The organism is Sulfolobus tengchongensis, assembly GCF_036967215.1.
GTDB lineage: Archaea > Thermoproteota > Thermoprotei_A > Sulfolobales > Sulfolobaceae > Saccharolobus > Saccharolobus tengchongensis_A.
Genome location: NZ_CP146016.1, coordinates 1,939,481 through 1,997,151 on the forward strand (window position 1 = coordinate 1,939,481; position 57,671 = coordinate 1,997,151).

The window sequence follows — 57,671 nt, forward strand, 5'->3', positions numbered from 1 at the left end:
CTGAGAAGATATCTCATTAGCAACTACTTTAAGATCCTCTATTTTCAAATCACCTAAAATTACCGTAGACCCTAAGCTTGATAATCTAAACGCTATAGCTCTTCCTATCCCACTAGCTGCTCCAGTAACAATAGCAATCCTTCCACTTAAGTCACAAAATCTGGGCATACATGATAATGAAATGAGAAAGCTATTAAACCTTAAACTTTACACATATCGTAAACCGAACTTTCCGCTAAACTATAGATTCAATTGCCCAAATCTGCGTAAAAGGGTTGATGAATTTCTAGATTGTTTCTTAAAAATATCCTTATAAATTACCATGCTTATCCATATTGTAATCATGTAGATAAAATTATCTCCAGCTAGAGTTAATAAAGCACATAGAAATTTGCCTTTTCTTAAAAGTATAAGGAATACAAAGGGTAAAATTTTTCTTAGTGACACTATGTATCTATCCCTCTATTCTATCACGAATTTATAAATAACTGACTTAAGATTTTTCTTAATCCATTTCTTATATGTCTATCTAATGTAACTTTAGTGACTCCAAACATTTCAGCTAATTCTTCTAACCTCACTTTCTTGGGGTATTCGAAAAATCCTAACTTAATGGCAGCACTAAGTATTTCTCTTTCAGTTGGAGTTAACGAATTAAGTATCATTAAGTCATTTTTTATCTCATTCACCTTACTTCTCTCCACGTCAATATTCTCTATTTTAACATCTATCTTTTTAAGATCATTAGACAAATTAGAAATCACTTCGTCCTCCTCACCAAAGAAATAAGCGTACCATTCCTCTATTCCATTTCCTATTAAAAGATTAGTTATTACTGCATTATTTTCTATCATTACTTTAGTTACTGAATTATCAAAATTCTTAAAATAATATAGAAGTGCAGCTTTACTAGATCTAGGTCTGTCTATGTTGACTACTCTTATATTGTTACCGAACTTTCTACTAACGGTTGCTATGAAATCGGAAAGATCGTTCTTATCATTTGAATAAATTTCGGCTATTTCGAAAATGGAATTTTTCGTAATTAAGGGAAAAAGATATTTAACTTCCGCATTAACGTTAAAGTCAGATGTTTTATAAGTCCAGCATGCATCATGTTTTAAACCAAGTTTCATTTTGAAAACATGCATCAAGTCTTATATCATCTATATCCTTAATATGTTTATATTATCATGACTTGTGTATAAACCAATTACTTGAATTGTAATAGCTGTTAAGAATTTATATTAAAGTAATAAGTAGAATAGGCTTTACAAATATTCATTAACTTCAAATAACCAATGGAAATATGTATTAAATGGATCTAATTCATTAATCTTAAACTGTATCAGCCAAAAATTTTGCATAAAAATGTACATCATTTTACCTCTCTACTCAATTTTGAAGTACTGTGAATGCCCTTATACGACCAGCTTCTGCACCAATCTACTATTCAGCTACGCTTAGTTAATCGCATCCTCCAACTCTGCAAACCTAAGGTGTAGAGTGAAAAATAAAGACGTGAAAGAGCGTTATAACGAATTTTTGGTTAATAGGAATATTATGATATTATTCATCATATGATATCAACATGAGATAAACGGATATACTCTTCATATCTCTCTATAAGGGGATTATTCATCCCGATGGGGGCTTTTACCCCCTTAACCCCAAGGGGATTAACGTGAAAGATAAACTTCATAGTGAAAAGGTATCACATAACTTGCCAAGAATTTAAGGGTTAAGTAAGATTTTACTTAACTTCTGTTTATAGTTGGGGTTCTCAATTGAGTTCCTTTTCATAACTTATGCAATGTTATTAATATTATATATTCTAACTCTCCATGGATATCCATATCCTCTCAATTTCTTTAATCTTATCAAAATCGCTATCTTCTGAGACGATCTTTTTAATTGAGTTGTTAACCATTACCGCTATGTGCAGAGAGTCTGAAGGATAAAGGGAATATTTCAACATAAATTCTTTTGCTACTTCATATTCTTTTGAAGTTAAGGGAAGAACGGTGACGTAAGGCAGGACAATCTCATCTAGAAATCTTATCGTGTCCTCAAATTTTATATTATACTTCTTCTTTGAAACATATATTACCTCGTCAACAACTAAGAGATCCAATGCGAGACTTTCAGTGGAGAGTAAGTTTAAGTAATAATTCTTTACTTCCTCTACTGCTAAATTCAAATATATGAGGAAATTCGCATCCAGAAATATCAATCTTCAAACTCCTCCTCCATCTTGACTCCTTTTAATTCGCCTAACTTTGGTTTCCTTACATAGGATAATCTTTGCTCATGCTGTTGTAGTTTATTCTTTACCTCTTCTATATTAATTTTTCTTTCTCTTTCTAATATTATCTTTCCATCATCGACTCTTAAAATAAGAGTATCTCCCTCATTTATGCTTAAGAGTTCTCTAATCTTTTTGGGAATTATAATATAACCCTTCTTTCCAACCTCAACCCTTATGGTCAAATTGGCTTCACTATAGTTAAACTGGCTAAACTACAATAAAAGTTCTCCTAATAGGGCATAACGTCTGTTTTAAGTTTCTTCACGAAATACTAAGTTACTATAGAATACCTTACTTTATTGTCAGTAAGCAAAATTTTTAACGCAGAGATACCCACGAGATGCTGGGATTTGTTATGCGTATTGCGTTGTTTGGTGCAAGTGGTAGAATTGGTCAACGTATTTTGCGTGAAGCGTTAGATAGAAACCACTATGTGATTGCTATTGTACGCGATCCTAAGAAAATCACAATTTCCAATCCTAAATTAACTGTAATCTCAGCTGATATAAGAGATCCTAATCAGGTAGCTAAGGTAGTACGTGGTACTGATGTAGTAGTTGCGTCGATTCGACCAGATACTGGTCATGAAAGTGATCTCGTTATTATGGCTAAATCACTTATTGAGGGAACTAAATTAGCTAAAGTTAATCGTTTAATCTTCGTTGGCGGTGCTGGAAGTCTAGAAGTTGAACCTGGCAAACGTTTGATGGATATGCCAAACTTCCCCACTGAATGGCGTGCAATAGCTCAAGCCGCAGCAGAGGCATTAGAAGTTTTCAAGAAAGAAAAAGAGTTAGATTGGGTTTACGTAAGTCCGCCGATGTTCATTGAACCCGGCGTACGTACTGGAAAATATAGAATTGACACAGACAAGTTGATTTTTGATTCTCAAGGTCGCAGTTACATTTCTATGGAAGACTTTGCGGTAGCCATATTGTATGAGATCGAAAAACCTAGATTTCATAGACAGCGCTTTACTGTTGGATACTAATTTAGTTTTTTTTTTTTTTTAGATTTCTTTTGTCATCCATATGCTGAGCTTATAATTCACAGAATATTATAACGTAAATTCGTAAAGCTTCTCAAAAGGTCTTAGTTGTTTTGTTTACATGATAAGCAACTTGTATTTTCTTTAGTTATACAGTTTTTATCTTGAAAATAGGAAACAATGAGTGCTTAATAATTAAATGAGAGAGTTCAAATGAACTACCCTATACCCATCCCGGAGAGGAACTTCTACCCCTTAACCCCAGTAAAAGTTAAAGAATTGGTTAAAAATATGCTTTATCTAATCAAGAACTGTAAATTAATTTATAAATCATTTGGGCTCTTCTAGCAGGATGGGGATGAGTAGATAAAATATCTGTAAAGACGCTAACCTTGGTTCGCAACCACTTTTCAACCAACAAAATAGGATCTCTTTCCTGAACTTTAATTGGCGGAGCAGTAACTATTATCCCAGTAAATGGATCTAATCTAACGTTTTGCATATACAACTCAATCTTAGCTAAAGCAGTTACCAATGCCTTAGAAGATTCACCTAAAATTAGAAATGAATTATAATCTGCATACGATTCCCTTAATCTATTGAACCAAAGTACGAATAGTTGTAATGTTAAGGTTATAACGAAAATTGCAGAACCTATTATTAATGCTACTAGCGCGAAGAGAAATTCCACTTCATCTATTGCAAATAAAAGCGCCATGTATCCAAAGGTTATTAGAAGATTACTAATATAACCTAGGGCTGTAGGAATAAGACCTATGGTGAGACCTATTTCGATATCCCTATGCTTTATGTGTCCGACTTCATGAGCTATAACAGCTCTTAACTCATCCTCATTAAGAATGTTTAAAAGAGGTAAGGTAATCCCTACCCTCATTCCGCTAATGCTATTTCCATACGCGAATGCATTTGGATACGGAGCGTCAATTAGAAAGACTCTTGGTGGTTTTATTTTAGACTCTTCTGCAATATCTTTTACCATTTGATTGAGCCAACCGTATTGTGGATCATATGGGAAGACTTCATAACCACCTCTCCCCGCTACATAAGGTGAAATAATCCATTGAAAGAGCCAAAATATAAAAAGCGATGGAACTATAAGTAAAAATGAAATATGAGTTAAAGAAGATATTACTAACAATACTAGTGCTTCCGATAATATTGTTAAAATTAAAGCTAATGCCATATTTAATATCAGCTTATCCTTTATCTTCATCGCCTATTTTTCCTTTTGTGAGAATTTAAACTCTTAGATATATTAAGTTGAAAGACAAGGCTTTACGTAAAGCATGGAGTTAGCATGATAGATATAAAGACATGGAAAAATATGGAAATCTAACGATTAGTCTAGTTCTTTGGCTCAATATCGAACAAGATTTACTTTTCCATTTTATCAACGTTACATTTATCTAACTGGATTTCCTTGAACGTTTATGTACTTTCTAACGAGCAAAAAATTAAATTTCATTAATTACTGGAGATAGTTACTTAACATCAATTAACGATAATATGAAGAATAAAATTATTTTAAACTGATAATAAAAATTTTTATTGATTATAGATAATTAATAGCGAAATCTGCCAGAAACTTCAAAAAATTTATTAAACTGAAGATAATTTTTATATAATATGACAATTTTGGCAATATATAATCATCCCGTGGAGACTTTAGGGGTTTTTAAGAAATTTCTAAGTAACGTTAAGGAAGTGATGGGTGAAGAAGTTAAAGGTAATGAGAAGTTCGATTCTTTAATCATAATGGGAGGACCAATGGGAGTTTATGAAAGTGATAGGTATCCTTTCCTGAACTTGGAAATGGAGTTAATAAGGAAAGCCTATCGTGAAAATAGAAGAGTTTTAGGAGTTTGTTTAGGTTCACAATTAATTGCTGAAGCGTTAGGCGGGAAAGTAATTAAAGGTGGTTTTGGACAAGAGATTGGGATACAAAAGATTAAACTATTAGGTGACCTAAAGGAGTTCATGAAAAGTGATGAGCTGACGGTATTTCAATGGCACGGCGACACTTTCTCTTTACCATCAAATGCAGAACTATTAGGCTATAGTAGAAATTACTTTCAAGCCTTTAGAATTGGTAGAGTTTTAGCTCTACAATTTCACATTGAAGTTAATTCAGAGATGGTTAAGGAGTGGATTAAGACTTATGGAGGAGATGATAGGATAATTGATGAAGTTAGAAAACATGAAAAAGAATTGGAAAGTAATGCCGAGAAAATAATAAAATATTGGCTACAATTTTAGTATGTAGAAATAATATCGTGTTGTTATGATAAATTGTTTTTAAATTCGTATATGTAATGTATTAAATATTTTTCCAATAAAATATTTATATTTAAAAAGAGAATAGAGGGACGTAAAATTTATCCTAATCATAACAATGCTATGCATTGAGATCTGAAAAGATCGTGAACTACTCTAGCATTTATTAATTCCTACTATAGACCTCATCAATGAAGTCCCTAACTACTTTAAGATATTTGTCTTTTTCCTCCCACATTGCCATATGCGAACTATTTTCAAATATCACTAATTTTGATCCCTTAACATTTTTGTGGATAAGTTCTGCTACATTAGGTGTTACCTCATCGTACCTACCCACAGTTATTAACGTGGGAACATTTATCTTACTTAATTGTTCCGTAACATCCCAATCCTTTATTGTCCCAATTATGGTAAACTCATTGGGTCCATTCATTATCTCGTAAGTTCTTCTCTTTTCTAGAAATTCAAAAGTTCTCCTTACTGGCTCTGGCATTTCTTCAAGTCTTAGTAAATGTTTGCTATAGAAAAATTTTACAGCTTCCAAATATTCTGGATTTCTGAAATCTCCTAAACTTTCGTATTTCTTTATTGCATTCCTGTATTTTTCTGGTAATTCATCTATGAGTCGTCTCATCTCTTTAACAGTATAAGGAACACTAGATAGACCACTACTTATAATAAGTCCCCTTAGATTTTGCTGATATTTAAGTGCGTAAGCTATTGCTAGAGCCCCACCATACGAATGACCTAATATCACTACTTTCTCGTTTCCGAAAATCTGTTTTCTTAACTCTTCTAATTCTTCAACTCCACGTTCTATTGTATACTCAGATGGATCTTTGGGATCATCAGATCTACCGCATCCAAACTGATCATAAAATAGTACATTAATACCATAATTTGCTAACTCTGCTAAAGGTATTAAATAGTCATGAGAACCTCCAGGGCCTCCATGTAGTGTTATTAAATTCTTATTACTATTACTAGCTTTATACATCTTATAATAAATTCTTATTCCCAATATATTCCTATATCCTTCTTCTATATTTATCATATGGATTAATTATAAAATTAGGTTATATAAGTCTTAAAAAATAATGGAAAACCTTACTTGATTTGTTAAACGTTAGAGGAGTGTGCTTTAGCGTCAAGCAAAATCATTTTCTACTTTTATAGGTTAAAAAGATAGAGAGACTAATTTTATTGTTTTTATCTTACCATCCCTCATAAACTGTCTTTTCTTTTAGATAGAACTCTAGTGCTTCTTCTCCCATTTCTTTCCATGTAGTGGCACCAGAATTCTTAAATCCACCGAAGGGTGCTTGAAGCTCTAATCCTACAGTTGGTTTATTGACCTTTATTACTCCAGCTTCAACTCTAGTTACAAATTCATTTATTGCTTTGATGTCAGTTGATACTATACCTGCAGTGTGACCATAATCTACAGCGTTAACTAATCTTATCGCCTCATCCAAATCCTTAGCCTCGGTTACACTCAATATAGGTCCGAATATCTCTTCTTTAAATAATCTCATATCTGGTGTAACTCCTTCAAATATAGTAGGCTCTAGGAAATATCCTTTACCACTTATGGTATTTCCACCATAAATTAACTTAGCTCCAGCACTCTTCCCATACTCTATGTATTCTAGATCTTTCTTAAACTGTGGTTCATCCACTACTGGACCCATATCAACATCTTCAGTACCTGGACCAACTCTCCACTTCTTAACTCTCTCTAAAAGTCTTTGCTTAAACTGATTATATACGTCCTTATGAACTATCAACCTGCTCGTTGCAGTACAAGATTGTCCAGTTAACCCAAAAGCTCCCCTTACAGCTAACTCTGCAGCTAACGTTAAATCAGCACTCTTATCAACATAAAGTGCGTTCTTCCCTCCTAACTCTAACTGTATCCTAGTCATTCTCTTCTTAGATCCTACTAACTTGTAAATTCTCTGCCCAACCTCTGTAGATCCTGTAAACGAAACAGCAGCCACATTATCGTCTGTCACTATGGTATCTCCAACTTCACTTCCTTTTCCTACTACTAAATTCACTACACCTTCTGGTAAGCCAGCTTTACTCAATACTTCAACTAATTTGGCTACTAACAATGGCGTTTTAGTAGCAGGTTTTAACAATACGGTATTACCAGCGGCTAGGGCTGGAGCTAATTTCCATACTGGTATTGAAAGTGGGAAGTTCCATGGAGTGATTAATGCTACTACGCCTAAAGGTTCTTTCAAGGTAAATATTCTTGTATTAGGATCTGCTGAAGGTAGTGTTTTACCGGATATCTTAAAGGCTAAGGCGCCATAGAACTTTAGTAAATTATAACTTCTCATTACCTCAAACATACTGTCTTTAAGTGTTTTACCCTCTTCTAGGGTCATCAATAAAGCAAATTCTTGAGCTTCTTGCTCCATTAATTCTCCAGCCTTAAGTAAAATGGAGCCTCTTTTAGGTGCGGGGGTTTTAGCCCATTCTTCAAATTTAGCTACAGCTCTATTTATAGCTTCCTTAACGTCGTCCTTAGTGGACAATTTGATTTTGGCTAATACGTGATCTTTATCTGCAGGATTTATATCAAGGTATTCCTCTCCATTGCCCTTAATCCACTTATCCGCAAGCTCTTGATACGATTTCATAGGTACTATTTCGTTTTAACTGTTTTTATTTTGATACGCTAACATGTTTGCTAACAAGTTTATTAAATGTTAAGAGGATTTTATCATGATGAAAATATTTAGAGTTGTAAAAAGAGGTTATTACATAAGTTACGCAATATTAGAAAATAATATGGTAATAAGACTAGACGAAGATCCAGTTAAAGCATTGATTAGATACTCAGAAAATAAGGAAGTATTAGGAGATAAAGTGGTTGGGCTAGATTACGAGTCGTTACTGAAGAACTTTAAGGTTAATGACGTTAGGATAACTAAGCCATTAGATCCCTTAGAGGTGTGGGGATCGGGAATATCATATGAAATGGCTAGGGAGAGATATTCTGAGGAAAACGTAGCCAGAATATTAGGTAAGACAATATATGAAACCGTATACGACGCAGTGAGACCAGAAATCTTCTTCAAGGCAACGTCAAATAGATGTGTTGGGCATGGTGAAGCCATAGCTGTGAGGAGCGATTCCGAATGGACCTTACCGGAGCCCGAATTAGCAGTGGTCTTAGATTCCAACGGAAAAATTTTAGGTTATACCATAATGGATGACGTTTCGGCTAGAGATCTTGAGGCTGAGAACCCACTTTACTTACCTCAATCTAAGATATATGCAGGCTGCTGTGCTTTTGGACCATTCATAGTTACACCAGATGAAGTAAAGAATCCATATAATTTAGATATAAAATTGAGGATCTTGAGAGAAGGTAAAGTATTCTATGAAGGTAGTGTAAATACTAGTAAAATGAGAAGAAAAATTGAAGAACAAATAGAGTACCTTATTAGGGATAATCCAATACCAGATGGAACAATATTAACTACTGGAACAGCAATAGTCCCAGGAAGAGATAAGGGGCTTAAGCACGGAGATATAGTGGAAATAAGCATAAGTAACTTAGGGACACTGATAACACCAGTAATAAAACTTGAAAGAAAGAAATAACATAATATCACAATTTTTTCATTTTTTGCCTATGATGATTAATCAAATAGTGATGAGAAGTTAAAATATTGAAAGAAAGAAAAGTATTTATACAAGAATCTAATTAAACACTGTATGGAGAAGGTCATAAGTAAGAGTATTATTGTATTATTTTTAATAATGTTCAACATATTTTTAGTGTCTTTTTCGATTTTATCAACAAGCCAACAAACTACAACAATAACCATAGCACCATCTAATACGTCACAATTAGTTGACGTATCTCAAACAATTCCTCCAGACGCTTTAGACCCTGCTACTGGATTTGCAGTTGAAGACGGACCATTTTTCACTGCTGTGTTTCAAGAATTAGTTGAGTTTAATGGTTCTAATTATTTGCAGGTAGTTCCAGTAATAGCACAAAACTGGTCAACCTCAAATTATGAGAATTGGACATTCTACATAAGACATGGAGTGTACTTCCCAGATGGAGTACAGGTAAATGCCTCAACTGTGTGGTTCTCGTTCTACAGAACTATATTGATGGGGCAAGGGGCAGGTATTTCAAATTACGATAATCTTCTATTTAATGGTACTGTATTTTCGAATACTGGTTATGCTATTCCTTGGGGTGTTAATAACGCTATTCAGAACGTTACTGGATTACCCACTGCTAATAATTTCACATTAACAGCACAAGTATTAGCATCAATACTTTCACACTTCAACGCAGCAAACAAAACAATACAAAAGATAATGGAATACCCATACCAAGCAGTAGTAGTAAAAGGACCATACGAAGTACAAATAAATACATTATATCCTTATAGGTATTTCCTATTTGATATTGCCGATTGGTGGGGAGCAATAGTGAATCCGATTGCAGTAGACGAACATGGCGGAGTTCAACCAAATACTCCAAATGCTTACATAAATACTAATGGTATGAATGGAACTGGACCTTATATAATTCTACATATAGGGGCTGGAATGTCTACGATAACTCTTGAAAAAAATCCTCATTATTGGGCACAAAACCTAAGTAATATACCTTCAGTTGCAGAGCCTGCACATATTCCAATTATTATAATAGATTATGGACTCTCTCACAACGACAGAGTTGAAGACTTTGCTAACAATTTAGCTCAAATTTCGTATGTAAGCCAACCTTACTTATCGCAAATGTATAACGCATACGAATATAATAAATATGTAAGCTTTAATCAAATATTTACAAATGTAGGATATGAGGCAGCGGCATACTTCATCTCGCTAAATACAGAAGTCTATCCCACTAATATAACAGACCTCAGGTTAGCACTAGTATATGGAATTAATTATAGTGAATTGCTACAATTATTCAAATTGCCAAACGGACAGTTAGGAGCTACAGAATATTTAGGTCCAATATCACAAGTATTTCCATTATATAATGAAGTAATGCAGATGGATAACTTACATCCTTATACATACAATCTCTCATTAGCTTTACATTATCTAAATGAGGCAGGGTATGTGGGAAAGTTCTATGTAGTTTTACCTAACGGAACCGTGATTGGTAATCCTAAAGGAAATCAGCTACAAACATTAGATATATACGCAATAACGCCAGTAACTGAATTAGAACAAGAGGAATTAAATATAATACAACAAAATCTAGCCCAGTTAGGAATATCAGTAGGATTTAAATACGTATTGCCTTCAATAGTTGATGGTTGGTTATCTCCTGCCACTACTCCTTCGATGGCGGACCTCGGCTGGTATCCAGATTGGCCAGATCCAATATTTCAAGAATTAATTGCACAAACTGATGTAGAATTTGGAGGAATTAGTGGAAATTTTGCATGGGTAAATAATTCTGTTTTACAAAATATGTACTCTACATTGCCATTTATAACTAATAGCACGCTTCAGACACAAGAGGTAGCCGAAGCTTATAAGATCTTATATGCAGAGGCACCCTACATCTGGTTACCTAATTACATAGTATATTACTTTACGCAACCTTACTTAAGGGGATTTGTATGGAATCAGTTTGATGGCTACTTTTATAACATGATGTACTACCAGCCTTATACCGTTAATGTATCTACGACTAGCAGTACAACAAGTAGTAGTACTTCCGTATTAGGCACTACTACGCAAATTACTAACAATAGTATCATATCCCAAAATACAACTCCTAAGACAAGCCAAGTGAACTATACAATAATAGTAGGAGTTATTGTAATTGTCATTGTAATAGTAATTGCATTATTACTAGTAGCAAGAGGGAGAAGGTAATTTTTAAAAAAGAATTAAAAAATATTTTTTATATTTAAGTAGTAGTTGCTTTTTCTTCCAACTCTTCCATATCTGCTAGCTTGTAAGTTCTAGTATCATATCCTATAAGCCATCCTATTATTCCCGTTAAGACGCCATATATTGCTAAGCCTAATGTCAATGTTACCGGACTATAAGAAACCCCAAGGATTCCTATTAATAATCCTATAAATGCAGCTAATTTTACCCAGAAGTATCCCCAACCTGCAGCTGTTCCTCTCTCTTTAGCTCCGAAGAACGCATTTATAGAGGTCATGCCTTGACTAGCAGGACCTATAACGTGGAAGAAGTAGAACAAGAAGGAGAATACCACAAAGTATATTAAAGGCAAATTAAAGATATAAGTAAGGGCAATTAAACCTACTGAAATCCCTTCACCTACTGCGCCCATTACATATTGAGACTTAGTACCTATCCTAGGTGTTAGCCATGCAGTTAGATAACCCCCTAAGACCCCACCAGCATATAAAAATGCTGAGGCCTCTATTGAAGCCAATGGTCCAACTAACTTTAACGCTAATAAAATGTAGGGTATGTAGAAACCAAAGGTATAAAATATGAACCCTTGTTCAAAATTACCGTTAAAGCTGTAAACAAGCTCTCTCCATTTATCTTTCCTAAATATACTGAAGGCACTTTTTAGTCCTCTAGCTGGTGCTCTTAACTGCAAATCAACATCCGGCACGTCAGCTAAATCAATTCCATAGGTTTGCTTTAAAATTCTCTTAGCGCTTGCTAACTTACCTTGATACGCCAACCATAATACTGACTCCGGAATCTTACTTCTTAGTAATAGTATAACAAAAGCCAAAACACCACCAACTATCATCATAACTCTCCATAGTAATGGAGCTGTTAGAGAATGAGTTGTGAAAAAGAATGGAAGTAGTATAAAAGCTATCGTAACTTCATACATGATATACCACTGCAACTGCCATAAATTAGACCAGAATAACCTCTGTTTCTTTTCTAGATATTCGAATATATAGGCAAAACCAGTAGCGGTATCTGCACCTAATGCAAAGCCTAGTAAACCTCTAAAAATCGTCAATTCATAAACGTTAGTGGACAAACCTCCTAAAATTGCCATAGCCGTGAATAGTATCATATTTAAAATAAACATATTTCTTCTACCTATACGGTCATTTAACCAACCACCAGTCACTGCACCTATTATTGCACCTAATTGAACTGCGCTTATTGCGAGAGAAATTAGGATAGAGGGGACATTAGAGAATGTGTTTTCAAGAGATTTAACTGCAAAAGTTAAGGACGCGAAATCATATGCATCTAGCCATAAGCTAGCTAACGCTAATATCACTATATACCTAGCTGTGATATTCTTAGTACCTAGTACTACATCATATATTCTCTTGATTCCCTTATCTATTTCCTCTTTAGAGTACTGAGACATACTTTTCTCATTTAGAGATTATGCCATAAGGAATATTTAAAAACATACCTTAACTTGTTAATAATCCATATATAGCTTATAGTAATTATAATATGCAGTAAGAAGAGATCAATAAGATGTAAAAGAAAGTATTTTACATGTAGAATATTAGTAATTCTTCGTTATCTATACTATTAATTAAACTCATTTATTATTGTCGTTTACATTAAATTCTAGTATAATTTGACATAAACTAGATTAATTGATATAAATTTTTCTATATTCATCTCTATATATAGAAGATAGATTTATATCTCTAATGAATAATATTATATTTATTAGAATAGTAAACTTTATTTACTGTAGAAGAATATGTTATCATATGGGAGGTAAAGAAATAAGTACGACTCAAGTAATCAAAGTAGCAGTTGGGACTTCACTAGGTACAACGATAGAGTGGTATGATTTCTTCCTTTATGGATACGCTGCATCACTAATATTCCCTAAACTTTTCTTTCCACCCTTCTATTCTCCAATAACTGCATTGCTGATATCTCTATCCACTTATGCTGTAGGCTTTGTCGCCAGGCCAATAGGTGCTATGATATTTGGTCATTTGGGAGATAAGCTAGGCAGAAGAACTGGATTATTGTGGGACTTGATATTAATGGGGATAGGAACCGGAATAATAGGTTTCCTACCGGGATATGCAGTATTAGGTTTTGGCTCTTTAGCTATAGCAACCATTTCTAGAATTCTGCAAGGTATAGGAGTAGGTGGAGAATGGGGTGGAGCAACAACGTGGTTAACTGAATATGCTGCAAGGTCTAAATGGAGAGCGTTCTGGGGAAGTTGGGTTCAACAAGGAGTTCCAATAGGCTTATTATGGGCTTCCGCCATGTTAGGTTTATTTTCAGCATTTCCTAGTAATTCGCCATTAGGTCTATTTAATTATGGATGGAGATTAGCGTTTTGGATTGGAGCAATAGCTGCAATAATAGGTATAATAATAAGATTAGCATTACTAGAGAGTCCACTATTTGAAAGTATAATTGAAAGAGGAGAAGTTTCAAAAATACCTTCTATAGAGGTTTGGAGAAAATATTGGAGTAGAATTCTCTTATTAGCAGCTTCTTGGGCTGCACAAAATGCTGGATTCTATTTATATTCAGTATATTCTGTAACCTTCTTAGCTGGTCTAGGGTTTTCAAAGAGTCTGGCACTTTTAAGTGTTACACTTTCCGCACTAATAGGAATATTCATTACTATAATTTTCGGAATTTTAGCTGACAAAATTGGAAGAAGACTTGCGATGATTTCCGCATTTGCATTTGGATTGATTTTCAGCTTTCCATATGTATTATTACTATTCTCAAGGACTTTCTCAATGATATTACTTGCTCAAGTATTAATGGTACTAGCAGTATTAGGCTCATATGCTGTAATTCCTGCATTTTTCGCTGAAAACTTCCCAACAAAGTATAGATATTCAGGTACTGGATTATCTTATCATATGGCTGCACCATTTGCAGGTGGCCTTGCCCCCATTATAGTTGCGGATTTAGTTGGAGAAAATTATACGGGTAATTGGTGGGCCTTTGCTATGATCTTTGCGATATATTTTGCCATCTCTTTAGTAGCGCTCATAGTACTCAGAGAAACTAAAGGTAAGGAAATGGAATAATCTACTTTACATCTAATAAAATAAATTGTATATATTCCTACTAGCACTGTAAAAATCCATTTCTCAATTCATCATTTTTTGATAACCAATATAATACAATCTCCCTATTTTTATTACTAAGATAGATAAAATTCCTGCATAATATTCTTCCAAGTTCCATTCCTAGTTTACCTTTTAATGTAAGAAGTTTTGACAAGTCAAACTCATTTATTCTCCTTCCAATTTGTTCAATAAAGAGGGGAAGATATTCATCATATTTAATTATTAAATCTAGAATTTTCTCCTTATTCTCGAAAAAGAATATTGCATTAAAGCTCGTAAAGAGACCTTTGGCAAAATAAACGAATTTGAATGCTAAATCTAAAATCTTTTCTTGATCTTCTCTTTTTAACTCATATACTTTACCTCTGATGAACCCAATGAAACTACCTAAAGATTCACTTATCCCCTCTCCAAATCCATAACCGAAATCGGGATTCCTTTCGACCATATTGAAGCCTAAACTCTTTAAATCTTCGGTTAAATAGGGCAAGGAATTACCAAAGTTCCTACCTAATACCTTAGCCAGTTCTGCGTTACTCTCTGCTATCTTAATTAACGCGTTTGCAAATTCGTCCTCTAGAGTAGAAAAATCTACAGATGATAAAAAACCCTTTGCGAATTGCACATCTGATTTCACTTTTTCTATTATTTTTCTCTTCCAATAATATGATAAATTTTGAAAACCCCTTCCTATTCCAATTGCTATACTTGGGAAATTCAATAGCTTTTCCTTGATCTTGTCATTAACTTCATATAATCTATAACCTATTATCTCATCGATTTCTTTGTTTTTATTTAAAAAGTTCTCTAAGTTATCTAACTTATTTAAATTTACAGATTGTAGGAACTCGTAGAGGAACATTAAATTGTCCTTAAATATGTCAATTACTTGTTTTCTAATCTCAAAGGGAAGTTTATCGAACTGTCTAGCGAAGTTACTTCCCACATTTGGTAAATGCTTTAATGTGGAAACATTAATTGCTAATGTTTTAATAATTTCGGGATATTTATAAAGTTCCAGATTTGCCAATATCTCCATTGCCATAATTGGATTTAGATTTCCCAAATAAAGTAACAAATCTTTATCGACCTCTATTTCTCCCATACCTTTAGCTATTCCTCTACATAGGCTTTGATAATATTCACATGATTTAATTATGATCTTTAGAGTTTCTCTGTCGATTCTATTTACTGCTCTTCCTATACCTAAGCCTAATTGGTAAAAATTGACGTCTCTGTCTAATCTATTCCAACTGTCAGAGGTGAGTATCTGGATTACTATCTTTGCGAAATCTTTAGGTAGGTTAGAAAGTATCTCTCCTACTCTCTCCATGGTAGAATTTTTTGACGATTAAATAAAAAAGATTCACGACTTACACTTATATTCCTCAAACACATCTTCTTTAATTGTAAATCCTAATCCGGGTCTATCTGGTACAACTAGATGACCGTCCTCTATTTCTATGTTCTCTTTAAATATTTTATCTCTTAGGTCATTTTTCCTCAAGTGCATCTCTATCCATTCAGTACCTAGAGCTGCTGCAACATGTAAGTTAGATATAAGTGATATACCACCTGCAGAATAGTGAGGGATTAAGGGATACCCCATGACTTTTGCCATATTCCCTATTTTCATCATTTCAGATATTCCACCTGTCCACATGGTATCAGTCTGAACTATATCTACAGCTCTTTTTCTCATTATCTCATAGAACTCCCATCTAGTATATGCTGTTTCATATCCAGCTATGGGAACTTGTAACTCCTCAGCTAATTTAGCACTCAGATCTAAATAATCAGTTTGTATAGGCTCTTCAAAGAACCATATTCCCAATTTCTCTAACTTTCTCCCCATTTCCAATGCTTCCTCAAATGTATAAACGTTATTAGCATCAACAGCTATTCTGACGTTTTCACCTACCACTTCTTTTACAGCTTTCAGTCTTTCTAAATCCTCTTCCATACTTTTAGCTCCTATCTTCACTTTGACTCCCTTGAATCCCATTTTAACGTAATACGCTTCTTCATCTCTGAGCCTTTCTAAATCTTTCTTTTCTGAGTAATATCCACCCGTTATATAGGCTCTGATTTTCTTTTTTGAACCCCCGAGTAATTTATAAATTGGCTTCTTCGCTTTCTTTCCCATTATATCCCAAAGGGCTGTATCCACACCGCTAATACCAGCTATCGCAATTCCTCTCCTTCCGAATCTTAAGGTAGCCTTATACATCTTATCCCATAAGTATTCTATGAGTTCCTCATCCTCCCTAAGGAGTAGAGGCTTCAATATTTTATCTATTGTAACTTGAACAGCGTCAGAACAACCATATGCTAATGATTCACCGTAACCTACATAACCATCGGAAGTCTCGATTTCAGTAACTACTATTTCCATAGGGTGTTCAGCTAATCCTTTAATTGCTAAAGCGTCCCTTTCATCGTTTATTCCTTCATAACATAACTTGTATGTTCTAATATCTTTTATCATGTGAGTAAGTATGACCTTAGCCTTATAAATATAAGTCCTAACCCGGTAAAGTATAATAGAAAACTAATCTAGAGTAATGTGATTAAGTGAACAAGGTATGGACTTCGCTATATCATGGAATGGTCCTTTACAGTTTGTGTAAGTTCTTCTGCGGAGTTTCATGGTATTTTCAGCCCAAACAGCATTTTATAATTAGTTATAATTGAAAGAGAAATATCATAATTAAAATCCACATAAACTGGTAGTCATATTCTACTAGTTTTAAGGGAAAATAGGTTAGAAAGTTATAATAGTCTATCGTAAAATTTAGTATTGTGAGAGTTGAAGACTTCAAATCAGTTATTGCGGAATTTCTCAATACCGATTTACCACCTATTATTGATAGGGAATTAGAATTACCTCTAGATACAAATTATATTTTTACTGTCACCGGAGGTAGAAGAGTAGGAAAGACCTTTATCCTTTACAACAACATAAGGAAAATAATAACTGAAGGAAAAGCCTGCAAAGATGAAATTCTCTATATAGATTTTGAACATCCTAGGCTGAAGAACTTAAGTGTAACTGACCTTGACGATATATTAGTAGCTTTTTATGAATTAACAGGAAAAAAACCTAAGTATCTTTTCTTAGATGAGATTCAAAGTGTGAAGGATTATGGAAGTTGGTTTAGAAAAAGAATAAATGCTAGGTATTTTTAGATCCCACCCCTAGATATGGATGATAAATTCCCGAATGATGGTGGGGTTAAATCAAGATGTGGGGGTTTCCTCACCGTAAGGTGAGTGGGGTTATCCCCCTAATGGGATTAGAAAAGGATAAGCGGAAAAATCCGCGACTTCGGCGAGGTCCAAGCTTCCGGTTTTATATGAGGGTCGAGAGTTGAATACAAAGTATACGAGATTCAATGAGACCCAAACCCCTTAACGTGAATTAATGACTATAATTAAAAAATAATCTTCACGTAATCTATAAACTCCCTTATACGTTATGATTAATTTCCTTTTCTCTATTAAAAGGTTCGTCTGTTGGTTTGCTAAATATAAATTTCATGGGTACCCATACTTTTAAGGTAATGAGAGTGTATCAAGCAGAATCATTAGAACTTAAATCAAACTTATTTAGAAAATACTGTGTTATTGAGATTATAGTTAAAGTTTCATAAATATTATGAAATAATGAGCACATTTTATCTCTTATTTATTAAAAATCTTTCCAACCTACTTTACCCAAACAGATTTTTCAATCTCTCAATAGAAAAGTACACAATAACCTCATTAAGATAGTTTATCGGATAATTTTAACCTAAAATTTATTATTACTATTGTTATTATTACAATATATCTATTATATAAGATCAAAGAATTCAAGTTTTAATAAGCTAGGTAAGATGTGTAAACCCTAAATATTTAATAAATATCACCTAGAGAGTATTTTTATGAAAATCATAAGAGACCCAATTCACGGTTATATAGAAATTGATGATAAAATACTGCAAATCGTTTCCGCCGATATATTTCAAAGACTTAGATACATCACCCAAACTGGATTGGCCTACTTAGTTTATCCTGGCATGAGACATACAAGATTTGAACATAGTCTAGGCGTAATGCATCTAGCTAAAGAGCTTGCAAAATACGTCAAGATAAATTCGGAGCAATACACTGATGTAAGTTTTATCGATGATGATTATTTAAATCTAATATCTCTAGCAGGACTACTTCATGATATAGGACATTTGCCATTCTCTCACACTTTCGAAAATGCGCTATCAGTTGCTAAGGAAGTATATGGGATTGACGTTGAATATTATGGAAAGAAAACCCATGTTATATTTGGAAATAGGATTATCGACTACTATCTTTCAAGCTATCTAGATAAATTATCAAAAAATTATGATGCCGTAAATTTTATACAGAGAGTAATTTCGTCCACTCCGAAAACTAGAGAAGAGAATTTCGCTTCATTGATTATATCAAGTCCACTAGATGCCGATAGAGGAGATTACTTATTAAGAGATTCATACTTTGCGGGAGTTGGATACGGCAATTTTGATATAGAGAGAATAAAGAGGTCATTAATTTATGTGAATGATAGGTTAGTAGTACTGAAGAAAGCCTTACCAGTTGTAGAACAATTTTTGCTCGCAAGAATGTACATGTACGAAACAGTTTACTTCCACAGCGTTGTAGGGTTATATAATGCAATATTGTCTCATGCCGTAGTCAGGCTGATTCAAAAAGGCCTAATACCTAATATATCGCCAGAAAATTACCTAAAGCTAAACGACGTACAAATACTTTCTAAATTAGAAGAGGCAGGAAAGGAATTTTATAACGCGATACTCTATAGAAGAGGGTTTAAGAGATTTAAACGAGACGTAGTTGGCAACTGCTATGAGATATTGGATAAAAAAAGAAAAGAGATTAATGAGATAATGAAGGAGAATAATGGACTAATATTATATCACGATTTCTATGATGTTCCATACAGTGATGATGAAATTTTCGTTTATGATGACGATGAGATAAAACCATTAAGTAGCGAATCTATAATAGTATCATCTCTTAAAAGTATAAAAAAGGGCGTAATTGGATATCATGAAAGTGCAGAGAATAAAATGAAAGACATTCTCGATATTTTAAGAGAATGTTCGTAGATCTAAGATGTTATTAGCGTCTTCTAAAAGGAATTAAGCTGACTTCCTCTCCGCCAAAGAGAGACTGAACTTTCTGCCCATATTTTGAAAAATTTTAGTTTATTTCTATATTATATTAAAAATTAAGAATTCGTATTAAGTCATAAAATGACCTCCTTACCTTTTTTAACATCTATTTCCCTCAATTGAGAATCTTCAACGTAGAGCAATGTTCCGTCTGCCTTAGGAATTACGACCCTTCCTTCCGTGATAACCGGGTATGGTGGTAACATGTATTCCTTTAATCCTATTACTTTAACGTCTTTAGGAAAAATTATCGCAATCTCAGTATCAAGTTCCTTGAGTTTTATTTTGAAACTACCATTTCCAAATTCTCTAGAAAACACTTTATAGTAATAATAATCTGCGCTTAAATTGAACTCTTCTTCTATTTCTTCATTGTTCAAATTAAAGAATGCAATTGCATCATAACCTTTTACTTTACTCCTTAATTTTAGTAGAACTTTTTCCCTTAAAGGATTTCTAAACAACAAATCCTCAGTTACCAGACCAGGTTCATCTACTCTAACTACTTCACCATTTGGAAGGACCACTGACTTTAGTAAATCCACATTGGTTTTTTCTGCGTGTCTATCCGTAATATATATTGGCCCTCCACTGAATATCCTACCTACGAGATGAACCTTTGCATAGGGATCGTAAGACACGAACATATCATAATCTGGATAAACTATTTGTGATGTCAACAAGGAGTTGTAGGCATTAAACATTAGATGTAACTTAGCCCCATCTTTCCAGAAAGGCACATAGTCTATGGAATTTCTCATCACGTTACTATAAAAGTAGTTACAATAATTTTCTGGATTCATAGACATACAATTTATCACGTCTTTTCCCACTGCATACTGTAATCCTAGTTGAATGTTCCTGCTCGCAACTCCAATTGAAAAACCATCATATATTGCGTGGATAATCCATTGATTATCAACCTTAACGAAATCAAACCCTTCCTTAAATATACTCCCATCGAACATTCTGTAAAAATTTATAGCATCTTCAAGATTGGGACTGGGAACATAACTGTTAATAAAAGACGTAAAATGAGCGTTTACATTAAGCGATTTCACAAAATCTTGCGTCATACCACCCCAATGAGCGTTAATAGTGTGCCATAATCCAACATATTTGATACCTATAGCCTTCAGTGTATTTACAGTATTCTTAAAACCTTTAGGAAATTTTTTATTGTCTGGTGTAATGCCCTTTATCGCCCTATCAGTATTTTGATCCTGCCAACCGTCATCTATGATTACCCAACTCAGTTTTATCCCTTTCTCCATTATACCCTTAACTACTCGAACCAGATTATCCTCGTTTAGATCTTTAGTTAGAAAGGCATTCCAGCTACACCAACCAATTCCATTCATTACTTTATCTGGAAATCCCTTCTCCTCCCTAAGCTTGAAGGTCATAGTACTTCTAGAAGCGATCTTAACTGCAGACTTTATGGCTTCATAAGGATTGCTAGAAATCCCAACTGAGAGGAAGTAGCTCTTCCTAATCGTATCAGCATTATATCCAGTGTAAATTTTCACCAAATCGTTATGTAAATATGCAGTAACATCGTTATTGGAAAGCGTAAATAACGCTTGATATACATCTCCGTTCTTGATCAGAGCAAATACAGAGTAATTGGGAATTACCCCAAACACAGGGTAAAGCCAACATGGATATGTTCGTATATATTTCTCGTGATCAAGATCTCTAATCTCATACTTAACTTCTTTAGGTGGTTCAGTGACTGGCTCCATATCTATACCTAATTGATTATAGTATGCGAATGCTTTACCATATACTTCAGAATAAATTTGTTGCGTAGTTAAAGAAAGTATTTTCTCTGGATTTATGTCAAGTTTGATCTCTATTGGAAACTTAGATAATTTAACAAATGATTTAACTTCAATACTATATACTTTGCCATCAGAAAAATCAGTTGTATCTACTTTAACTAACGCTATATTTTCACAATTTCCACTTTGATCGCATTTATATTTTCTTCCACTTTCATCCTCTATCCAGATCATTGCTATAACCTATCTGAAAACGAATATATAAAGGAGTAAGAGAAAGAATGTTATTATCTTAACTTTTAAACTTTGTATACTCTTCTTTTTTATGAGCTTTCTAAAAGAAAGAGCAGAGAAATTTTTAATTACTGCAGAATTCAATTTCCAAAAAGGATTTTATGATCTAGTTCTCTTTAACGTAGAACAGTACATTCAACTCTACATAAAATACTTGCTCTAGGTAAAGACCTCTGATTGCCCTAAAAGTCATGATCTAATTAGACTGATTAGGGATTTAAGAATAGCTTATGACAAACAATGCGTGGAAGAACTTCCTTAAGGAAAACTTTGACATAATTTCTCTAATTCAACAAGCATATATCTCTTCACGATACTTACCAACAGAGTACATCAAGGAACATGCTGAAAGAGCTTTAAGTCTTGTTGACAAGTTTAAAGAGACGATTGTACAATGTCTGAGTTCATAGACATACTCTTAAAATATAAAAAGGAGAGAGAGGAGGTACTTAATAACATTGATAACTACTTACTTAAAATTAAAGAGTCAGTGAGAGAATTAGATCCAGACGCTAGGGTATTATTGTTTGGTAGTTACGTCAGAGGGAATTTTAAGCCAGATAGCGATATTGATATCCTTGTCATTTCTGATAAATATGGAGCAAACGTTGATATGATGGCTAAAATGAATGCCCATATTTTAATTAAACTGAATGTCTTCGGGATCTTCGAAATTCATATAACAACAAGGAAGATGTACGAGGAATGGTTCAAGAAATTTATAGATGTTTATAGAGAAATATAGAGATTATATGTCTATCAGCGAGGTAAACATTTTTCCGGTTTTGATAAATATGCCTTATCACCTGCTGAAAATAACGCTTATAAGTTAGTTAAGTAAAAAGATATATCTTGATGTCTGATAACTACGACTTGAGGTATGCCTATAGAGCGCTGTTTATATTAGCACCAATAGCTATAGCTGTTATGTACACCGAATCAATGCTTATTCCTTCTTTACCTACAATTGCTAACGACTTCAACGTTAACTCAGCAACAGTAAGTTGGGTATTAACGGCATATTTGATTAGTGGAGTAGTGGCGAATCCAATAGTAGGAAAACTAGGAGACATTTATGGGAAGAAACGTATACTTGTTTACGTTATGATAATATACACTATTGCTGTAACCTTAAATGGTTTTGCTCCGAATTTCACATCGTTCATTATATTTAGAACGATTCAAGGTATTGGCTTAGGTATGTTTCCATTAGCTTTTAGCCTAATAAGAGAAGAATTCCCCCCTCATTTAGTTCCAAGAGCACAAGGTATTGTTAGTGCAATGTTTGGCGTAGGTTCCGCTATAAGTTTACCAATTGCTGCTACTGTTGCCCAGGATTTAGGTTGGCAATACAATTATCATATTGTAATTCCCTTCGTAATATTATTAACTTACCTTACTTCAAAGGAAATAAGGGAGAGTAAATACATTAACCCAAACTCGAAGATTGATTATATAGGAGCTGGTATACTAGGTTCTTCCTTAGCCTCGATGACTACTGCTTTTTCTGAGGCGCCTACATGGGGTTGGACATCTGTAGACTTTCTAGTAACAATAGTTTCAGGTTTTGCGCTTTTCTTTATTTTCATATTATATGAAATGAGAGTTCCTTATCCACTAATTTCAGTAAATCTGTTAAAGGAGAAAAACGTGCTAGCTGCAAATATAGCTGCTTTCGTTGCAGGATTCGGGATCTTTATGGCATATCAATCTATCACTTACTTATTGGAACTACCAAACCCTACAGGCTTTAATTTAGATATTTTATCAACTGGACTGCTAATGTGGCCAGTATCATTAATGCAAATAATAGGTGCCTTACTTTCTTCCAGATTAATTCTGAGAACTGGAACCAAATTTATAGTAATAATAGCGTCTGCTATTCTATCATTCTTTTACTTTATTTTAGGATTAGTAGCAATAGCTGGTTCATCAGCAAGCCTTGCAAATGTCATAATATTATCTTCCTTAGCTACATTAGGTGCTGCTATGCTTAATGTAGTCCTAATAAACATCTTAACGTTTTCAGTAGAAAGGAGAGTCCTAGGAATAGCCACTGGTATGAATACAGTTTTCAGACTGATTGGAGGAGCTTTTGGACCATCAATAGCTGGTTCACTTTTATCAACTTACTATACTTATTTAGTATATCCAATAACATTAAATGGACAACAGACATTTCTACCAATTCAATTACCATCTGATTTCGCTTTTCAGTTGACGTTCTTTATAGCCTCAATAGCCGGATTATTAATGATACTTATAGGAAGTATGACCAGAGATATAAAGATAAGGGGTACAATAGTATCGCAAGAATAGCTTATCATCAGCATTTTGAAATCAGGAAAATGTTTAACCTGCATAAACTTCGATTCCGCCTTAAAAAGGTGAAGCTTTCTGCTCACATTTTTGTAAAAGGGATAATTGCCTCTACTTAAAACTTCTTCCGCATGTTCAATTCTTTCCTTAGCCTGATTTATGTACGACCTTACCATGTCTAGATTATTCGATCTCAATCACGTCGCCGAACTTATAGTCGGGTTTCAGCACCCAATACCATGCTTTATTACTTAACCAAACCCTTTTAGCCCCTAATTTCTTCAGTTCTTCAGAAATTCTATTTAATACCTTTTCCATGAAACTGTCCTTATCATAGACAATCACAGCATCGTCAATCATATCTAAATATTGAGGTGTGAAATGGGATGCTTCATCTTTGCTCTTAATTATTGGTGATAAAGTAATGTAATAGCCTTGATCCATAAGAGATAAAATCAAGGGATCAACAACATCATAAGCCCTATTGAAAATGTCAAGACGTTTAGGTCTATTTAGTGGTAAAGATTCAAAAACAACTAATAAATCAATATCGCTATCTTTCCTCGGATCGCCTCTGGCGACGCTCCCATACACTAATAGAGAAACTAAATTATCATGATAAAGTGAAAGAAGAGCTTCAAGTAATGTTTCAACTACTTTGTTATAAGGTTTCGGTAAGCTTTCAATTCCCTTTTTCATAGGTGAAAATTGGAAAAAGAGAGATAAAACCTTATTTAGAATTAAGACTTCTTCCTTGTATTTTACATTTTATGCTTTACTGAAATACTTCCCTTTCAAGTATTCTAATACCTTAGGTATATTTATTTTCATTGGACAAACTTCCCTACAATTGCCGGCATGACTACACAATAACGCTGGCCTATAATCACCATAAACTATTGCACTCCACATTGCTCCCATTGGACCGGAATATGGTGGAACTCCCCATTTACCATCTAAAGCCCTATAAACCGGACAATGAAAATGACATCTTCCGCATCTTATACATAGTAATGCTTCTCTTAACACCGAATCCTCGTTTGCTTTTCTTCTTCCATTATCTACTAAAATTAAGTGAAATTCCTTAGGACCATGGGCTGGTGAGACTCTTTTTTGCTCTACATCACCAGTTGATGAAGGACCAGATGTGACATTGATATAAGTAGGGGGATAAAGTCCAGCGTAAGCAGCTTGAACTAAAGCTTCGTAAATCGCGTATTCTAAATTAGGTAAAATTTTCTCCACGCCCGTTATTGAGATATGTACTGGGGGAACTACACTGCTCATCCTTATATTACCTTCATTTTCTACTAGAACTATGGATCCAGAATCAGCTGCTACTGCATTAGCACCAGTTATACCTATATCGGCTGTCAAGAATTTCTGTCTCAGAAATTCTCTCGCTACTCTCACTATATCTTCATGTTTATCTCCTGGATCTATCCCTAACTTTTCCTTTATAAGTTCTCTTATTCTCTCCCTAGTCATATGAACTGCGGGTGCGATTATATGCGATGGTGGTTCATCAGCGAACTGTATGAGTAATTCTCCTAAATCTGTTTCCCATACCTCATTACCTAATGATTGTAAATACTTTCTTATCCCAGTTTCATAAGCTACCATTGACTTGCCCATTACAATTCTTTTTCCACTTCCTACAATTTTACTAACGATTTCCCTTGCTTGTTCTGCATTTTCAGCAAAGTAAGCTTTACCTCCTATTCTCTCGACTGACTTCATAGTCATTTCTATATAATAATCTAAATTGCTTAGTACTTCTAACTTGCCTTCTCTAACTTTTCTAGCTAAGTCCTCTAAATAAGGATGCTCTCTCAATACTTTAAACACTCTAGGAACGTTATGCTCTACCCCTCTCTTTATGGCAATATCCCAATCACTCACCTTTAATCACCTCTGCAAAATCATAAGCCTCTACATAAGGGGAAAGATTAGCATAGCAAAATGGACAAGCTAAGAGGACTTTACTGTTAACACTCTTTAATGCCTCAGCCCTACTTTTAGCTATCTTATCACTTATCTCCTTATTCACTGGTGCTAATGGTCCACCGCAACACATTGAAGTTTCCTTGCCTGTAACCATCTCATCCTCCTTTAGTATTATCCCAGAATTCTTAATAATATCCCTAATTATATCTCTCATCCCTAGAAATCTTGAATATAAGCAAGAATCATGAAATACATAAGTTCCTTCCCCTCTTATTTTAACACCCCTTAGTACTTCAAAATAATTTACAATTTCTACATTCCAAGAGATCATCTCCTTAATTCTAAATAAAGTATAGTGAGTATGTGGATCCACTGTTATTATCTTTTTTACATTATGTGAGGAGAAGAAATCGACTAGCTTTTTAGCGTACTCTTTGAATTCCTCTATCATCCCCATTTCCAATAGAATTGTACCACTATATGGTTCTTCATCATATAAGTAGCCAAAATCTTGGGTCTTTTTAAGTATCATAGCAATATTCCTCAAAATTTTATTGGAACGTTCATCTTTGGGTTTATAAAAAACCTTCAAGAAAGAGGAAAATCTTTCTACACCTTTAAACCTAGATAAGGAAGGTAATATTTCATCGAATTTCTTACCTAATTCCGCCAACTGATATGCACAACCAGTGTAAAGGATAGTCTCACCTCCTTTCTTAATATTTAACCCGTTAGCCCACTCATAACAGACACTTTTATTTACCGGGAAGGGAAGATAGTCCTCCATTAAATACTTCACTAAGTTTTTTCTAATGAAATTAAGTTGTTCCTCACTTATCATTAAGACTAATTATCTTGTTATATAATAAGTTTTTATCCTAACGTGTGCAATATTATATATGTATGATTGTGAAAAACTTCATAACTGGACCTCTAGCTACTAACACATATTTAGTAATATCACAAAATGAGGCTATAATAATTGATGCAGGAGGAGATATGAATGAAGTTATCAATGAAATACGAAAGAACAAACTATCATTAAAATACATTATAGCTACTCATGGACACTTTGATCACATTATGGGAGTTAACCAACTAAAGAATGAATTTCCCTCTACTAAATTCTTAATTAATGAAAAGGATTTAGGGTTATTAAAAAGAGCTAGCAGTATGGCATCAACATTCCTAAACCTATCAATATCAGATATAGTGAGTCCAGATGAATACATAAGGGAGGGAGATGTAATAAAAATTGGTGAAAATAGTTTAAAGGTAATTGAAACCCCCGGACATACGATGGGGAGCATTTGCGTTCTTACTAATGGTTACATATTTACTGGAGATACTTTATTTTACGGTACTGTGGGCAGGACTGATTTAGGTGGATCTGAGAAGTTATTAAGAGAAAGCTTGGAAAGACTAAAACAACTACAAGATGAACTCATAGTCTATCCCGGTCACGGTCCATTTACAATCCTGGGTTATGAAAAAGTTAAAAATCCGTTCTTGACAATTGATATTCTTCCATAATAATATAGAGAGGAAAAAATAAACCTATTCTATACTTTCTAATTTACTTTCTAAGTCATCTAACATAACTGATAATCTTCTTGATAATCTCTTGTCTTGGATAGAGTTTATTTTATCCCTTATTTCGTCTAGAAGTTCCCTAGCCTCGTCACATTCATCACAATTCGAATTACCGCAACTAACGCATTTTTCAACTATACGTTCAGCCTTATCTAATAATCTTCTAATCTCAGTTTCCATGATAGTGTATATCCCCATGTAATTTAATAAACTTTAGCTATAACTATGGAGAGTAAAGAAACTAAATCAATTTCATAGAAATGAATTCGTGGACGTCACTTATACGCAAGGAAAAGATAATATATTCCAATAAATAAAAATAAAAGATAAAATAGTTTTTATTATTATAATCATGATGAGATTATACTTATTTTGAACCCTAAGTATGTTGGCTAGGGATAATATAACATTATACACTTCAAAAACCATGTTAAGTAAATATGAATTATTCCGCCCACACAGTTGAGCATATAGTGAGAGAATTTAATGCTTCTTAAGGGAAAACTTACTATATCACATATAACAGAGACCCTCCCCTCCATAAGTAATTTCTGCCCTTATCAGCTCTACTATAAATTACAGTCTTTTCAGCTTATGAAAATTTTCATAATTGGAATTTATCCCTAACCTCACCTTAATGACTTAAGCTTCCTTTACCTCAATAAGGTTAAACTCGTAGATATCGTCGCTCTATCTAAATACACATTTGGTAAAATAATAATAAGAATTACATCTACTCCTCCTCAGTTTCTGACTTAAGTAATCTTTATAATCATATTCTAAAATATGATATTTGTGAATATGATATTTATAGATAGGGAAAGGGAATTGGAAAGTTTACGTCAAAGACTTAATTCACCAAACTTTGAACTCATAATCATCTATGGTCGTAGAAGAATAGGTAAAACTACATTAATATTGAAAGCAACAGAAAATACCGAAAATTCCATTTACTATCTAGCTACTGAAGGAAACAATCTTCAAAAATTTAAGGAAATCAGCAGAAAGAAATTCCCAGAGATAGAATATATTAAAGAAGATTGGGAAGCGTTATTCAATTTCCTAAAGGATAAAGTAATAATCATAGATGAGTTTCCCTACATGATAGAAGAGGACAAAACAATAATATCAACATTCCAAAGAATAGTAGATAACATACTTAAAAATAGTAAAACGAAGCTAGTCCTACTGGGCTCATCAATTTCCATTATGGAAAACGCACTATCATACAAAAGCCCCCTATACGGAAGGAGAACAGCATCGATGAAAATAAAGGAATTGAAATTCAAAGATTTAAAATACTATAATCTGTCAATAGAGGAGGCTATAAAGATTTACGGGTTTGCTGGTGGCGTTCCCTTTTATCTAAATAAAGTGAGAACACCATTTTACAACTGGATTAATGAAGAATTAAAAAAACCTGACTCTTTCATAAAGGACGAAATAGATTTCCTTCTAAGATATGAATTTAAAGACATCTCAACATATAAGGAAATACTATTTGCAATATCATTAGGAAAAAACACCCTAGGTGAAATAAAGGATTTCGTGAAAGTTAAAGGCGATATAAGTTCCTACTTGAAAAAACTAGAAAGAATTGAATTAATTTCAAGAGAAGTTCCAGTTACAGAAGGAATAAGATCCAAGAGGGGAAGATATATCATAGTGGATAACTTTACAAATTTCTGGTTTAGATTCATTTATCCCAACTTAAGTTTAATAGAAGAAGGTAAATATGAAATAGATGAAAAAGAATACAATGAGTATTTAGGTCTTGTCTTTGAAAAGATTTGCAGAGAGTACATCAAAGATAAATATAACGTTAAGAAGATAGGTAAACAATGGTGGAAAGATATAGAAATAGACATACTTGCATTGGGTGACATGAAAATTGCTGGAGAATGTAAATGGAGTGAAAACGTAAATCCCGTCAAAATATTAAGCAATTTAGAGGAGAAATTAAAAAAGCTAGATATTTCCGTAGATAAATATATCATCTTTGCTAGAAGTTTTTCAAATAATGAAAAAATAGATAAAGCTGAGTTTATAGATATAAAAAATATAAGAAAATGGTTCTTTTCCTAATCAAGAAGAATTTCTAGTAATAGTAGTAATTTTATAATATAAAATACATAAAATAATATCAAGATTATTTTATTCCGGACTTTTTATCTAATGGAAGTGTTGTAAGGGCGGAGTAGCTTACCATTATTAATTTTAAGCCAAAGACCATCCACAAATGTTATGAGATAGTTATATCTCTCAATTTTTTATCTCTCACATAAAATGTTATAAAATGTTTTGACAATAGTAGAAAACTTATAACAATAAAAACACTACCATTAATTATTTCGCAAAATGACTTTAGCTTGATAAAAAATCTTAAACAGTCTTCATTATTCTACTAATAACTATTCACGGTAAGACAATATGCTCTCATTATATTTCACGTTATCCTTGTGATTATGCGAATGCAGTCTCATTAGGATAAATTTCAGCAAATACCGTAGTATTGTAGGCATCTAATTGAACTACTAATGTATAATTCCAAACTCTTGCTGGTAAGGTAAAGTTGTATATCAATGGAGCTGGTAATTTAACCACCTTATTTACTTTAACAACCGTGGAATTCACTAGACTTGTAACGTTATACCAGATTCCATTATTAGCATAAAATACTCCTACTAACGTATAATTCTGATCACCTTTAATAACTATAAGAGAAGATTTACTTGGAGTAGAATTGAAAAATAGTAAAATAGAGCCCCCGTTTATCTGATTAACTACAACTTGATTATAGTTAAGATTTTTTACAGATGGAACAGAGTAATTACTTAGTATATAAAATAAAGGAATAAGTATAATAATTATAATCAAAATAGCAATAATAAATCCTATATATTCAGACTGACCTAACATTCTAGAACTTTTATTCATAGATATTTCACTCATAATAATCACAAATAATACCAATACTCTGTTATACCATAGATGACAGTAATGTTCATTGGTTGATTAATTATTATATAAAATGGAATATTTGGAAAATTATATTGCAGTCGCGTCCCATTTTGATATGATAATGTGACATTTCGTGCATTATAAGAATAATTAAGATAAGGATTGTTAATCTCACACATAATACATAATTCACCAGTGGTATGAAAGGAATATTTGCCCCCCATTATCCAATAAGTGTTGTTATAATTATAAACTGTATTATTAAGTATCAGACAAACAGATGATGGGGCATTTATAGCTGATATATATACTCGATAATAATTATAATTGTTCTTGTAATTTATATATACTTTTGGATTAGCATTAGTAGGAGGAATAAATACCAAAAACGATTTCGTAATATATGTCTTCCCATTGTATGTTGAATTAGAGTAAACATAATGCATGATTACGCCATTACTTTGTTGAGAGGTATCATTAAATTGTAGAGTATACACTGTAATATTTGCGTATCCTGCATATATAGAAATTGTGGTACTACCTTTAATAGTATAGTTCTGACCATCTACATTAACTATAACATTTACATTATTGTCATTAGTAATCACGTTTAGATTAACCGTAGTAAGTAAGGGAGAATAATTTCCAATTAACACCACAGGTTGACCCTCTAAAGTTACTTGTATACCTTGGCTTACAGTAGAATTCACAATAGCTTTTCCAAGCACAATCCAGTTATGAAAGGTCCCAGTAATTATTTGACCTTTAGAGTTTTGATAATAGACATAAGTAGGTGCTTTAACTTTAAAGGATCCACTCTGATTTGGGAAAGATACTGGCGTAGTATAATTTACAAAATTTCCGTTAATATTTGTGGAAATATTCGTCGAGACTGAAAGTGGGCCAGATGTCTGATATATTTGGGTTAAAATCTCAACTCCGCCTTTTCCGCCAGTTGCAAAAGGTCCTATAGATGAACCAGGTTGGAGAAAGAATATATTACCAAGAGAGGTGACTATTATAATAGGCCTATTGGCGACGTAACTAGGTAAATTCAGTACTTGACCTTTGGAAATAATCAACGGATAATTCAATGAAGTTATATTAGTCCATACACCGTTTGTATTCAGATAAAGAATTCCAACTATTGTAAGATTTGAAGGGGGTTCAAAAGTACCGTTAGAGTATTCAATGTATATCGAACTTCCGTTATAATAAAATGAAGGATGACCAGTCGTCACTTGAGATACTTGAAGGTTCTGTAGATATACGTAATTATTTACAACAGATTGGGTAGATACATTGCTTTGCGACAAATTCTGCAAATAAAAGAGAATAGGAATAAAGACAACAAGAACTATGAAGACTAAAATTATAGCGGAAATTGTATTGGATAAAGCACGGCTATTCATTTTTAACCACCATTTTGTGAAGTAGATCCACCATATTCCCATTCCTGGTAGTTAACTATTATCATAGGGGAGTTGATATACAAAGTACCATAGTTAAGATAATAGGTATAAACACTTCTACTTGACGTTGAATCATACACTGTGACATTAATTGGGCAAGAGTGAAGCCCGACATATTGTACTGTATTCCCGCCCTGATGTTTTGTATATATGTAAATCGTAAAATTGCCATATAGTGCTAGACTATAATCATTTACAATCTGGAGTTCAGTTCCTTGTTTAAAATAAATCTTCTCTGGTACATAATTCTTTATATTACCGAGAACGATCTGTTGATTAGTGCCCATTATTTGAACTTGTAATAGTTGCCCTGCTATGCTTATGTTAACTGGTGTGCTGTTTTTAACCGCCCATACTCCATTAGGGAAATAGAAGTAATTTTCGGCTATAACCAAATAGTAATTTTGAAAAACATTGTAATTACCAGTTATGTTACCACTACCGTTTACAAATACCTCGTAGGTACCTACTACACTTATTTTATTGGTTGATGAAGATAATCCAGTATATCTATAACATGTTATTTGACCCCCTAATAGGGGTTTTGAGAAATATCCTCCAGGTGAAGTATAGTTAAAGGTTATGTTATAGTAGGACGGAAATTGTATAATATGGTATCCATAGGTTAGGTTTAATTGTATACCACCTTTACCTACTTGATAAGTTTTATTATCTATTATAACTGGGATCGTTGAGTTGAGCGAAGTTAAAGTATATTTTATATTTCCTCCAGAGTTGCGATTTCCATGACTAAGTGTTACACTTCCACTTACTGTAGTTCCTACTCCTAAAGGTATTCCATTAGTATTTATTGTGACTGTAAATTTCTGAGTATACGCTTTATATATTGCTGTTAAAACTAATGGTCCACTTACTGTAAATGATGTACTCAAGGATGCAGGAGAATTCAGGTTACCATACCCTACTATGGTCCAGTTTTGAAATACTGCAGTCAAACCATAACCGGGGAGAAATATTGTAGAGCTGTTTTTATCTGCTATGGAATAGGTTCCAGGATTTAAATAGAATATTTGCGGGGTATTTGAAGTAAGGGTAGCAAGCACTACTTGGATACTTATTGGGATTACTTTACTTCCATTTAATACGAAGGCAGTAACGTATATTGGAACTTTTCCAGCTGGGCCAGATATGGTAACAGTAGTGACTGAAGTATTAGGGTTAAGGAAGTAGAAATTAGCTTCAGAGGATATTATCAATATGGGATTATTAAAAGCTTGCTTAGGCAAAGGTATTTTTTGATTACCAAATACTACTATGCTATTATTTAATGTTGGAACCCATGTACTTCCGTTGAAATAATATATTTGAGATATATTAAAGGGTTGTATTAGTGAGTTATAATAAAATTGTATAAATGGATTTTGCGAAGAATTATAATAAATATTTGGATTTCCTCGAAATATTTGATTCTGCTGTTGCTGTTGAAGTTGTTGATATGCAGTACCTGCTATTTGACCTTGGCTAGAATATATTGGAGTGGAATTTAATATCAAAAATGCAGGTATTAAAACTGATAATAATATAATAAGTAATATAATCATAAATATAGCTGAAGACAATGCCTTCATGTAGAGGGTACCCCCGTGAAAGTATATCCTATTCTAAACCAATAACCATTAGAATTATATAAAACCCAAATAATAATTTATGTAATTACTATTAGCCACATTATTTACCACAACTGTTATCGGCGTATTGAATGGTACAGTGTAAACGCTTATTGGAGAATCATAAATTATTCTTCCATTAACATCGTATATTGGACTGGTTATCGTTAAAGTTTTTGCTTGAGTTCCATTTGGCAAGTAAACCGAAAATGAGGGTGGTGTTAAGGGTGTTAATAATGCTACATCTTGCTGAAGATAAGAAGGTTCTGGAAATACTAATATTTCCACTTTTCCAGTCACTGCTGGATTATATACCTCAATTACTGTACTCCCCGATTGAGAGGTTGAGGAAACCAACAAAGGGCCTACTGAAATAGAAGATAAAGATGAAAGAGAACTAGCTTGTTGCTGACCTATGCTGAAGAGTTCATGAGGTATCAAATAAGAGGAGATAAAGCCAAATAACACTAACCCTATCAAAACAACTGCAATAACTATTATGAACTCCTCAACTACTGACGATGGCATCTGTAAATAATAATAAGAAAAGCTTATATATAAAATTTGTTGATATTATTCTATATGCCTAGTACTGTAGTGAATCTTTTAATTATTGTAGTTACAATCTTGATTGCCATATCTGGTTTCACATTATATGCGACATACATTTCCACACAAGGTTTATCTCTCTTACAACAAGAATACGTTATTGGAATTTCAAAAAATATACAAATCACACTATCACAATTAACGTATAAAGGTTTACAACCAAGTTATAAATATTTTAATGTAAGTTACTTAGTGTGGGTAAAATCACCTACTTCTGAAATTACTGTCATACCATTCGTAGCCTCTCCACAAGTAAATCCGTATTACTATTCACCTCCACAGACCCAGAATGCATCCTTGTTCTTTTCATCAGCAAAAGGTTATATTCAAGTCAAGAATTTCTCCTTCACGTCTAATGTATATTCACCTCAACAAGGACAATTTTTAGGTAAAGTCAACGCTTACGCTTTTAATATTAGCTCTAACCAAACGTACATTCTATCAGCCAAAATAAGGCCTGGGCAAATAATAATCCTTTGGATCTTGTATTATTATAATGGAAAATGGTATAGAATTGATTATACTTATATAAATCCAACTAATGCTGGCTTAGGACTTTTTGCGTTAAGTAGTAGCGGTAACTACGTAGCTAATAGTGGAAATCTGAATAACCCTGCTCCTCATATAGTAACTAGTCAGGGTGGGCTGGGATTTGGCTTATGGTTTCAACAAAAAACGAACGCTACAACTAAGACATTAATATTAAATGTTACTATTTCACCTACTGCAAATGGAGATAATTTTTCAATTCTAATTTGGGAGATAGGAAATAAATTGTATGTTGGAACTTATGATTATAATAGCAAAACTCAATATCAAACATATTTATATTCAATAGCTCAAGGTTATTGGTATTTCATTAATTTTAGTTTCGGATCTCTGTTAAAATCTACCAACAGCGTTAATATCACATTATACTCCTCAACCGGTAAGTTACTTAACTACACTAAAAACGGACTATCCATTCCTGAAAGCAATGGTTATATATCAGTAGTATCATTTGGCTCAAGATCATTAGTAAATGTAATATCTCAAGCCTTTTTTGTTACTTTACAAAGTGGCAATAGTGTTTCACTCACATCCTTCTATAATGTATCAACAATAATGCTTAAGAATGGCTTTGTTTACAATAATACCTATAATTATAATTGGACAATAGTACACTCCAATTTCCTTAACGCAATAGGATATTGGTACTTCGTATACCCATCATATCCACCTCCAAATGTTATTAATGGGATTCTATGGTACTCGCCTAGTGGAAGTGGAAATGGAAATAATAAGTATCCATCGATATATTACATTCCAGAACAAGGTTATAATACATATGTTTTAATATAATAAATTAGGTTATATAATACTATATTACTCTACAAATAGTAAGTAGTGTATGCTATATTTCTAGCGCCATCAAAAATTATTTATGCTTCGTAGAAGGGGTTTGGGTCTCATTGAATTTCATTTATTTCGTATTCAACTCTAAACCCGTGGACTTCGCCGAGGTCACGAATGTTCATTCCTCTCCGTCCCATTAGGGGGATAATCCCACTCACCTTACGATGAGGAAACCCCACATTTTGTAACTAAACTTACCCCATTCGGGAATTTCCAATCTACATCTAAGGTAAGGTTACTATGTTTTAGACTGTGTGCAAATTATATAAATTTTACGCTAAGATGGAAACAGCCCTCCACTGCATCTATCAGAGGAAGGACATCATCACGTATTGTGTTCATTCTGTGTTGGTTAGATTCGTTGAATCATAGCGATTTCCTAAAAGATGAAATTACTTTCAATTTTTAACTATTCCTAGAAATCTAAATGAACAAATGAATGAATAAATTTTCTCATAATTTATTTTAACTCAGACATTCTTATATGAATTCATAGGAACGTACCACATAAGACTTTATATAATTCCAAATGAGAGTAAATGTCTATTATTTTGATTCTTAAGAGCTAAATTATTACATTTATCTTAAATCTATAGGCAGTCCCGAAATACGAATCACTTATTGTTTTTCAACCGTTGATATTAAAGAAAATTTCTCACTAAATAAAGAACGTAAGCTTTAAACGAGAAAGTATAAAAATGAATATTAATGTCTCAAAACTCACAAGAAGGTCCCTTTTTTGAGGATTTTATGGTTGGCCAAAGGTTTAGGAGTAAGGTTGGTAGGACAGTAACGGATGTTGATAATATTTGGTTTACACTATTAACTAACAATTCGAATCAGATACATTTTAATAAGGATTACACTGAGAAGTATTTTGCGGGAGAGCCGTTTAGGGGTAGACTAGTGGTTAATGGTTTTTTAACTTTGTCAATTGTGGCGGGGTTATTAGTGGAGCAGACTAGTCAAAACGGTTTCATGTTGGGAATTGAAAACGTGAAATTCCTAAATCCAGTTTTTGGAGGAGATACAATTTATGCAGAGGCGGAGGTAACTGAAGTTAGAGAATCAAAGAGCAGACCAGGTTTCGGAATAGTCAAAATAAAAACGTGGGGATATAACCAAAGGGGAGAGAAAGTAATAGAATTCGATAGAATATTCATGGTAAGAAAAAGAGGAGCAACATGGAGTGGAGAAAAAGGGAAAAGTCAGTAATAATGTTAAAAAGGGATATAGGGTATATAATTTTGGTGATTCTAATATCCTCTAATTCACCATCATCTCTTATATCTCATTTTCATTTTGTATTATTGTTATTTAGCTCTGTCAATAATTTTTCCTAATCAAGTAATATTGCATCTATTTTCTTGCTTTTTACATTTTGCAATTTGCTTTGATTATTTATTTATCACTAATACAATCATATATAGCCCGTTTATTTACAAATAATATAACGAATTGTATCTGTTTCACATTTGGATTTTTCATTTCTCACAATGTGGAACGTTTTTTGGAACGGGATTCTTAAAAGAAATAAACGTGAAATTTATCTTAATGAAGACGGCTATATTAGCTCTAGCAATCGTAGGCGCCTTCGTAGCGGGATTAGCGTCTGCGGGAGCAATAGGTTATGGACCACTAGCGTATATATCATATCACATTATCGTAAATCAGCAACAAGGACAAGCTCAAATAATACCGGCTTACATCAATTTAGGGAATTTAACTGCTGGAGAAAAAGGTAATGTTACAGCATCTGCAAAGCTAAACATCTCTTCTAACGGAACATATACTATTGACCTATTACATGTAGAAAAACTGCAAAAGGCATTTAGCACATTTATCGTAACGTTAAAGATAGGTAACGAGAACATTACTCTAACTCCAGAAAATGATAGTGCAAGTGTTAGCTTAGTTAAGGGAACCTATAACGTTTCAATATTCATATCGTTCCAAGTATCGCAGAATCCTAAAGGAGATCTAAACGTCACCAACGAACCTTTGCTCATAATTCATCCCGCAGGAGAGAGTGAGAGTTAATAATCTAAGATATCAAGATAAATTATTTTTTATTCTCTTATTCATCATAAGATAAGTTAATATTGAAAACATTTGTATTAAAGTGATAAATGGGAAAATGTTTTGCTTTACATATTTTGTGGGATTTTTCAAAATTTTCGTTATTTTACGTTCATAGTAAAAACAGAGTTCTAAACGAAATACCCCCCATAAGGCATGCTTCATGAGTCACTATTTTTAATATTGTTATTGACTTAACTAATTCATCGTGTGAACTCAATAGGGGTCTCCTAAAATTTATACTCTATCTAAAGAATTTTGTGAAATTACGTTAAACTTGTACTTTATGATATTCCAAAATTATGTTGTTATAGTCACCTCTTCATAGTAGCAACGTGTTAAACCATATAGTTCACTAAATAGATCACGAATCTACATTTAATACACTAGCTAGAAAACTCTTAATTTTATCTTGACTTTCTATAATTATTGAGATAACTCTTTTTCAGTTTCTCTTTTCTTCACAGCCTTATCGTAAATAATCCAATTCCTGTACCACTCTTCGTTTTCCTTCTTTAGAAAAGTTAAAACTATACTTGTTAGCTCCTTCGCAGTTATCTTCTCCTTACCATCCATATATATCTTACCTATTGTCATATACGCGATCTTCCTCGCTACATCGATTGGAGCACCAGTTTTCAAAACGCTAACTACAAGTTTTTCCCAAATTAATTCTTCTTCATTTCCGTTTCGTTTAACTACTTTTATCATAATTTAATATTTTCTTTAGAGGCTTAATATCTTTTATGCTAAATAAAGTTTAATGTACGTATTGCATAATTCATAAAGTTTTTATTGATAAAATGGAAGTTTTTATTATGAGTGTAGAGATTAACGAGAAGGGAGTTACAATAAAAATACCCATTTTATCCACATCAGTCTCTTTTCCCAGAGATCAGATAGAGAAAATTGAGGATTCGTCTCCACCAGATGAGATATGCAATTTAGCCAGAAGTAAAGGCGTATTATTCGCTGGGAGCACAATAGATGGAAAGGTTATGTATTATAACGTGAGAAAGGGAGAGAAGTGCCTATTAATAATTCTTAAAGATGGTAGGAAGATTTACGTAGGAATTTAGGTGAACAACTATTTTTATAGCAATTATGACAATTTCCTGACTTTCCCTGATCCCATTAATAACGTAGTTAGTGCTTTGTGAGGTTTTCCAAAACTTATGTTATTTCTTCATATTATCCCCATAGCAAAAATAACGTACCAAACTTGATAACTTGCAAATACTCTATAAAATAAGCATATAATAATTCAAAATTGTAAGCTATCTGTTTTTGGAATAAAATGTAGAATATAGAGCTTTTCATAGTAAGTTCAACATTACCTGCAATTATTAGTAATTTATGAGCTAAAGCTTATATGACGAGTTAACCTATCGTTTCATTTCAATGAAATTCACTATATAAACATCTATCTAATCTAGTACTTTCATATGAAAGTTGATCTAAATTCTACCACATTTCCTAATAAATTCTCTTGTAAAAATCATATATTATAGTTCTATTCGATGTATTTAATCTTCTCTCTATTTATTTTTTCTAGGAATATTTTAGTTTCATTAAACTTAAGCGCGTCCTTGTGTATTTTTACTCCTAATTCATTAAATAGATTGATTATATTGTCATCAATTCTGAGTAAACCCCATCTGGGAATCACATATTTAAAGTCATAGTTTAGATTTGGAGCGACTACGGTCTCATCGAGAATTTCCTTAGCCTTACTCTTATCATGAACGTATATGATATAAACTTTGAAAGTGTCCAATTCTTTACTTTCACTTAAACTTTCAATTACCTTGTTGTAAGCTTTTTCCTTAGAAACCTTGAATAAGCTAGTTAGATCCTCATATATTTTTATGAAATCCCATCCGTATTTCTCCACAAGGATTTGTATTGCCTCATCAGCTATTGGGTCGTAAATTTTCATATTGCTAAACGAGATTTTGCTAAAAGCGTAACTAAGATACTTGTAGTCATCCCCATTACTTTTCTTATCCTTTAGATAACAAGCCTCTAATAAATCACCATAAAAACCACCAACTTCTATAACACTATCAATTAGATTATAGGTTATAATGTCGAAGTATTTTGATAGTGGAATAACTTTGTAATAGAAATATGGATCTTCCTTTATTTTTTCAGCTATTATCTCCCCTATATCAAGTTTAGAGAGATCAACTGTAGAGCCTACTTGATTAGTTAATGATAATTCTCCATTTATAGATGTTAATATGTAATCGTCAAACTCAACCTTAAACTTTCTCCTTCCCTTAATTGGCATTTACGTTAGAGTGTGAATTTACTCATATAAAAACATTTATGAACAAATGATTAAGGATCACGTAGCTCTACTTCTCTATATAAGGATTTTTTCCTTAGTTATTGATATTATCTGAAGAATTTAGATCTCACCAGGTTATTTTGCCTCTAGATCTCAATCTTATGTTGAGTCATATAAACTCACTTCTAGTTACGAATAAATAGGGATTTTGGGTCTCATCGAATCTCATATACTTTATATCCGACTCTTTATCCTGAATTTCATCAAAGTCATAGTTACCCAATCATTCTTCACTATCACCTTAGCGGAAACCCTACTCATGGTGGGGAAACTGAACATTCTAACTTCCCTTCCTCACTACTATTTGAGAGTTACCAATCCACATCTAGGATGGGATCTAAAAAGTAAATTGCAATCAGGCTATTCAAATTTCACGCTTTTATGGAAAGTATTTCAACGGTAATATATGTTTAATTTTTGATGAATTATTTTATATAAAGGGTTAAAATAACTTTGGCCATAAAATGCTCAATTCTTACTTAAATGCTGAAGTATTAAACGCTGTAAAAAGTAAAGTATATAAAAAATGCTTCCTATAATTAAGTGATGAGGTTCTCAAAGTCAAATAAACCTAGGGAGTTATGCCCAATAGTTTCCGCAATAACTGTAATAGGTACTGAACCAAAGCTATTAACCATAAGATATTTGCTTGAGGGCCCTAAAAGATTTAATGAACTGCAAAGATTGACTTCACTAAGTTCTAAGACTCTCTCAAGTACGCTTAAGGAATTAGAGAGTTTAGGAATTGTGGAAAGAAAAATTGTGAGCTCTCGGCCAATAATAGTAGTTTATGAATTGACAGAGAAAGGTAAGGAATTAAAAAGCATATTTGACGAACTTAGAAAATGGGGAGAGAAGTTCGCGTTTAACGAGATTGTAGTAGCACCACAGAATATTAAATTAAAGGAATAATTTTTAGATTTTATAAGAATATTCTGTTTACTCAATACAACATTAAAAACCAGACTCCTTGTGTGATTTACCAATTAAAGGTGGGTTACTGTTAACCCTATTTAAAATGCGAGAAAGTGCTTTGTGATGTATTTGTAGGCATTACATGCTATGCCTCTAACAATCAAACTGTTGAAAAATCGTAGGAAATTATCTGTTTGGTACGTTCTTCTCGCTATGGAGAGAATATGAAAGAGTAACGTAGAGCTTAAAAACCCACAAAGTAGTGAGAAAGTTTAAATTAACTGGTGGTACACCAGTAACTGGTGATACTACAGTTGCTATTTGATCTCCATCCTAAAGAGAGCATTAAAGAACTTTTCGGAAGAGAAAAGGAAGTTGAATTTGTAATTTCTCAATTAATTTCAGGTAATTGGGTAATAATTTCTGGACAAAGAGAAATCGGAAAGACGTCTTTAATAAAAGTCGTTATAAACGAGCTAAAGAAGAGAAGGAAGATTCCGGGAATTTACGTAAATCTAAGAGGTATTAAAAGCTTAAACTCACTCCTTTCTCTCATGTTAGCTGAGATAAATAAGGGAATCAGTTGGAACTTTCACGTTAACGTTAATTTTGCTATTACTAATGCAGGTATTGAAATAAAAAAGGGAAGCAAAGTCGTCAATAGTTTACTGGAACTTCTTCTCTCCTCAGATGAGATAGTTATTGGATTTGATGAGGTTCAAGAACTTACCTCAGTCTCAAAACAATTTCTTGACATATTAGGAAACGTATATTCTAGCAATCCTAAGGTTCATCTAATCTTCTCTGGTTCTTATGTAGGTCTTGTAACCTCAATGCTAAATCCTCCATCATCCTCTCCTCTTCATAGCAGACCTCCAGTAGAGGTCAAACTCAAGCCCTTTAATGAAGAAACTTCGCTATCCTTTCTTAAAAAGGGAATGGAAGAAGTCAACGTAGAATTTACCCATTATGAGGAAACTGTTGAAAAACTTGATGGCATTGCGGGCTGGTTAACTCTCTTCGGCAATCTTTACGCGATCAGAAAAATTAACTTTAATGATGCTCTTTCACAAACTGTCAATGAAGGAAAGAAAATAATGATAGATGAATTTAATCACTTTCTATCAACTAAAAAGAATAAGGAACTCTATTGTGCTATTATGGAGGTACTTAAGGTTGTTAATAAATGGAAAGAGATAAAGAATGGTGTTGAAATCAAAATTGGGAAGATAGATGATAAGGAATTTTCCAATGCTTTAAAGAATCTAGTTAATTTTAACTTTGTAACAAAAGAAGGAGAAAAATATGAGATTACAGATCCAATTTTAAAGGAGATTAGCTTTAAATGCAATCCGTAAACTATTCTACCCTTCTGGGTGAAGTATCTTAGCCTTGCGACTGGGATTTCCTGAGAGTGTCAGAATTGGATAAAATTCAGCTTGTTTTTAATATAGAGTATAAAATTAACTCTATGTTCCAAGTTATTACCTTAATTTGAGGTTAAATTGATTAACTTACTTGTCAACCTACCCAACTTAAGTATTACTCACGTTTTTTATTAACTAGAAGATTTCAAATAATTATTCGCTGAATTTTTCTCACTCCGGATCTCTCAAGAGTAATTTCTAGTCTACGTCAATTGCTCATCAAGATTTCCTTTTCCTTATAGCAACAACAGAAACAACTGCTAACAATATTACAATTACACCAGAGATGATTACTAAACTATTTGCACCATATGATATTAAAGGTGGTTTCGTCTGCGTTATTGTTAATAGTGGATGACTGGTAAATACCACATAATACGCTCCAGACGAACTTCCAACTACATATAGTACGCCATTACTTAGGAAATAGTTTGTTTGGTTTAGGAATACGAGTGAACCATTAGGAAACTGTTCCAATACTATAAATCCGTCATTATATTGGGGTGTGATAGTAATTAGGAAAACTGACGAATTGGAATTAACAACAGCTTTTGCTGCTAAAAATACATTGTTTTCAATGGTAATATTCGTTACATATATATTAACTGGGTGAAAGAGCTTAACGTTATATACATTGCCATTAATAATTAGAAACATTCTGGAGATGTTATCTAGACTAATATTTACAAGTACTCCAGTCTCTCCATTAACATAAACCATACGTGAAAAAGTAATGTTGGCAGTACTTTCTACACTATTGTTACTGATCCCTATTAAAACTGGAAAATCGTCTATTACAGCAACTGTAACGTATTTAGGGGTATAATATTGGACATTAAGATTTCTTAATATGAGTAAACTAGACCCAACTAACCCACTTGAATTGACAATATTTATCTTAACTAGTCCCACTGGAGTACCGTTTATTCCAAAGAATTTTATTTCTGTACTGTTTTGTGATTTCCATATTATAGATGGTAATAGAGTGTTATAAAAAGAAGATAAGGCAACGCTAAAAGCGGTAATATTATTTAATGACGACAATGAAGATAATGGAATGTAAGTCTCATATGGTAGATTTGAAAGAATTACATAACTAACGTTAACTAAGGGAACATAAGGCAATTCAACGTAACTATTTGCCATAGCAGTGATATTAAGACTATATATTAGAGATCCATTCAAGTATTGTAACTCTAGAATTCCACTTTCATTTATATAACCATAAGTAGTGATGAAGCCTGGTTTTGAAAGATAGCCACCCCATACTATTTCTCTTTGGCCCGAAGTATATAGTAATATCCTTATAAGTTGTGGGAGTCCACTATATACTGTGATCTTATCTCCGTTAATTGATAAGTTTACTATAGCATTATGGTAATATGTTGCTACGGTTAATGGCTTAAATTGATAAATTGTTTTGTTTCCAACTAAAGTTATTTGAGATATGTTATTGGTGTAGATTATTTCATTATTAACTCCGTTAATTACTGTGTAATTTAAATATTGCTGGTTCTGGCTTAGAATGGTAAAATATTGCTCACCAATAACTTGTTGTTTTTGTATATTTGAATTACCCAAAGGTATTATGGGCAATGATAACAGAATAAAGAACAAAATAATGTACATGATAAATTTACTTTTCATCCACTCTTCTTTTCGTCTATCGCATTTAAACTCATCTACTAAATTCGTATTAAAAATTATTTATAATATGGAATTAGATTGTTGCCAGTATTTAATTCGTTATTGCTTTAACAATTTACTTAACTAAGATAATTACCAGATCGATAAATCAAGAGCTAACAAGTTTATAGCTTTAGCAGCATCTCTGATCGATATTACCCCAATTAATTCCCCATTTTTGCCAACTACAGCAAGATGCCTAACGTTATTTTGATACATGATAATTAATGCTTCCGTAACGTCCTTTTCCGGTGAGACCGTAATTAAACCTCTTGTCATTATTTTAGATATCGGAGAGTCAAGAGGAACATCGTCAGCAACAGCTCTTAATATATCCCTCTCAGTTACTATTCCTATTGGACTATTTCTATCATCTACAATTATTAACGAGCCTAGATTTTCCCTTTTCATTATCTTAGCAGCTTCTTTTACGCTGATTTCCGGTTTTGCGGTAACTGGATTCCTAACAACTAAATCTCCTACTAACATCTAACATTCTCCATTTATTATTTTGAGTATAAACTATTTAATTTTCCTCCGAGGATGGAAACACTATATAACGTCATGCCAAGGGGGAACTCTAATTGTATCTGGTCTATCCCATTTGTCATATGGTTTTATATCAAGAACTGGAGTCCCGTCAAAAGCATTAATCCCTTTTGCTATTATTACATTACCGATAATATTGATAAGTTCAGCTATAGATATCCCTATGGGGTTAGGTCTATTTTGTGATCTGGTTGCGAAAACTCCAACTTTTAGACCTTTCTTTTCTCTCAATAGACTTCCATCAAAGTTAGCTAAGTGGAGGTGATAGATAACTATTATATGCGAGAAATTCTCTAGACCTTTTAGCCCTTCTTCATATTCCTTACTTACATGAATCTCCACTGGTGATTCTCTAGTTGCTGAATTGTCTTTTCTCCTTATAAGACCTATATATTTAAAACAAGCACTCATTATAATAAATTCGTGATCGAAGCTATTAATCTTACTAAAGTTTATAAGGATGGGACGAGGGCGTTGGATGGGCTAACTTTCAGTTCTACCTCTAGAGTAGTAACGTTATTAGGAAGAAATGGAGCAGGTAAAACTACATTAACTAGAATACTTTCAACCCAATTATTACCAACTAGTGGAATTGCTAAAGTCGAAGGTTACGATGTAGTTAAAGATGCTAAAAAGGTTAGAAAGATTATAACGTCTATACCTCAGGAAGCTAAACCAGTGGGTATTGCAAGCCCGATGGAACATTTAGTTATGTACCTTACCGCAAGAGGGTTTTCATTTACTGATGCTAATGAAATTGCTAGAAATGCATTAAAAGAGGTTGGATTATGGGAAGTTAGAGATAAACCGAGCGATGAGCTTTCTGGTGGAATGAAAAGGAAGATTTTTGTGGCAATGGCATTAGCTTCTAACGCAGAAATGGTATTGTTAGATGAGCCTACTACTGGACTAGATCCTTATTCAAGGCTAGAAGTCTGGTCCGTGTTAAAAAGTATAAAGAGTAAAATTTTGCTTACAACACATTACATGGAAGAAGCTGAAGAGCTTTCAGATGAAGTAGTACTTTTACATAAGGGAAAACTTATTGCAAAAGGTAATGTAAGGGAACTTTTAGCTAAGTTTAACGATAAGGTCAGAGTTGAGGGTATAGGAGAGTTTAAAGTAGGCAGATTAAGGATTAGTTATGTTGATAGGAATAAGGCATCAGAATACGTGGGGAGATTTGTAGTTAAGCCGATTACATTAGAGGATTTATTTATTATCTATGGCGGTGAGGCTCTTGAAGAGTAATTATCTTTTAGCTTTCACAATATTTTATGGTTTATCGTCTGTAAGAAGAGGATTCGTTTACGTGTTAACTTATCTGAGCATACCTTTAGCTGAATTATTCTTAATTTATATTATCACTAGAGGAGATTTTGTTAAATTCGCTATTGTAGGTGGGCTAATAAGTGTAATGGCAAATAACGGATTTTCCTCTATTGGTGATTTCGTATTCCTAAGACTAGAGAGCAGACTTCAAGATTTGTTAGTTGCAACTGATATTGGACCAAGTGATTATATAATGGGGCTTATGTTAGCTAATTTACTATATTCCTCTCCCGGAATTGTACTGTATATTATCTTAGCGATTGTGTATCACGTACTAACTTTAACTAACTTCTTACCGTTGCTGATAAATGTAACTCTACTTCTGTTTACTACGTCTTCTATAGGATTCTTCTTAGCTAGTTTAGTACCTCATACTAGATATGGCTGGGGTCTCGCTGGTCTCCTATCAAGTATTTTAACAATAGTACCGCCGGTTTTTTATCCTTACACTTTCCTTCCTAAGTTAATTTATATGGCTTTACTGCCAATACCGACTACCGCATCTGCGATATTTTCACAAGGTATTACGCATTTAGTAAACGCAAGTGAAAAATTAATTATTGTATCATTTTTAACGCTGTTACTCGAATCTATATTGTTCTTTTATCTCTCTATTAAGTTCAGTAGATGGAGGGAGAGATGACCTTACCTCGTACTCTATAAAAACATAACCGCAATTAGGGCATCTCTTCACTACTTTGTTACCTACATGTTCTACCATAATTTCAACGACCTTACCGCATTTAGGACAACTTCTTCTAGCCACGAAATAAAGCTTATTCCTAGTTACCCTTTTAAGTTTTCCAGCTAATTTGCCCACTATAATTTGCAAAACTGATAGAAAATATCAACCTTTAGATAAAAGAACTTGATTTCCTTTACAGTACTATCCTTCCCTTCAACTAAATGCAGTTAATTTATCAACTGAAATACTACCTCGTCTTAGAATAATAGGAAAAAGACAAACTTTCATTTGGTTACGAAGATTATCCTAACTGAAAGCTAATTAGGGTTTACATTAAGTTTTAACTATGAATATTCATAAGCTTATGCAACTTCCGCTTGTTGACGAAAAAGAAAGTGATGCAGCGGTAGTTGTTATAATAGCTAAAGGTCAATATATTTTGTTAATAAAAAGGGTAAGTAATCCGAAAGATCCTTGGTCTGGCCAGATGGCACTACCTGGAGGACACAGAGAGGGTAATGAAACAACTCTTCAAGCTGCAATTAGAGAGTGTAAAGAGGAAGTGGGAATTACGCCCAATATAAAATCAAGCTTGGGAGTATTTTCACCTAATAATATTAAAATTAAAGTTAGAGCATATATAGCTCTATCGGAGGATTTGATTGAACCAAGACCCAATCCTAAAGAAATAGATAAGGTTTTCTGGATTCACGAGAAGGAGTTCATTAAAGGCGAAGACAACGCTTTCTATTATAATCAGTACAGAATTTGGGGTATGACATATAGAATCCTCTCTAAATTGTTTGAAATAGGAGATGTTAAAATTTAAATTTTTGATTTTATAAAAGACTAAAGCGTAGCTAAATGATAAGAGTTGAAATTCCAAGAAAAATATACAGTACATTTGAAGAAATTATAAAGAATAAGGCAATTAGCGTTACAGAGGATACCATGTTATTGTCTTTGAATGATTCCTTAATCGAGATTGAAAGCTACGTTACTGGCAATAGTGATAATATTACTTTCTACTATGGTGAAGATAAATTATGTGAGATATTTAACCTTCTTGAAGTTTCCGATTACGTTTCTCAAGGCGTATACAAGTTTAATAATCAGAAGGACTCAATTATCCACTGTCTGCTTTCAGTTTCGAAGTTTGTTAAAGAAAAAGGCATAGAGGTGTCTTCTAATAGGTATCTTTACGTTAATTCTGAGATATTCAACAGCATCATGAAAAAAATTGAAGAAAAGTATTCAATATTAGGTAAACATGCTATAGAAGGCGAAATACAATACGCTATAAGAAATAGAAATAAAATTACAATAATAAGTATCATATCAACATTAATTGAAAGTAGAGGTATGAGAAGAGTTTATGGTTTTGGCAATCTCGAGAGTGAAGATGATATTACACAGATAGTCGTTCTATTTTCTGACAGAATATATTATCTTGACAAGTTAAAATTCGAAAATATTGATGACCTTGAGATTGGAATAGATAAGATGGTTACGTATATAATTGAGTACGAAGAAGATAACATAGAAAATGAAACGTATTTGTTATTAACAATCAATAATCAAGGAACTTTTGTTGATAGACTTATCGTGATGAGAAGTATTATAGATAATATCAGTGATCTGGTAAGTGATATTGACTTAAAGTTAACCTTTGGATATTTTAATGGTGACTTCGATCTAAAAATAATTAAGAACGGCGATGTTATAGAAGTTGGGAAGATTAAGGGAAATAAGATGTTCACAATAAATGGTTATGAAAGCATATCTGAGGGATATGAAGGAATAAGGAGATTAATAGAGATTGGTATTGAAAAACTTAAGGAAGAGAGTACCTCGTGAATTACTTGGGGTTTAGGTCTCATCGAATCTCATATACTTTGTATTCAACTCTCAACCCGTGGACTTCACTGAAGTCGTGAATTTCACCGCTTATCCTTTCCAATCCCATTAGGGGGATAACCCCACTCACCCTTTGAGAAAACCCCACATTTTGTTTTAACCCCACCACCATTCGGGAATTAACCATCCACATCTAGGGGTGGGATCTAAAAATAAATTGTGATTATAGTAATATATATTTCACGCTTTTATGGTAACTGCTTTCGACGGCTCCACGGGCAGTGAGAAGTCCAATCCCCACCAGCTCTTACAGCCATTTGGGGGACATTATAAGAAAATGTGGTACAAACAATATTTTACTTTTCTATAAGGAGGCTATCAATCCCCGACCTTACTTATGGTTACTTTCACCCCCTTAACCTCCCCAGAGAGTTAATACAAATTTGCCTTCCTTTTCTTTCAATAAGTACATTACAATCATTATACAAGACCCAAAAATTAACTAAATCACCTTCTCGTGATATAAAAGAGGCTGATGGCTCTTCAGAATTTAACCATATTGTATATCTTCCATCTAGAGTGTCCATATGAGACTTAAACTCTCGAATTCCTATCTCTTCTATAACTTTAATGGCAAGTAACAAGCTGTCAAACCAAGCATTAACTAAATCTATCTTCTCCTTGGCCTCTTTCAATGCAAAATACTTATAGTAAAATAATTGGGGAGTGTAAAGCGCTTCCAAAACTATGTTATCTCCAATAAAATATACTTTTAGATTATATTTCGAAAGAAAGTGAGTTATGTCATCGACTTTCTTTTTTATCTCGCCAAAATTCCAGATTTCGTCCGCAAATTTATACTTCCCTAATTCTGTAACTATATCCTCTACTTGCGTGCAATGGTCGTTTATGCACCTAGAGATCAGAAGTTCATTATTCTTCGTATACTCAAATAAGTAATATAGTTCTCCTCCATCACATTTCACTAAATAATTGTTCTTGATACAATAAGTATAGCTAACCATTTAATACGCTTTCGAGAAAACTATTTTATAATTATTGCTTAATATTCCTAATGAAATGGATTGGATTGATGAATTAAGCAGACTCACTAAGATAGCTGAGGGTGGTAATGGAGATTACGTTAAATGGAAAATAACTGCTGTTCCTAAAACGTATGATGAAACTAGAGATGTAGTTAAATTGGCTAATGAAAGAAAACTTTCTCTTTATCCCTTCTCGTTTAATAAGCACCATATAGGCCCTGCAATTAATGTTGATATAGGTATAGATTTAAGTAATTTAAGTAAGATTATTGAGGTTTCGGATGAAGATCTTTACGTTACTGTACAAGCTGGAGTAAAAGTTTCAGATCTTTTTGAATTTTTAAAGAAAAGGAATTTATTTCTTCCTGCTTATTATGAGGGATCTATAGGTGGACTATTAGCTACTAACCTACCCACACCGTTCTCGTCATTTTACGGCTATCCGAAAAATCTAGTTTTAACGGCTAAATTACTTACCGGAGACGGTATTATAGTAAAAGGGGGAGGCAAAACTCTTAAATTTTCTTCCGGGTACAAACTGCACAAAATATTAGCCGGAATGTTAGGTTGGTTAGGAATTTACTTAGAGATTACGTTAAAAATTTATCCGTTTCCAGAGGAAATCGCAACATTACAGAATAGTAACATAACATTAATGAGTAAATATAGACCAATTTCTCTTATCTACGAGATGGATAAAAATGGGGAGAGAGAGTATGCTACATTTATTGGATTTAGGAAAGCTATAGCCAAAATAGAAGAAGAACTGGGAGGTAAGGTTCAAGAAGGCTTTTATAGTATAGATTACACAGAAGGAGATAATGTGATTTCAATTCATACAATCCGGGGAAAGGAAATTGAAGCAATAAAGAGAACAAACAGTTTGATGAAAGTGAATAAGGCTTTAGGTATCATTGGAACTGGGTACTGCAGAGTAGAGGTAAATTCGCTCGAGGGATTAGATAAATTAAGACAAGAAATCAATGGGCAAGTTACTGTTGAAAGAGGTAAATATCATGGTGATTATTGGGGTATTGAAGATAAGGAGATTCTTTATAGGTTAAAGAGCGCGTTTGATCCTAATAATGTTCTTTTGCCGGGTTTGATATAACATGACAAAGACTATTACTATTATAGTAAAGTTTATGTATTGAGAAGAAAATATAGTAAGGACAGTTTATAAACTATTTTATAAAGATTAAGCTTGTGATTAATAAATTAGCGGAGATAGTTGGAGACGAGTGGATAATAGTTGGAGATGAGGTTAAACTTTACTCTTATCCTGCTTTTATACCGCTGAAAATTGATCCACCAATAGTGGTATTGCCAGGTAGTGAAGAAGAAGTAGTTGAGCTCATTAATTTTCTAAATGAGAATAATATAAGATATTTGGTAAGAGGGTCTGGAACAAGTCTAAGTGGTGCTACCACACCTACACAAGGTGAGGTAATAATATCTTTAACTAGGCTTAATAGAATATACTCAGTTGAAGATTTTGAAATAACTGTAGGTCCAGGTTTAGCCAATTTCTTAATTAACAAGACGTTAAATACGAACTTATTTTACGCACCAGATCCGTCTAGTTACGTTGTATCATCAATAGGGGGTAATATAAGTCATGACTCTGGAGGAATGCACACCCCAAAGTATGGCACAACTTTTGATAGTGTAATAAAATTAAAAGTACTTTTACCTAACGGAAAAGTAGAGGAGATAGGTGGCAATAACTTCTTTGACGCCACATCAATATTTATAGGAGCAGAAGGCACTTTAGGAATTATATTAAGGGCTACACTGAAGTTATTTCCGAAGCCAGAAACTAGTAAAACTCTTCTAGCTTCGTTTAATTCTATAGATGATGCTGGAAGAGCAGTAGTTAATATTTACAAATATGGTGTAACCCCATCCGCAATGGAATTCTTGGACAAGAACTCAATAATTGCCATAGAGAACACGCAATATAAAGCGGACTACCCTATGGCTGAGGCCATACTTCTCATAGAACTTGATGGTTACAGTGCAAATGTGGAAGAGGAGGAGTATAGAACAATAAAAGCAATTAGAGAATGTAACGGCGAAGTATATATTCCTAGAAGTGATGAGGAAAAGAACAAGTGGTGGTGGGGTAGAAAGGGTGCATTTCCATCTTTTGCTTACTACTCGCCAGCATATCTTACGTTAGACGCAAACGTTCCAAGGTCCTCATTACCAACAATGCTGAGATTTACTTATGATATAAGTAAAAAATACGCACTTCCCGTAGCTAACAGCTTCCATGCAGGAGATGGCACATTACACCCACTAATTGGATTCGATCCCAAAAATGTCGAAGAGACTATAAAGGCAATTAAGGCTGGTGAAGAGATAACTAAGCTAGCTATAAAACTAGGCGGGGTACCAAGCGGTGAACATGGAATTGGAATAGAGAAGATAAAGTTCATGAAGCTTTATTACAGTGAGGATGATCTAAACGTAATGCGTAGAATAAAGATGGCATTCGATCCAAAACGGCTTTTAAATCCATGTAAGCTAATTCCACCTGCTAAGAACGAAATATGCAATACTGTAAATAGAATTCACACTTACTTATTAGAGGGAGATATATGAGTTCATCAAAACTGACTGATATGTGCACTCACTGCGGATTTTGTTTAGAAACGTGCCCTACTTATGTAGTAACCAGAAATGAAATACACTCACCTAGAGGTAGAATAGAAGCAGTAAGAATTGGAATAGATAGTGTTGGGTTTCAGACATGCATGTACTGTAGACTATGTGAGACTGTTTGTCCAGCAGGTGTTAAGTACGCTCAAATCATAACCCCAGTTAGAAGAAACTCACCTAAGAATGTTGTGATAGAGAAACTTCTAGAAAACCCAAAATTACTAAGTAAGGCATTAAAATTAGCCAGCAAGATGCAACATCCTGATATAGAAAGATTAAGAAAATTTATCGATATTAATGAAGTATCAGAACCTTTAGAAGATAATAGAAACGAAGCCGAGATAATATTATTTCCAGGCTGTATAGAATCTGTAATATTTACTAAGACTGTTCTAAATGCCTACAAATTTCTAAGTAAAAGGTATAAGGTAAAAATCGTTAATGGATGTTGTGGATTAGCTCATATAAGTAATGGAAATCAAGATGGGGCTAGAAAACAAGCGGTTAAATTATCTGAAATGGCGAAGGGTAAAAAAATTGTAACATTACAGTCAAATTGCGCAGCATTTATGAAAGAATATAAAGGATGGTTTGGAGTTGAGATTGAAGCATACGACTTTAGTGAGTTTCTAATCAAAGAAGGTGTAGATTTACCTAAGGTAAATGGAACCTTTACCATTCATTACCCATGTCATGCCTATAGACAGAGATTGACCAACTATATTCATGAGGTCACCACGAGAATGGGCATTACAATTCGCAACATGGAAGATCCTCATTTTGAGTGCGGAGCGGGTGGAGATTATTGGTTATCTCATCCTAAATTGTCCAATATGGTGATGAGTGTTAAGAAAGATAAGATAGCGAAAAGTGGTGTGAAGAAAGTGATTGTAACTAATAGTGTTTGTGCATTGGCAATAAGAACAATGGGCTATGAGGTATATCATATAGCAGATCTACTGGATTCCTAACAAGTTCCATCTTTCGCTAGAGTACTTTTCCCTGTAAAGTCGATTAGCTAATTGCACCTCATTTGATGTGAGACTACTAGTAAAAACTCTGTCTTCGTTTAACGCTTTTGTAAAGCCTTTAACTAAGGCTTCCAAAATGTCGCTTATTCCAATATCTATAAATTCGAATAAACCAGCTATTCTGTCTTTTAAAAAGTCCTCAGTAACGCCAGGTGCTTTAATCACCTTTAACCAGGTTTCTGGCTCGAATTTTAGTAATAGCGTCCCATGCTGTAATAGTGCCTTATCGTCTCTTACTTGGGCTGAACCAGAAATTTTCCTACCAGCTATTACTACATCGCTAGAACCACTTCTCAAATAACATAAATTATGTTTTTCCTTGTCTCCAAGTCCTCTAATGTTTACGTTTTCTCCTAAGATTTGAAGAGCGTATAGGATACCCTTAGCAATCTCAGATGCGGACTCATCTACACTCATCCTAGCTATTTCATTATCTAGGGATAGTACAACGCTATACGTTATCTCGTAATCTTCTGGATGTAATAATGCCCCACCACCTGTAGGCCTTCTTACTAACTTAAAACCAAGTTCCTTTATTTTCTCGATATAAACAGAATTTTTAGCATTTTGACTTCTACCTAGGCTCACACCAGATGGTGACCACATATATAGCCTTAATGTGTTATAATTAGCCTTTTCCCTAGATAACATTATTGCTTCATCAATTGCCATATTATAAAACGGATCTCTAGGACCATCTATGACTATTCTTAACATTTGTAATCGCCTTCAAATAGGTTTCTTTAGCTTTGTAAGAAGTTCTAGCTAAAGGTAGAGAAATTACTGCAGAAAATCCCATAGAATAAGCTATTTCCTCTAGCTTTTTGAACTCGTCTAATGTATAGTATTTCTTAACTTCCAATTGCTTACGACTAGGTCTCATATATTGCGATAATACTAAAATATTAACGCCAACTTCCCTTAAATCCGACATCGTTTGTATTATCTCATCCCACGTTTCACCAAAACCTAGTAAAATGGAGGATTTCTTTATAACGTTTTCTACACATCTCAAGACTTTAAGACTTTGATCATATGAAGCCCTAGGATCCCTAACTATTGGTGTTAGTCTTCTTACAGTCTCTATATTATGAGCAAAAACATCAACTCCTGCTTTGATTATCTTTTTTACCGCAGTGATATTACCCTTAAAATCTGGTGTTAATACTTCGATAGTAACGTTTGGATTAGTTTCCTTTACTGCATTAATAACATTTGCAAAGTGTTCTGCTCCCCCATCTGGTAAATCGTCTCTATCCACACTAGTTATTACAACGTAGTCCAATTTCATCTCTTTTACTGCTTCAGCTATCCTCCTAGGTTCTTCTGGATCTAGTTGAGAAGGCTTACCTTTTGTCACGTAACAGAACCTACATCCTCTGGTACAAACGCTTCCCATAATCATGAAAGTGGCAGTTCCAGATCCCCAACATTCCATAATATTAGGGCATAAAGCTTCCTCACAAACCGTTGCGATATTCTTTTTTACAACAATCTCTGATACTCTCTTAAAATTTTCATTTTCATATATTGCAATTCCAGCTTTTCTAATCATCCTTCTATACCTCGATTATTGCTATTACTGAGCCAGGAGTAATTTTATCTCCTTCACTAACGAGTACCTTTACTACTCTTCCTTTATATTGGGATAGAATCTTTAATATTGCCTTTTCTATTTCTACTTCAGCTATCAAATCACCAACATTAACTTCATTACCTTCCTTTACATATACAGATACTACTTCTCCGCCCCAGTCCCTTCTTCTAGGCCAAATATCCTCTGGAACTTTTAACTCCACTTGCACAAAATATAAAGAGGTTTAGGAAATATAAAAAGACAGTGAAGCTTAGGGTTCTTTTGTCTGAATGGCCAGACAATCCCTATCTGAACGTTGCATTAGATGAGGCTTTGCTACTAAAGCAAAAAGATGGAGCAATATTGAGAATATGGAGAAACGATAAGACAGTAGTATTAGGAATTTTATCAGCTATAAAAAATGAAGTAAATCTGGATTTTATAGAAAAAGAGAAAATTAAATTAGTTAGAAGGATAAGTGGCGGTGGTACAGTATTTCATGATTTAGGTAATATAAACTACACGATTATAGTGGTTAGGCCAGACGATGAGCTAACAGGAATAGATTACCTTTATGACAAATTATTAAGAGGTACAATTAATTCAATAGAGAGTTTAATTAACGATAAAATTGAAGTTTATAACAAAACTGATTTAACATTTAAGGGTTATAAGATCTCTGGAAACGCTGGCTATATTCATGAAGAGAGATATATGTTACATGGAACACTTTTAATTTCTAGTAACCTTGAATTAATGTATAAAGCATTGATAATACCGCCTAAAAATTATAAAAAAAATAACGTAAATATGATAAAGTATAGGGTCAATAATCTTTCTAACTTAATTAACAAGAAGATAACGTATCAGAATGTGATTGAAGCATTAACACAAAATTTCTTAGACCTTCTAGGTTATGAATCTTATTATTTCGACGTACCAACTAATGAAGAATTAGAGCTCGCAGTTAAACTAACTAATGAAAAATATTCTAGAAGGGAATTTATATATAGAAGATTATGAATAAAATATAATCTAGTGTGTTAAAGCGTTTCTGACTTAGGTACTATATGTGATCTAACTGTATATTTTAGATTTAACCAAATAAGATGAGAGAAGAAAACTAGCATCTCAATTTCTTTGCTACTTCAGCCACTCGCTTACCAAGGAATCTAGCTATTGCTATTTCGTTTTCATCTAATTCTTTTTTATTCCCCAAGTGAGTTGCACCGTAAGGACCACCTCCCGTTGTTGTAGTAGATACTTCCTTTATTGCGTATCCTACCGGTACTATTATCATTCCGTGATGATAAGCGTAATTGGCCATTGCAAGTATTGTGCTTTCATGTCCTCCATGTATCGTTGAAGCTTCCGTAAAGAACCCCACAGGCTTTCCATATAATGCTCCTTTAACCCACAATTCTGCAGTTTGATCCAAGAATAGTTTTAATTGCCCAGTCATGTTGCCGTATCTAGTTGGAGACCCCATTATTATTCCATCTGCCCATTCTAGGTCTGACAGAGAAGCCTCAGGGATATCCCTTACGGTGTCGATAGGTATCCTAAACTTCTTAATGGCTTCCTCTGGAAGGTATTCTTTAACTCTTGCAAGCTTAACCTCCTTTGTTATTTCTTTAGCCCCTTCAGCTACGTTTTTAGCTAAATCTACTATTGAACCATACCCATAGAACAATACCAAAATTTTAGGGCATTCCATAAAATAGGGAGTAAACTACAGCTAAAAAAGTCAACTAAAGTTGTAATAAAAATTATACAATGTTGGAAAATTAATTAAAAAAGTTATTTAGAGATTTTCTGTTTTCTAACTTCTAATGCTCCGCCTATAATCCCTAATATGGATAATATACAAGGTGCGAATAGCCCTAATATGCTTCCACTTATCATGTACTTCCAATCACTCTTGTATACACCATATAATGTTGTTAGTGACCCTATTAATCCTACTATACCTAAACCTATAACTACATCGCCAGTTATTAATAATATTTTAACTAGATGGTCTATAAGTGGCTCTCTAGTTATAATGCTGATGAAACTAGCTATTAGTGTTATAATACCACCTATACCAGCTAGAATTCTTCCTATCATTCTTTATCACCTATATTTCTTTAATGCCGTTAAAGTATTAAATTTTTCTAACACATATGATGTAGAAATGCATATTCCTTGTTATAAATGTATAAAATATAAGTATATACTCTCATTCTAACAAAAAAAGATTAACCGTAGAATCTGACGTAAGGTAAACGTTGTACTTTTAAATCAAATAAAATTTTTTCAATTTTATAATCTTCATAGATTAATTCTCTACACTAAATACGTATAACACCGAGAGTAAAACTTGTTAATTTGCATACATTTTTATACACAATATTTATAAGCAGAATCCATATACCTTTTGCTTTTTGCACTATAACTGAATTAATCAATGTATCGTAAAAAAAGAAAATATCTTTATATTTTAATAGAACATTATATGCTTATAAGAAACAAGTCTACAAAAGTATATACTTTAATCTAGCCTACTTAAATCCGATCGCATCTATAATTTTAATTGGTGATAAAATGGCTTTGTTCATAGATACATTAACAAGCCAGTT

At 33.4% G+C, this 57,671-nt stretch carries 59 protein-coding genes and 1 pseudogene (2 of these 60 running past the window's edge); 28 read left to right on the forward strand and 32 right to left on the reverse strand.

Features of this window, described 5'->3' with window-relative positions; genetic code table 11:
* From fabG to V6M85_RS09190, 4 genes are all read right to left on the reverse strand, one after another.
* A protein-coding gene (gene fabG / locus V6M85_RS09175; RefSeq protein ID WP_338599056.1) for a 3-oxoacyl-ACP reductase FabG crosses the window boundary here: on the reverse strand, nt 1–168 show its 5' end (the start). 591 nt of this gene lie to the left of the window's left edge; only the first 168 of its 759 coding nucleotides appear in the window; the start codon lies at nt 166–168; the stop codon falls past the left edge of the window.
* 302 nt (nt 169–470) lie between these two features.
* Entirely contained in the window at nt 471–1,151 is a 681-nt protein-coding gene (locus V6M85_RS09180) for a helix-turn-helix domain-containing protein (protein ID WP_338599058.1), read from the reverse strand.
* Between the two features lie 683 nt (nt 1,152–1,834).
* The gene (locus tag V6M85_RS09185; RefSeq protein WP_338599061.1) at nt 1,835–2,233 is read right to left on the reverse strand and encodes a type II toxin-antitoxin system VapC family toxin; all 399 of its coding nucleotides are present in this window, start codon (nt 2,231–2,233) and stop codon (nt 1,835–1,837) included.
* Nucleotides 2,230–2,490: an AbrB/MazE/SpoVT family DNA-binding domain-containing protein gene (locus V6M85_RS09190; protein ID WP_338599064.1), complete on the reverse strand. Its 261-nt coding sequence runs from the start codon at nt 2,488–2,490 to the stop codon at nt 2,230–2,232. The genes V6M85_RS09185 and V6M85_RS09190 overlap by 4 nt, the downstream gene beginning before the upstream one ends.
* A gap of 173 nt (nt 2,491–2,663) precedes the next feature.
* On the opposite strand from V6M85_RS09190, the gene V6M85_RS09195 reads away from it, so the two are divergent.
* A complete protein-coding gene (locus tag V6M85_RS09195) occupies nt 2,664–3,299 on the forward strand; it encodes an NAD(P)-dependent oxidoreductase (RefSeq protein WP_338604719.1) in 636 nt (211 codons plus the stop codon).
* A gap of 301 nt (nt 3,300–3,600) precedes the next feature.
* On the opposite strand, the gene V6M85_RS09200 is transcribed toward V6M85_RS09195, so the two are convergent.
* Complete coding sequence (locus tag V6M85_RS09200) at nt 3,601–4,530, reverse strand: zinc metalloprotease HtpX (RefSeq protein ID WP_338599067.1); 930 nt, start codon at nt 4,528–4,530, stop codon at nt 3,601–3,603.
* A 413-nt stretch (nt 4,531–4,943) separates the two neighbouring features.
* Here V6M85_RS09200 and V6M85_RS09205 point away from each other — a divergent pair, with 413 nt between their 5' ends.
* Nucleotides 4,944–5,573 (forward strand): type 1 glutamine amidotransferase, encoded by a 630-nt coding sequence (locus tag V6M85_RS09205; protein ID WP_338599070.1) that lies wholly within the window; start codon nt 4,944–4,946, stop codon nt 5,571–5,573.
* Nucleotides 5,574–5,757: 184 nt separating this feature from the next.
* On the opposite strand, the gene pip is transcribed toward V6M85_RS09205, so the two are convergent.
* Together pip and V6M85_RS09215 are read right to left on the reverse strand one after the other, a co-directional pair.
* Nucleotides 5,758–6,648, reverse strand: coding sequence for a proline iminopeptidase (gene pip, locus V6M85_RS09210; protein ID WP_338599072.1), 891 nt, complete (start codon nt 6,646–6,648; stop codon nt 5,758–5,760).
* 160 nt (nt 6,649–6,808) lie between these two features.
* Complete coding sequence (locus V6M85_RS09215) at nt 6,809–8,245, reverse strand: aldehyde dehydrogenase family protein (RefSeq protein WP_338599075.1); 1,437 nt, start codon at nt 8,243–8,245, stop codon at nt 6,809–6,811.
* A gap of 85 nt (nt 8,246–8,330) precedes the next feature.
* Here V6M85_RS09215 and V6M85_RS09220 point away from each other — a divergent pair, with 85 nt between their 5' ends.
* Together V6M85_RS09220 and V6M85_RS09225 are read left to right on the forward strand one after the other, a co-directional pair.
* On the forward strand, nt 8,331–9,215 hold the full coding sequence (locus V6M85_RS09220) for a fumarylacetoacetate hydrolase family protein (protein WP_338599077.1): 885 nt from the start codon (nt 8,331–8,333) through the stop codon (nt 9,213–9,215).
* 114 nt (nt 9,216–9,329) lie between these two features.
* Nucleotides 9,330–11,477 (forward strand): ABC transporter substrate-binding protein, encoded by a 2,148-nt coding sequence (locus V6M85_RS09225; protein WP_338599080.1) that lies wholly within the window; start codon nt 9,330–9,332, stop codon nt 11,475–11,477.
* 34 nt (nt 11,478–11,511) lie between these two features.
* On the opposite strand, the gene V6M85_RS09230 is transcribed toward V6M85_RS09225, so the two are convergent.
* Entirely contained in the window at nt 11,512–12,930 is a 1,419-nt protein-coding gene (locus V6M85_RS09230; RefSeq protein WP_338599082.1) for an MFS transporter, read from the reverse strand.
* Between the two features lie 361 nt (nt 12,931–13,291).
* Between V6M85_RS09230 and V6M85_RS09235 the strand changes: the two genes are divergently transcribed.
* Nucleotides 13,292–14,593: an MFS transporter gene (locus tag V6M85_RS09235; RefSeq protein WP_338599085.1), complete on the forward strand. Its 1,302-nt coding sequence runs from the start codon at nt 13,292–13,294 to the stop codon at nt 14,591–14,593.
* Nucleotides 14,594–14,633: 40 nt separating this feature from the next.
* On the opposite strand, the gene V6M85_RS09240 is transcribed toward V6M85_RS09235, so the two are convergent.
* A complete protein-coding gene (locus V6M85_RS09240; RefSeq protein WP_338599088.1) occupies nt 14,634–15,968 on the reverse strand; it encodes a hypothetical protein in 1,335 nt (444 codons plus the stop codon).
* Between the two features lie 33 nt (nt 15,969–16,001).
* Nucleotides 16,002–17,123, reverse strand: coding sequence for an arabinonate dehydratase (gene araD, locus V6M85_RS09245; RefSeq protein WP_338599090.1), 1,122 nt, complete (start codon nt 17,121–17,123; stop codon nt 16,002–16,004).
* Nucleotides 17,124–17,437: 314 nt separating this feature from the next.
* Between araD and V6M85_RS09250 the strand changes: the two genes are divergently transcribed.
* Together V6M85_RS09250 and V6M85_RS09255 are read left to right on the forward strand one after the other, a co-directional pair.
* Entirely contained in the window at nt 17,438–17,824 is a 387-nt protein-coding gene (locus V6M85_RS09250) for an AAA family ATPase (RefSeq protein WP_338599093.1), read from the forward strand.
* A gap of 737 nt (nt 17,825–18,561) precedes the next feature.
* The gene (locus V6M85_RS09255; RefSeq protein WP_338599095.1) at nt 18,562–19,782 is read left to right on the forward strand and encodes an HD domain-containing protein; all 1,221 of its coding nucleotides are present in this window, start codon (nt 18,562–18,564) and stop codon (nt 19,780–19,782) included.
* 140 nt (nt 19,783–19,922) lie between these two features.
* Here V6M85_RS09255 and V6M85_RS09260 read toward each other — a convergent pair whose 3' ends face one another.
* On the reverse strand, nt 19,923–21,866 hold the full coding sequence (locus V6M85_RS09260; RefSeq protein WP_338599097.1) for a Sip1-related alpha-galactosidase: 1,944 nt from the start codon (nt 21,864–21,866) through the stop codon (nt 19,923–19,925).
* Between the two features lie 91 nt (nt 21,867–21,957).
* Between V6M85_RS09260 and V6M85_RS09265 the strand changes: the two genes are divergently transcribed.
* The 4 genes from V6M85_RS09265 (at nt 21,958) to V6M85_RS09275 (ending at nt 24,245) form a co-directional block, all read left to right on the forward strand.
* The gene (locus V6M85_RS09265) at nt 21,958–22,089 is read left to right on the forward strand and encodes a HEPN domain-containing protein (protein WP_338599100.1); all 132 of its coding nucleotides are present in this window, start codon (nt 21,958–21,960) and stop codon (nt 22,087–22,089) included.
* 67 nt (nt 22,090–22,156) lie between these two features.
* Complete coding sequence (locus V6M85_RS14205) at nt 22,157–22,336, forward strand: HEPN domain-containing protein (protein WP_422398057.1); 180 nt, start codon at nt 22,157–22,159, stop codon at nt 22,334–22,336.
* Nucleotides 22,321–22,671, forward strand: a complete 351-nt coding sequence (locus V6M85_RS09270) for a nucleotidyltransferase domain-containing protein (protein WP_338599102.1) — start codon at nt 22,321–22,323, stop codon at nt 22,669–22,671. The genes V6M85_RS14205 and V6M85_RS09270 overlap by 16 nt, the downstream gene beginning before the upstream one ends.
* Nucleotides 22,672–22,781: 110 nt before the next feature.
* On the forward strand, nt 22,782–24,245 hold the full coding sequence (locus V6M85_RS09275; protein ID WP_338599105.1) for an MFS transporter: 1,464 nt from the start codon (nt 22,782–22,784) through the stop codon (nt 24,243–24,245).
* A 183-nt stretch (nt 24,246–24,428) separates the two neighbouring features.
* On the opposite strand, the gene V6M85_RS09280 is transcribed toward V6M85_RS09275, so the two are convergent.
* From V6M85_RS09280 to V6M85_RS09290, 3 genes are all read right to left on the reverse strand, one after another.
* Nucleotides 24,429–24,944, reverse strand: a complete 516-nt coding sequence (locus V6M85_RS09280) for a nucleotidyltransferase domain-containing protein (protein ID WP_338599108.1) — start codon at nt 24,942–24,944, stop codon at nt 24,429–24,431.
* Nucleotides 24,945–25,013: 69 nt separating this feature from the next.
* The gene (locus tag V6M85_RS09285; protein WP_338599110.1) at nt 25,014–26,147 is read right to left on the reverse strand and encodes a lactate utilization protein B; all 1,134 of its coding nucleotides are present in this window, start codon (nt 26,145–26,147) and stop codon (nt 25,014–25,016) included.
* Entirely contained in the window at nt 26,140–27,033 is an 894-nt protein-coding gene (locus tag V6M85_RS09290) for a (Fe-S)-binding protein (protein WP_338599113.1), read from the reverse strand. Before V6M85_RS09290 ends, V6M85_RS09285 begins: the two co-directional genes overlap by 8 nt.
* Before the next feature lie 62 nt (nt 27,034–27,095).
* Here V6M85_RS09290 and V6M85_RS09295 point away from each other — a divergent pair, with 62 nt between their 5' ends.
* A complete protein-coding gene (locus V6M85_RS09295) occupies nt 27,096–27,725 on the forward strand; it encodes an MBL fold metallo-hydrolase (protein ID WP_338599115.1) in 630 nt (209 codons plus the stop codon).
* A 24-nt stretch (nt 27,726–27,749) separates the two neighbouring features.
* Here V6M85_RS09295 and V6M85_RS09300 read toward each other — a convergent pair whose 3' ends face one another.
* On the reverse strand, nt 27,750–27,965 hold the full coding sequence (locus V6M85_RS09300) for a hypothetical protein (RefSeq protein ID WP_338599118.1): 216 nt from the start codon (nt 27,963–27,965) through the stop codon (nt 27,750–27,752).
* A gap of 606 nt (nt 27,966–28,571) precedes the next feature.
* On the opposite strand from V6M85_RS09300, the gene V6M85_RS09305 reads away from it, so the two are divergent.
* Nucleotides 28,572–29,870 (forward strand): ATP-binding protein, encoded by a 1,299-nt coding sequence (locus V6M85_RS09305; RefSeq protein ID WP_338599121.1) that lies wholly within the window; start codon nt 28,572–28,574, stop codon nt 29,868–29,870.
* A 378-nt stretch (nt 29,871–30,248) separates the two neighbouring features.
* On the opposite strand, the gene V6M85_RS09310 is transcribed toward V6M85_RS09305, so the two are convergent.
* The 4 genes and pseudogenes from V6M85_RS09310 to V6M85_RS09325 all read right to left on the reverse strand — a co-directional run bounded on the left by V6M85_RS09310 (nt 30,249) and on the right by V6M85_RS09325 (nt 34,374).
* Nucleotides 30,249–30,722: a hypothetical protein gene (locus tag V6M85_RS09310; protein WP_338599124.1), complete on the reverse strand. Its 474-nt coding sequence runs from the start codon at nt 30,720–30,722 to the stop codon at nt 30,249–30,251.
* Between the two features lie 20 nt (nt 30,723–30,742).
* Nucleotides 30,743–32,158, reverse strand: coding sequence for a hypothetical protein (locus V6M85_RS09315; RefSeq protein ID WP_338599127.1), 1,416 nt, complete (start codon nt 32,156–32,158; stop codon nt 30,743–30,745).
* Between the two features lie 2 nt (nt 32,159–32,160).
* Nucleotides 32,161–33,807 carry a hypothetical protein gene (locus V6M85_RS09320; RefSeq protein ID WP_338599130.1) on the reverse strand — a complete coding sequence of 549 codons (1,647 nt, stop codon included), beginning with the start codon at nt 33,805–33,807 and terminating at the stop codon, nt 32,161–32,163.
* Nucleotides 33,804–34,374: pseudogene (locus V6M85_RS09325) on the reverse strand (hypothetical protein). The gene V6M85_RS09320 and the pseudogene V6M85_RS09325 overlap by 4 nt, the downstream one beginning before the upstream one ends.
* A gap of 54 nt (nt 34,375–34,428) precedes the next feature.
* Here V6M85_RS09325 and V6M85_RS09330 point away from each other — a divergent pair.
* The 3 genes from V6M85_RS09330 to V6M85_RS09340 all read left to right on the forward strand — a co-directional run bounded on the left by V6M85_RS09330 (nt 34,429) and on the right by V6M85_RS09340 (nt 37,890).
* Complete coding sequence (locus V6M85_RS09330; RefSeq protein ID WP_338599133.1) at nt 34,429–35,796, forward strand: hypothetical protein; 1,368 nt, start codon at nt 34,429–34,431, stop codon at nt 35,794–35,796.
* A 762-nt stretch (nt 35,797–36,558) separates the two neighbouring features.
* The gene (locus V6M85_RS09335) at nt 36,559–37,065 is read left to right on the forward strand and encodes a MaoC family dehydratase (protein WP_338599135.1); all 507 of its coding nucleotides are present in this window, start codon (nt 36,559–36,561) and stop codon (nt 37,063–37,065) included.
* A 339-nt stretch (nt 37,066–37,404) separates the two neighbouring features.
* Entirely contained in the window at nt 37,405–37,890 is a 486-nt protein-coding gene (locus V6M85_RS09340; protein WP_338599138.1) for a hypothetical protein, read from the forward strand.
* Between the two features lie 465 nt (nt 37,891–38,355).
* On the opposite strand, the gene V6M85_RS09345 is transcribed toward V6M85_RS09340, so the two are convergent.
* Complete coding sequence (locus tag V6M85_RS09345; RefSeq protein ID WP_338599141.1) at nt 38,356–38,640, reverse strand: ATP cone domain-containing protein; 285 nt, start codon at nt 38,638–38,640, stop codon at nt 38,356–38,358.
* 65 nt (nt 38,641–38,705) lie between these two features.
* Here V6M85_RS09345 and V6M85_RS09350 point away from each other — a divergent pair, with 65 nt between their 5' ends.
* Complete coding sequence (locus V6M85_RS09350; RefSeq protein ID WP_338604722.1) at nt 38,706–39,008, forward strand: hypothetical protein; 303 nt, start codon at nt 38,706–38,708, stop codon at nt 39,006–39,008.
* Between the two features lie 434 nt (nt 39,009–39,442).
* Here V6M85_RS09350 and V6M85_RS09355 read toward each other — a convergent pair whose 3' ends face one another.
* A complete protein-coding gene (locus tag V6M85_RS09355; protein ID WP_338599144.1) occupies nt 39,443–40,222 on the reverse strand; it encodes a hypothetical protein in 780 nt (259 codons plus the stop codon).
* 606 nt (nt 40,223–40,828) lie between these two features.
* Between V6M85_RS09355 and V6M85_RS09360 the strand changes: the two genes are divergently transcribed.
* Together V6M85_RS09360 and V6M85_RS09365 are read left to right on the forward strand one after the other, a co-directional pair.
* Nucleotides 40,829–41,194, forward strand: a complete 366-nt coding sequence (locus tag V6M85_RS09360; RefSeq protein WP_338599147.1) for a helix-turn-helix domain-containing protein — start codon at nt 40,829–40,831, stop codon at nt 41,192–41,194.
* Between the two features lie 317 nt (nt 41,195–41,511).
* A complete protein-coding gene (locus V6M85_RS09365; RefSeq protein ID WP_338604724.1) occupies nt 41,512–42,555 on the forward strand; it encodes an ATP-binding protein in 1,044 nt (347 codons plus the stop codon).
* A 288-nt stretch (nt 42,556–42,843) separates the two neighbouring features.
* Here the strand turns inward: V6M85_RS09365 and V6M85_RS09370 are convergent, their stop codons facing one another.
* From V6M85_RS09370 to tsaA, 3 genes are all read right to left on the reverse strand, one after another.
* Entirely contained in the window at nt 42,844–44,271 is a 1,428-nt protein-coding gene (locus V6M85_RS09370; protein ID WP_338599150.1) for a hypothetical protein, read from the reverse strand.
* A gap of 132 nt (nt 44,272–44,403) precedes the next feature.
* Entirely contained in the window at nt 44,404–44,799 is a 396-nt protein-coding gene (locus V6M85_RS09375; RefSeq protein ID WP_338599153.1) for a CBS domain-containing protein, read from the reverse strand.
* Nucleotides 44,800–44,862: 63 nt separating this feature from the next.
* Complete coding sequence (tsaA, locus tag V6M85_RS09380) at nt 44,863–45,270, reverse strand: tRNA (N6-threonylcarbamoyladenosine(37)-N6)-methyltransferase TrmO (RefSeq protein ID WP_338599156.1); 408 nt, start codon at nt 45,268–45,270, stop codon at nt 44,863–44,865.
* Between the two features lie 12 nt (nt 45,271–45,282).
* Between tsaA and V6M85_RS09385 the strand changes: the two genes are divergently transcribed.
* Complete coding sequence (locus V6M85_RS09385) at nt 45,283–46,110, forward strand: ABC transporter ATP-binding protein (protein ID WP_338599159.1); 828 nt, start codon at nt 45,283–45,285, stop codon at nt 46,108–46,110.
* The gene (locus tag V6M85_RS09390; protein ID WP_338604727.1) at nt 46,091–46,834 is read left to right on the forward strand and encodes an ABC transporter permease; all 744 of its coding nucleotides are present in this window, start codon (nt 46,091–46,093) and stop codon (nt 46,832–46,834) included. The genes V6M85_RS09385 and V6M85_RS09390 overlap by 20 nt, the downstream gene beginning before the upstream one ends.
* On the opposite strand, the gene V6M85_RS09395 is transcribed toward V6M85_RS09390, so the two are convergent.
* Nucleotides 46,772–47,023 (reverse strand): hypothetical protein, encoded by a 252-nt coding sequence (locus V6M85_RS09395; RefSeq protein ID WP_338599162.1) that lies wholly within the window; start codon nt 47,021–47,023, stop codon nt 46,772–46,774. The genes V6M85_RS09390 and V6M85_RS09395 overlap by 63 nt on opposite strands.
* A 199-nt stretch (nt 47,024–47,222) precedes the next feature.
* Between V6M85_RS09395 and V6M85_RS09400 the strand changes: the two genes are divergently transcribed.
* Both V6M85_RS09400 and V6M85_RS09405 read left to right on the forward strand, forming a co-directional pair.
* Entirely contained in the window at nt 47,223–47,705 is a 483-nt protein-coding gene (locus V6M85_RS09400) for a CoA pyrophosphatase (protein WP_338599165.1), read from the forward strand.
* 35 nt (nt 47,706–47,740) lie between these two features.
* Complete coding sequence (locus V6M85_RS09405) at nt 47,741–48,733, forward strand: hypothetical protein (protein ID WP_338599167.1); 993 nt, start codon at nt 47,741–47,743, stop codon at nt 48,731–48,733.
* 19 nt (nt 48,734–48,752) lie between these two features.
* Here V6M85_RS09405 and V6M85_RS09410 read toward each other — a convergent pair whose 3' ends face one another.
* On the reverse strand, nt 48,753–48,920 hold the full coding sequence (locus V6M85_RS09410; RefSeq protein WP_338599170.1) for a hypothetical protein: 168 nt from the start codon (nt 48,918–48,920) through the stop codon (nt 48,753–48,755).
* A gap of 220 nt (nt 48,921–49,140) precedes the next feature.
* A complete protein-coding gene (locus V6M85_RS09415) occupies nt 49,141–49,758 on the reverse strand; it encodes a hypothetical protein (protein WP_338599172.1) in 618 nt (205 codons plus the stop codon).
* A gap of 55 nt (nt 49,759–49,813) precedes the next feature.
* Here V6M85_RS09415 and V6M85_RS09420 point away from each other — a divergent pair, with 55 nt between their 5' ends.
* From V6M85_RS09420 to V6M85_RS09430, 3 genes are all read left to right on the forward strand, one after another.
* Nucleotides 49,814–50,890, forward strand: coding sequence for an FAD-binding oxidoreductase (locus V6M85_RS09420; RefSeq protein ID WP_338599174.1), 1,077 nt, complete (start codon nt 49,814–49,816; stop codon nt 50,888–50,890).
* A gap of 95 nt (nt 50,891–50,985) precedes the next feature.
* A complete protein-coding gene (locus V6M85_RS09425; RefSeq protein ID WP_338599177.1) occupies nt 50,986–52,386 on the forward strand; it encodes an FAD-binding oxidoreductase in 1,401 nt (466 codons plus the stop codon).
* Nucleotides 52,383–53,414, forward strand: coding sequence for a (Fe-S)-binding protein (locus V6M85_RS09430; RefSeq protein WP_338599180.1), 1,032 nt, complete (start codon nt 52,383–52,385; stop codon nt 53,412–53,414). Before V6M85_RS09425 ends, V6M85_RS09430 begins: the two co-directional genes overlap by 4 nt.
* Here the strand turns inward: V6M85_RS09430 and V6M85_RS09435 are convergent.
* From V6M85_RS09435 to V6M85_RS09445, 3 genes are read right to left on the reverse strand one after another with little or no spacing between them, the layout of a single operon-like run.
* Nucleotides 53,400–54,191, reverse strand: a complete 792-nt coding sequence (locus V6M85_RS09435) for a biotin/lipoate A/B protein ligase family protein (protein WP_338599182.1) — start codon at nt 54,189–54,191, stop codon at nt 53,400–53,402. The genes V6M85_RS09430 and V6M85_RS09435 overlap by 15 nt on opposite strands.
* Complete coding sequence (gene lipA, locus V6M85_RS09440) at nt 54,163–55,029, reverse strand: lipoyl synthase (protein ID WP_338599183.1); 867 nt, start codon at nt 55,027–55,029, stop codon at nt 54,163–54,165. The genes V6M85_RS09435 and lipA overlap by 29 nt, the downstream gene beginning before the upstream one ends.
* Before the next feature lie 4 nt (nt 55,030–55,033).
* Entirely contained in the window at nt 55,034–55,279 is a 246-nt protein-coding gene (locus V6M85_RS09445; RefSeq protein WP_338599186.1) for a biotin/lipoyl-containing protein, read from the reverse strand.
* A gap of 35 nt (nt 55,280–55,314) precedes the next feature.
* Here V6M85_RS09445 and V6M85_RS09450 point away from each other — a divergent pair, with 35 nt between their 5' ends.
* Nucleotides 55,315–56,073, forward strand: coding sequence for a biotin/lipoate A/B protein ligase family protein (locus tag V6M85_RS09450; protein WP_338599189.1), 759 nt, complete (start codon nt 55,315–55,317; stop codon nt 56,071–56,073).
* Between the two features lie 100 nt (nt 56,074–56,173).
* On the opposite strand, the gene wrbA is transcribed toward V6M85_RS09450, so the two are convergent.
* Nucleotides 56,174–56,767, reverse strand: coding sequence for an NAD(P)H:quinone oxidoreductase (gene wrbA, locus V6M85_RS09455; protein WP_338599192.1), 594 nt, complete (start codon nt 56,765–56,767; stop codon nt 56,174–56,176).
* 83 nt (nt 56,768–56,850) lie between these two features.
* On the reverse strand, nt 56,851–57,159 hold the full coding sequence (locus tag V6M85_RS09460; RefSeq protein ID WP_338599195.1) for a hypothetical protein: 309 nt from the start codon (nt 57,157–57,159) through the stop codon (nt 56,851–56,853).
* Between the two features lie 477 nt (nt 57,160–57,636).
* Here V6M85_RS09460 and V6M85_RS09465 point away from each other — a divergent pair, with 477 nt between their 5' ends.
* On the forward strand, nt 57,637–57,671 hold the 5' end (the start) of the coding sequence (locus V6M85_RS09465) for a DUF981 family protein (protein WP_338599196.1). The gene runs 574 nt beyond the window's last position; 35 of the gene's 609 nt are visible here — the first part of the coding sequence; the start codon lies at nt 57,637–57,639; the stop codon falls past the right edge of the window.

What these genes read in the sequence shown, in the direction of transcription:
- V6M85_RS09315 (WP_338599127.1), bottom strand. Translation starts at nt 32,158, where the DNA reads ATGAATAGCCGTGCTTTATCCAATACAATTTCCGCTATAATTTTAGTC.
- V6M85_RS09220 (WP_338599077.1), top strand. Translation starts at nt 8,331, where the DNA reads ATGATGAAAATATTTAGAGTTGTAAAAAGAGGTTATTACATAAGTTAC.
- V6M85_RS09225 (WP_338599080.1), top strand. Translation starts at nt 9,330, where the DNA reads ATGGAGAAGGTCATAAGTAAGAGTATTATTGTATTATTTTTAATAATG.
- V6M85_RS09265 (WP_338599100.1), top strand. Translation starts at nt 21,958, where the DNA reads ATGAGCTTTCTAAAAGAAAGAGCAGAGAAATTTTTAATTACTGCAGAA.
- V6M85_RS09260 (WP_338599097.1), bottom strand. Translation starts at nt 21,866, where the DNA reads ATGATCTGGATAGAGGATGAAAGTGGAAGAAAATATAAATGCGATCAA.
- V6M85_RS09375 (WP_338599153.1), bottom strand. Translation starts at nt 44,799, where the DNA reads ATGTTAGTAGGAGATTTAGTTGTTAGGAATCCAGTTACCGCAAAACCG.
- V6M85_RS09230 (WP_338599082.1), bottom strand. Translation starts at nt 12,930, where the DNA reads ATGTCTCAGTACTCTAAAGAGGAAATAGATAAGGGAATCAAGAGAATA.
- V6M85_RS09320 (WP_338599130.1), bottom strand. Translation starts at nt 33,807, where the DNA reads ATGAAGGCATTGTCTTCAGCTATATTTATGATTATATTACTTATTATA.
- tsaA (WP_338599156.1), bottom strand. Translation starts at nt 45,270, where the DNA reads ATGAGTGCTTGTTTTAAATATATAGGTCTTATAAGGAGAAAAGACAAT.
- V6M85_RS09235 (WP_338599085.1), top strand. Translation starts at nt 13,292, where the DNA reads ATGGGAGGTAAAGAAATAAGTACGACTCAAGTAATCAAAGTAGCAGTT.
- V6M85_RS09295 (WP_338599115.1), top strand. Translation starts at nt 27,096, where the DNA reads ATGATTGTGAAAAACTTCATAACTGGACCTCTAGCTACTAACACATAT.
- V6M85_RS09205 (WP_338599070.1), top strand. Translation starts at nt 4,944, where the DNA reads ATGACAATTTTGGCAATATATAATCATCCCGTGGAGACTTTAGGGGTT.
- V6M85_RS09195 (WP_338604719.1), top strand. Translation starts at nt 2,664, where the DNA reads ATGCGTATTGCGTTGTTTGGTGCAAGTGGTAGAATTGGTCAACGTATT.
- V6M85_RS09305 (WP_338599121.1), top strand. Translation starts at nt 28,572, where the DNA reads ATGATATTTGTGAATATGATATTTATAGATAGGGAAAGGGAATTGGAA.
- V6M85_RS09300 (WP_338599118.1), bottom strand. Translation starts at nt 27,965, where the DNA reads ATGGAAACTGAGATTAGAAGATTATTAGATAAGGCTGAACGTATAGTT.
- V6M85_RS09460 (WP_338599195.1), bottom strand. Translation starts at nt 57,159, where the DNA reads ATGATAGGAAGAATTCTAGCTGGTATAGGTGGTATTATAACACTAATA.
- araD (WP_338599090.1), bottom strand. Translation starts at nt 17,123, where the DNA reads ATGATAAAAGATATTAGAACATACAAGTTATGTTATGAAGGAATAAAC.
- V6M85_RS09280 (WP_338599108.1), bottom strand. Translation starts at nt 24,944, where the DNA reads ATGAAAAAGGGAATTGAAAGCTTACCGAAACCTTATAACAAAGTAGTT.
- V6M85_RS09345 (WP_338599141.1), bottom strand. Translation starts at nt 38,640, where the DNA reads ATGATAAAAGTAGTTAAACGAAACGGAAATGAAGAAGAATTAATTTGG.
- V6M85_RS09310 (WP_338599124.1), bottom strand. Translation starts at nt 30,722, where the DNA reads ATGAATAAAAGTTCTAGAATGTTAGGTCAGTCTGAATATATAGGATTT.
- V6M85_RS09270 (WP_338599102.1), top strand. Translation starts at nt 22,321, where the DNA reads ATGTCTGAGTTCATAGACATACTCTTAAAATATAAAAAGGAGAGAGAG.
- V6M85_RS14205 (WP_422398057.1), top strand. Translation starts at nt 22,157, where the DNA reads ATGACAAACAATGCGTGGAAGAACTTCCTTAAGGAAAACTTTGACATA.
- wrbA (WP_338599192.1), bottom strand. Translation starts at nt 56,767, where the DNA reads ATGGAATGCCCTAAAATTTTGGTATTGTTCTATGGGTATGGTTCAATA.
- pip (WP_338599072.1), bottom strand. Translation starts at nt 6,648, where the DNA reads ATGATAAATATAGAAGAAGGATATAGGAATATATTGGGAATAAGAATT.
- V6M85_RS09370 (WP_338599150.1), bottom strand. Translation starts at nt 44,271, where the DNA reads ATGAAAAGTAAATTTATCATGTACATTATTTTGTTCTTTATTCTGTTA.
- V6M85_RS09410 (WP_338599170.1), bottom strand. Translation starts at nt 48,920, where the DNA reads ATGGTTAATTCCCGAATGGTGGTGGGGTTAAAACAAAATGTGGGGTTT.
- V6M85_RS09405 (WP_338599167.1), top strand. Translation starts at nt 47,741, where the DNA reads ATGATAAGAGTTGAAATTCCAAGAAAAATATACAGTACATTTGAAGAA.
- V6M85_RS09200 (WP_338599067.1), bottom strand. Translation starts at nt 4,530, where the DNA reads ATGAAGATAAAGGATAAGCTGATATTAAATATGGCATTAGCTTTAATT.
- lipA (WP_338599183.1), bottom strand. Translation starts at nt 55,029, where the DNA reads ATGATTAGAAAAGCTGGAATTGCAATATATGAAAATGAAAATTTTAAG.
- V6M85_RS09330 (WP_338599133.1), top strand. Translation starts at nt 34,429, where the DNA reads ATGCCTAGTACTGTAGTGAATCTTTTAATTATTGTAGTTACAATCTTG.
- V6M85_RS09180 (WP_338599058.1), bottom strand. Translation starts at nt 1,151, where the DNA reads ATGCATGTTTTCAAAATGAAACTTGGTTTAAAACATGATGCATGCTGG.
- V6M85_RS09415 (WP_338599172.1), bottom strand. Translation starts at nt 49,758, where the DNA reads ATGGTTAGCTATACTTATTGTATCAAGAACAATTATTTAGTGAAATGT.
- V6M85_RS09240 (WP_338599088.1), bottom strand. Translation starts at nt 15,968, where the DNA reads ATGGAGAGAGTAGGAGAGATACTTTCTAACCTACCTAAAGATTTCGCA.
- V6M85_RS09420 (WP_338599174.1), top strand. Translation starts at nt 49,814, where the DNA reads ATGGATTGGATTGATGAATTAAGCAGACTCACTAAGATAGCTGAGGGT.
- V6M85_RS09275 (WP_338599105.1), top strand. Translation starts at nt 22,782, where the DNA reads ATGTCTGATAACTACGACTTGAGGTATGCCTATAGAGCGCTGTTTATA.
- V6M85_RS09290 (WP_338599113.1), bottom strand. Translation starts at nt 27,033, where the DNA reads ATGATAAGTGAGGAACAACTTAATTTCATTAGAAAAAACTTAGTGAAG.
- V6M85_RS09255 (WP_338599095.1), top strand. Translation starts at nt 18,562, where the DNA reads ATGAAAATCATAAGAGACCCAATTCACGGTTATATAGAAATTGATGAT.
- V6M85_RS09215 (WP_338599075.1), bottom strand. Translation starts at nt 8,245, where the DNA reads ATGAAATCGTATCAAGAGCTTGCGGATAAGTGGATTAAGGGCAATGGA.
- V6M85_RS09430 (WP_338599180.1), top strand. Translation starts at nt 52,383, where the DNA reads ATGAGTTCATCAAAACTGACTGATATGTGCACTCACTGCGGATTTTGT.
- V6M85_RS09360 (WP_338599147.1), top strand. Translation starts at nt 40,829, where the DNA reads ATGAGGTTCTCAAAGTCAAATAAACCTAGGGAGTTATGCCCAATAGTT.
- V6M85_RS09400 (WP_338599165.1), top strand. Translation starts at nt 47,223, where the DNA reads ATGAATATTCATAAGCTTATGCAACTTCCGCTTGTTGACGAAAAAGAA.
- V6M85_RS09340 (WP_338599138.1), top strand. Translation starts at nt 37,405, where the DNA reads ATGAAGACGGCTATATTAGCTCTAGCAATCGTAGGCGCCTTCGTAGCG.
- V6M85_RS09335 (WP_338599135.1), top strand. Translation starts at nt 36,559, where the DNA reads ATGTCTCAAAACTCACAAGAAGGTCCCTTTTTTGAGGATTTTATGGTT.
- V6M85_RS09435 (WP_338599182.1), bottom strand. Translation starts at nt 54,191, where the DNA reads ATGTTAAGAATAGTCATAGATGGTCCTAGAGATCCGTTTTATAATATG.
- V6M85_RS09355 (WP_338599144.1), bottom strand. Translation starts at nt 40,222, where the DNA reads ATGCCAATTAAGGGAAGGAGAAAGTTTAAGGTTGAGTTTGACGATTAC.